Source organism: Blastomonas sp. CCH9-A1, from assembly GCF_001557175.1.
GTDB lineage: Bacteria > Pseudomonadota > Alphaproteobacteria > Sphingomonadales > Sphingomonadaceae > Blastomonas > Blastomonas delafieldii_A.
On the sequence record NZ_LSHM01000044.1, the window covers coordinates 1 to 44,514 of the forward strand.

At 64.7% G+C, this 44,514-nt stretch carries 49 protein-coding genes and 1 tRNA gene; 39 read left to right on the top strand and 11 right to left on the bottom strand.

The window, feature by feature from the left end; genetic code table 11:
• Nucleotides 1-880 (top strand): TonB-dependent receptor domain-containing protein (locus tag AX725_RS13620; protein ID WP_156458499.1); only part of this gene is annotated, 880 nt, incomplete at its 5' end.
• A gap of 171 nt (nucleotides 881-1,051) precedes the next feature.
• Here AX725_RS13620 and AX725_RS13625 read toward each other — a convergent pair.
• On the bottom strand, nucleotides 1,052-2,017 hold the full coding sequence (locus AX725_RS13625; protein WP_208598042.1) for a LysR family transcriptional regulator: 966 nt from the start codon (nucleotides 2,015-2,017) through the stop codon (nucleotides 1,052-1,054).
• Nucleotides 2,018-2,133: 116 nt separating this feature from the next.
• Between AX725_RS13625 and AX725_RS13630 the strand changes: the two genes are divergently transcribed.
• From AX725_RS13630 to AX725_RS13695, 14 genes are all read left to right on the top strand, one after another.
• A complete protein-coding gene (locus AX725_RS13630) occupies nucleotides 2,134-3,279 on the top strand; it encodes a CaiB/BaiF CoA transferase family protein (protein ID WP_026108913.1) in 1,146 nt (381 codons plus the stop codon).
• Nucleotides 3,280-3,766: 487 nt separating this feature from the next.
• On the top strand, nucleotides 3,767-4,093 hold the full coding sequence (locus AX725_RS20605) for a helix-turn-helix domain-containing protein (protein WP_017499963.1): 327 nt from the start codon (nucleotides 3,767-3,769) through the stop codon (nucleotides 4,091-4,093).
• An 86-nt stretch (nucleotides 4,094-4,179) separates the two neighbouring features.
• Nucleotides 4,180-4,926, top strand: a complete 747-nt coding sequence (locus tag AX725_RS13640; RefSeq protein WP_017499962.1) for a LuxR family transcriptional regulator — start codon at nucleotides 4,180-4,182, stop codon at nucleotides 4,924-4,926.
• Nucleotides 4,927-5,018: 92 nt separating this feature from the next.
• On the top strand, nucleotides 5,019-5,633 hold the full coding sequence (locus tag AX725_RS13645; RefSeq protein ID WP_017499961.1) for an acyl-homoserine-lactone synthase: 615 nt from the start codon (nucleotides 5,019-5,021) through the stop codon (nucleotides 5,631-5,633).
• A gap of 5 nt (nucleotides 5,634-5,638) precedes the next feature.
• Nucleotides 5,639-6,520 (top strand): phytanoyl-CoA dioxygenase family protein, encoded by an 882-nt coding sequence (locus AX725_RS13650; RefSeq protein ID WP_017499960.1) that lies wholly within the window; start codon nucleotides 5,639-5,641, stop codon nucleotides 6,518-6,520.
• A gap of 30 nt (nucleotides 6,521-6,550) precedes the next feature.
• Nucleotides 6,551-6,862: a helix-turn-helix domain-containing protein gene (locus tag AX725_RS13655; RefSeq protein WP_081095412.1), complete on the top strand. Its 312-nt coding sequence runs from the start codon at nucleotides 6,551-6,553 to the stop codon at nucleotides 6,860-6,862.
• On the top strand, nucleotides 6,855-7,376 hold the full coding sequence (locus AX725_RS13660) for a S26 family signal peptidase (RefSeq protein ID WP_017499958.1): 522 nt from the start codon (nucleotides 6,855-6,857) through the stop codon (nucleotides 7,374-7,376). Before AX725_RS13655 ends, AX725_RS13660 begins: the two co-directional genes overlap by 8 nt.
• Nucleotides 7,364-8,005: a lytic transglycosylase domain-containing protein gene (locus AX725_RS13665; protein ID WP_017499957.1), complete on the top strand. Its 642-nt coding sequence runs from the start codon at nucleotides 7,364-7,366 to the stop codon at nucleotides 8,003-8,005. Before AX725_RS13660 ends, AX725_RS13665 begins: the two co-directional genes overlap by 13 nt.
• Before the next feature lie 69 nt (nucleotides 8,006-8,074).
• Nucleotides 8,075-8,515, top strand: a complete 441-nt coding sequence (locus tag AX725_RS13670) for a hypothetical protein (protein WP_155644762.1) — start codon at nucleotides 8,075-8,077, stop codon at nucleotides 8,513-8,515.
• Between the two features lie 515 nt (nucleotides 8,516-9,030).
• On the top strand, nucleotides 9,031-10,002 hold the full coding sequence (locus AX725_RS13675) for an ArdC family protein (RefSeq protein WP_017499955.1): 972 nt from the start codon (nucleotides 9,031-9,033) through the stop codon (nucleotides 10,000-10,002).
• Nucleotides 9,999-10,433 carry a DUF2958 domain-containing protein gene (locus AX725_RS13680; RefSeq protein WP_017499954.1) on the top strand — a complete coding sequence of 145 codons (435 nt, stop codon included), beginning with the start codon at nucleotides 9,999-10,001 and terminating at the stop codon, nucleotides 10,431-10,433. Before AX725_RS13675 ends, AX725_RS13680 begins: the two co-directional genes overlap by 4 nt.
• A gap of 85 nt (nucleotides 10,434-10,518) precedes the next feature.
• Nucleotides 10,519-12,330, top strand: coding sequence for a ParB/RepB/Spo0J family partition protein (locus AX725_RS13685; RefSeq protein WP_017499953.1), 1,812 nt, complete (start codon nucleotides 10,519-10,521; stop codon nucleotides 12,328-12,330).
• A 110-nt stretch (nucleotides 12,331-12,440) separates the two neighbouring features.
• On the top strand, nucleotides 12,441-12,908 hold the full coding sequence (locus AX725_RS13690) for a hypothetical protein (protein WP_017499952.1): 468 nt from the start codon (nucleotides 12,441-12,443) through the stop codon (nucleotides 12,906-12,908).
• A complete protein-coding gene (locus AX725_RS13695; RefSeq protein ID WP_017499951.1) occupies nucleotides 12,901-13,404 on the top strand; it encodes a hypothetical protein in 504 nt (167 codons plus the stop codon). The genes AX725_RS13690 and AX725_RS13695 overlap by 8 nt, the downstream gene beginning before the upstream one ends.
• 53 nt (nucleotides 13,405-13,457) lie before the next feature.
• Here AX725_RS13695 and AX725_RS13700 read toward each other — a convergent pair whose 3' ends face one another.
• Nucleotides 13,458-13,685, bottom strand: coding sequence for a hypothetical protein (locus AX725_RS13700; RefSeq protein WP_017499950.1), 228 nt, complete (start codon nucleotides 13,683-13,685; stop codon nucleotides 13,458-13,460).
• A 360-nt stretch (nucleotides 13,686-14,045) separates the two neighbouring features.
• Between AX725_RS13700 and AX725_RS13705 the strand changes: the two genes are divergently transcribed.
• From AX725_RS13705 to AX725_RS13730, 5 genes are all read left to right on the top strand, one after another.
• Complete coding sequence (locus AX725_RS13705) at nucleotides 14,046-14,366, top strand: DUF736 domain-containing protein (protein ID WP_017499949.1); 321 nt, start codon at nucleotides 14,046-14,048, stop codon at nucleotides 14,364-14,366.
• An 840-nt stretch (nucleotides 14,367-15,206) separates the two neighbouring features.
• The gene (gene rlxS / locus AX725_RS13715) at nucleotides 15,207-17,171 is read left to right on the top strand and encodes a relaxase/mobilization nuclease RlxS (RefSeq protein ID WP_017499947.1); all 1,965 of its coding nucleotides are present in this window, start codon (nucleotides 15,207-15,209) and stop codon (nucleotides 17,169-17,171) included.
• Nucleotides 17,172-17,222: 51 nt separating this feature from the next.
• On the top strand, nucleotides 17,223-17,423 hold the full coding sequence (locus tag AX725_RS13720; protein ID WP_017499946.1) for a hypothetical protein: 201 nt from the start codon (nucleotides 17,223-17,225) through the stop codon (nucleotides 17,421-17,423).
• Entirely contained in the window at nucleotides 17,420-18,598 is a 1,179-nt protein-coding gene (locus tag AX725_RS13725) for a nucleoside triphosphate pyrophosphohydrolase family protein (protein ID WP_017499945.1), read from the top strand. The genes AX725_RS13720 and AX725_RS13725 overlap by 4 nt, the downstream gene beginning before the upstream one ends.
• On the top strand, nucleotides 18,595-19,299 hold the full coding sequence (locus AX725_RS13730; protein WP_017499944.1) for a uracil-DNA glycosylase: 705 nt from the start codon (nucleotides 18,595-18,597) through the stop codon (nucleotides 19,297-19,299). The genes AX725_RS13725 and AX725_RS13730 overlap by 4 nt, the downstream gene beginning before the upstream one ends.
• On the opposite strand, the gene AX725_RS13735 is transcribed toward AX725_RS13730, so the two are convergent.
• From AX725_RS13735 to AX725_RS13755, 5 genes are read right to left on the bottom strand one after another with little or no spacing between them, the layout of a single operon-like run.
• Complete coding sequence (locus tag AX725_RS13735; protein ID WP_017499943.1) at nucleotides 19,266-20,045, bottom strand: thymidylate synthase family protein; 780 nt, start codon at nucleotides 20,043-20,045, stop codon at nucleotides 19,266-19,268. The genes AX725_RS13730 and AX725_RS13735 overlap by 34 nt on opposite strands.
• A complete protein-coding gene (locus AX725_RS13740) occupies nucleotides 20,017-20,697 on the bottom strand; it encodes a C1 family peptidase (RefSeq protein ID WP_017499942.1) in 681 nt (226 codons plus the stop codon). Before AX725_RS13740 ends, AX725_RS13735 begins: the two co-directional genes overlap by 29 nt.
• A gap of 6 nt (nucleotides 20,698-20,703) precedes the next feature.
• Nucleotides 20,704-21,714, bottom strand: a complete 1,011-nt coding sequence (locus AX725_RS13745; RefSeq protein WP_017499941.1) for an ImmA/IrrE family metallo-endopeptidase — start codon at nucleotides 21,712-21,714, stop codon at nucleotides 20,704-20,706.
• A 3-nt stretch (nucleotides 21,715-21,717) separates the two neighbouring features.
• Nucleotides 21,718-22,092 carry a helix-turn-helix domain-containing protein gene (locus AX725_RS13750; RefSeq protein ID WP_017499940.1) on the bottom strand — a complete coding sequence of 125 codons (375 nt, stop codon included), beginning with the start codon at nucleotides 22,090-22,092 and terminating at the stop codon, nucleotides 21,718-21,720.
• Nucleotides 22,089-22,427: a hypothetical protein gene (locus tag AX725_RS13755; protein ID WP_017499939.1), complete on the bottom strand. Its 339-nt coding sequence runs from the start codon at nucleotides 22,425-22,427 to the stop codon at nucleotides 22,089-22,091. The genes AX725_RS13750 and AX725_RS13755 overlap by 4 nt, the downstream gene beginning before the upstream one ends.
• 342 nt (nucleotides 22,428-22,769) lie before the next feature.
• On the opposite strand from AX725_RS13755, the gene AX725_RS13760 reads away from it, so the two are divergent.
• The 16 genes from AX725_RS13760 to AX725_RS13835 all read left to right on the top strand — a co-directional run bounded on the left by AX725_RS13760 (nucleotide 22,770) and on the right by AX725_RS13835 (nucleotide 38,284).
• On the top strand, nucleotides 22,770-24,797 hold the full coding sequence (locus tag AX725_RS13760) for a conjugal transfer protein TraG (RefSeq protein WP_038292469.1): 2,028 nt from the start codon (nucleotides 22,770-22,772) through the stop codon (nucleotides 24,795-24,797).
• A 2-nt stretch (nucleotides 24,798-24,799) separates the two neighbouring features.
• Entirely contained in the window at nucleotides 24,800-25,225 is a 426-nt protein-coding gene (locus tag AX725_RS13765; RefSeq protein ID WP_017499937.1) for a YlcI/YnfO family protein, read from the top strand.
• Nucleotides 25,222-26,244 carry a P-type conjugative transfer ATPase TrbB gene (gene trbB, locus AX725_RS13770; protein WP_017499936.1) on the top strand — a complete coding sequence of 341 codons (1,023 nt, stop codon included), beginning with the start codon at nucleotides 25,222-25,224 and terminating at the stop codon, nucleotides 26,242-26,244. The genes AX725_RS13765 and trbB overlap by 4 nt, the downstream gene beginning before the upstream one ends.
• On the top strand, nucleotides 26,241-26,594 hold the full coding sequence (locus AX725_RS13775; RefSeq protein ID WP_017499935.1) for a TrbC/VirB2 family type IV secretion system protein: 354 nt from the start codon (nucleotides 26,241-26,243) through the stop codon (nucleotides 26,592-26,594). Before trbB ends, AX725_RS13775 begins: the two co-directional genes overlap by 4 nt.
• A gap of 50 nt (nucleotides 26,595-26,644) precedes the next feature.
• Nucleotides 26,645-26,875, top strand: a complete 231-nt coding sequence (locus AX725_RS13780) for a VirB3 family type IV secretion system protein (protein WP_051035683.1) — start codon at nucleotides 26,645-26,647, stop codon at nucleotides 26,873-26,875.
• Nucleotides 26,869-29,337, top strand: coding sequence for a conjugal transfer protein TrbE (gene trbE, locus AX725_RS13785; protein ID WP_017499933.1), 2,469 nt, complete (start codon nucleotides 26,869-26,871; stop codon nucleotides 29,335-29,337). Before AX725_RS13780 ends, trbE begins: the two co-directional genes overlap by 7 nt.
• Before the next feature lie 6 nt (nucleotides 29,338-29,343).
• Entirely contained in the window at nucleotides 29,344-30,096 is a 753-nt protein-coding gene (gene trbJ / locus AX725_RS13790) for a P-type conjugative transfer protein TrbJ (protein WP_017499932.1), read from the top strand.
• A 136-nt stretch (nucleotides 30,097-30,232) separates the two neighbouring features.
• Nucleotides 30,233-31,540 carry a P-type conjugative transfer protein TrbL gene (gene trbL / locus AX725_RS13795; protein ID WP_017499931.1) on the top strand — a complete coding sequence of 436 codons (1,308 nt, stop codon included), beginning with the start codon at nucleotides 30,233-30,235 and terminating at the stop codon, nucleotides 31,538-31,540.
• Between the two features lie 3 nt (nucleotides 31,541-31,543).
• A complete protein-coding gene (trbF, locus tag AX725_RS13800; protein ID WP_026108910.1) occupies nucleotides 31,544-32,386 on the top strand; it encodes a conjugal transfer protein TrbF in 843 nt (280 codons plus the stop codon).
• Nucleotides 32,383-33,234, top strand: coding sequence for a P-type conjugative transfer protein TrbG (gene trbG, locus AX725_RS13805; RefSeq protein WP_006635655.1), 852 nt, complete (start codon nucleotides 32,383-32,385; stop codon nucleotides 33,232-33,234). The genes trbF and trbG overlap by 4 nt, the downstream gene beginning before the upstream one ends.
• Nucleotides 33,231-34,469 (top strand): TraB/TrbI/VirB10 family type IV secretion system protein, encoded by a 1,239-nt coding sequence (locus tag AX725_RS13810; RefSeq protein ID WP_017499929.1) that lies wholly within the window; start codon nucleotides 33,231-33,233, stop codon nucleotides 34,467-34,469. The genes trbG and AX725_RS13810 overlap by 4 nt, the downstream gene beginning before the upstream one ends.
• Nucleotides 34,462-34,674: a DUF2274 domain-containing protein gene (locus tag AX725_RS13815; protein WP_017499928.1), complete on the top strand. Its 213-nt coding sequence runs from the start codon at nucleotides 34,462-34,464 to the stop codon at nucleotides 34,672-34,674. Before AX725_RS13810 ends, AX725_RS13815 begins: the two co-directional genes overlap by 8 nt.
• Nucleotides 34,675-34,678: 4 nt before the next feature.
• On the top strand, nucleotides 34,679-34,912 hold the full coding sequence (locus tag AX725_RS21650) for a helix-turn-helix domain-containing protein (RefSeq protein ID WP_051035681.1): 234 nt from the start codon (nucleotides 34,679-34,681) through the stop codon (nucleotides 34,910-34,912).
• 522 nt (nucleotides 34,913-35,434) lie between these two features.
• Entirely contained in the window at nucleotides 35,435-36,859 is a 1,425-nt protein-coding gene (locus AX725_RS13825; protein WP_060979550.1) for a tetratricopeptide repeat protein, read from the top strand.
• A 206-nt stretch (nucleotides 36,860-37,065) separates the two neighbouring features.
• Nucleotides 37,066-37,464, top strand: a complete 399-nt coding sequence (locus AX725_RS13830; RefSeq protein ID WP_060980030.1) for a hypothetical protein — start codon at nucleotides 37,066-37,068, stop codon at nucleotides 37,462-37,464.
• A gap of 88 nt (nucleotides 37,465-37,552) precedes the next feature.
• Nucleotides 37,553-38,284, top strand: coding sequence for a PAN domain-containing protein (locus AX725_RS13835; RefSeq protein ID WP_167348232.1), 732 nt, complete (start codon nucleotides 37,553-37,555; stop codon nucleotides 38,282-38,284).
• A 21-nt stretch (nucleotides 38,285-38,305) separates the two neighbouring features.
• Here AX725_RS13835 and AX725_RS13840 read toward each other — a convergent pair whose 3' ends face one another.
• The 3 genes from AX725_RS13840 to AX725_RS13850 all read right to left on the bottom strand — a co-directional run bounded on the left by AX725_RS13840 (nucleotide 38,306) and on the right by AX725_RS13850 (nucleotide 41,472).
• The gene (locus AX725_RS13840; RefSeq protein ID WP_060980032.1) at nucleotides 38,306-39,277 is read right to left on the bottom strand and encodes an oxidoreductase; all 972 of its coding nucleotides are present in this window, start codon (nucleotides 39,275-39,277) and stop codon (nucleotides 38,306-38,308) included.
• Between the two features lie 30 nt (nucleotides 39,278-39,307).
• A complete protein-coding gene (ald, locus tag AX725_RS13845) occupies nucleotides 39,308-40,423 on the bottom strand; it encodes an alanine dehydrogenase (RefSeq protein WP_060980033.1) in 1,116 nt (371 codons plus the stop codon).
• Nucleotides 40,424-40,506: 83 nt separating this feature from the next.
• Nucleotides 40,507-41,472 carry a peptidylprolyl isomerase gene (locus AX725_RS13850; protein WP_060980034.1) on the bottom strand — a complete coding sequence of 322 codons (966 nt, stop codon included), beginning with the start codon at nucleotides 41,470-41,472 and terminating at the stop codon, nucleotides 40,507-40,509.
• 83 nt (nucleotides 41,473-41,555) lie between these two features.
• Here AX725_RS13850 and AX725_RS13855 point away from each other — a divergent pair, with 83 nt between their 5' ends.
• Together AX725_RS13855 and AX725_RS13860 are read left to right on the top strand one after the other, a co-directional pair.
• Nucleotides 41,556-42,194, top strand: a complete 639-nt coding sequence (locus AX725_RS13855; protein WP_060980035.1) for an adenylate/guanylate cyclase domain-containing protein — start codon at nucleotides 41,556-41,558, stop codon at nucleotides 42,192-42,194.
• Between the two features lie 74 nt (nucleotides 42,195-42,268).
• Nucleotides 42,269-42,359 (top strand) — tRNA-Ser (locus tag AX725_RS13860).
• Nucleotides 42,360-42,394: 35 nt separating this feature from the next.
• On the opposite strand, the gene AX725_RS13865 is transcribed toward AX725_RS13860, so the two are convergent.
• Nucleotides 42,395-43,321: a lipid kinase gene (locus tag AX725_RS13865; protein WP_060980074.1), complete on the bottom strand. Its 927-nt coding sequence runs from the start codon at nucleotides 43,319-43,321 to the stop codon at nucleotides 42,395-42,397.
• Nucleotides 43,322-43,540: 219 nt separating this feature from the next.
• Between AX725_RS13865 and AX725_RS13870 the strand changes: the two genes are divergently transcribed.
• Nucleotides 43,541-44,227 (top strand): nitroreductase, encoded by a 687-nt coding sequence (locus AX725_RS13870; protein ID WP_060980036.1) that lies wholly within the window; start codon nucleotides 43,541-43,543, stop codon nucleotides 44,225-44,227.
• The last annotated feature ends 287 nt before the right edge of the window (nucleotides 44,228-44,514 follow it).

Below are 44,514 nucleotides of genomic sequence, written 5' to 3' on the forward strand. Positions count from 1 at the left end.
GAAAATGCAGCCCGCTGGCCACAACCGAATTTACACCACGTTGACGGACACGACCACCAATTTCGCCGACGCGGCAAAATGGCGAGGGTTTACGCCGAAAATCGGCCTTCAGTGGAAGCCGGATGACGACACGCAGATTTATGGCCTTTACACGCGCGGGTTCCGCAGCGGCGGATATAATTTGCGCAACACCGATCCCGCTGTGCCGCCGGGGCCATTCAATCAAGAGACCCAGGACAGTTTCGAACTCGGCGCCAAGAAGCAATTCGGGCGCCACCGGATCAACCTGGCGGCCTTCTACAATCGCATGAAGGACCTGCAGCGCGAGATCAACCTGCCCGGACCGCTTGGCGTCAGCCAGGTCATACGGAACACCGCCGACGCCACAATCAAAGGCGTCGAGGCCGAGGGGCAGTTTTTTCTTTTGTCCAACCTCGTGATTTCGGGTCAGCTCGGCTACGTGAATGGCCAGTATCGCAACGTCCAGTTCGACCTCAGCGGTGATGGCGTCATCAACGATGTGGATCGTGCGCTCAAATTGCCAAGGCTGTCGCCATGGACCTATGGCGTGGGGCTGACTTATGATCAGCAGCTTGGCGAATTGGGGACAGCAACGGCGCGTGTCAGCTTCACGCATCGCGACAAGGCGGCATTCACCGACAACAACGTCGGCTTCCTTCAGGGCGCCGATATGCTCGATGCGAGCCTCACATTGGCGACCGACAACAAGCACTGGCGCTTCTCCATCTATGGCCGAAACCTCCTGAATGAGGTGACGATTGGCGGCGATACACCTTTGCCGGCGGCCTTCGGGGGCACGGGTGCAAGCCTTTCACCGCTAAACAGGGGGGCGCGTCATCGGCGGAGAAGTGGCGATTAGCTTCTAGGCCATTTTCGAGGCGAGTGGAATCACCCGCCAACTCGGAAAATGCCCAAGATCAATTTGCTAGAGCATTTCCTGCCGGAAAGCCGGTTCCCACTTCTGCGCGAAATGCTCTAGCTGATCGCGACGGATGCAGCGGATTTCCGATCGCACCCCGCCCCCTTGCCGTTAATCCGATGATGCGGTGCGCCATGCCTGACGAACAAGGCTGACGAGCGCACGGCCAGCCGGTTTTACCTGCCAGCGGCTACGCACAGCATAACAAAGCGTCAATGGATCGAATAAACCGATTCCCTCCAAGGCCACGAAATTGGCGCGAAACCATGAGTTCTCGGTGAACTGTTTTGCAACCATCCCGATAGCATCGGATGTGGCAACGATCCGTCGAACCAATTGAAAATAGTCTGTCATGTGGATCCAGTCAGCGGGACGCTTACCGCTTTTTTCGTACATCTGCTGAATGATCGATGTGTAGGGTTCGGAAGATGAGGGCACTACGAATTCGAACTGGACCAGCGGCTCCTTGCTGGTCGGGTTTATCCCCAGAATGGGATGATTGTTCCGCACAAAAGGCAGTATTTCGATCGAGGCGACCCGCTCGCACTTGAATTCCGGCCAGCGTGCAAAGGCCGCTTCAAGTCCAAAGGCGACATCGATATCGCCGCGCGACAGGAGTCGCACGCCCCTTTCGCTGTTGCCCGAAACGACTTCGACGCGCACTGCCGGATGGCGCCGCAGCAAAGAAACCAGAGGTTGGGTGAGCAACCAGTCGATTGACCCTGGGAACAGTCCGATTCGAAGCGGGCCCGCATAGGCGTCGGCGCGGCGGGCTGTATCTCCGAGTAGTTCAGCTGCGTCGGCAAGCAAGCGCGCTGCGCGATCAATAAATTCGCGTCCCTCCTCTGTCGGCATCGCGCCCCGTGAGGTCCGATGGAAAAGGGAATAGCCAAGATGCCGTTCGAGTTCAGCGACACTCTTGGTCACCGCCGACTGCGTGACACCAACCGCATCCGCTGCCCTGGAGAAGGAACGAAGCTGACCAACCGCGACGGCATGCTTGAGGCGAGAATCGAGCATGGACATGCCCCACAGGAATAATTGCTCCAGAGAATGAATTAGGCGAATCAAGGTCATTTTGCCAATCTTACTTTCGACACTGCCGCCCAGCACGACTGCAACCCGTCTCGAAATCTGGAGCGGCGAAACGGCCTGGATCAAAGCGCCAAGGTCTCAGACGCAGGTATGCCTGAATGACGAAAACTGGTCCGCTTGCAGGCCTCAAAATACTCGAAATTGCGGGCATCGGCCCGGCGCCGTTTTGCGGAATGCTGTTGGCCGACCTTGGCGCCGATGTCGTCGTCATTGAACGCGTAAGCCCTAACTCCGAAAATATCGATCTTGGCAGCGGCGCCATTGTGAACCGCGGGAAACGTGTAATTGCCTTGGATCTGAAGTCCCCCGAAGGCGTCGCGCATGTCCTGGATCTCGTCCAAAGGGGCGATGTACTGATCGAAGGCATGCGGCCTGGGGTGATGGAGAGGCTCGGCCTTGGTCCCGAGGTTTGCCTAGCGCGTAACCCCCGCCTTGTATTCGGTCGCATGACGGGTTGGGGGCAGCAGGGACCTCTCGCCCAAGCGGCCGGCCATGACATCAACTATATCGCGCTGTCAGGAGCCCTTTGGTATGCTGGGCATCCCGGTGAACCGCCAATGGCGCCGCCAAGCCTGGTAGGCGATATTGGGGGTGGAGCGCTCTATTTGGCCATCGGCGTCCTCGCAGCGGCAATGCACGCGCGGGATACCGGGAATGGGCAAGTGGTTGACGCCGCGATCGTCGATGGGAGCGCTCACATGATGAACTTGCTCCTGAGCCTGAAGGCCGCCGGCCAGGTTGCCAGCATACGCGGCTGCAGCATCCTTGACGGCCCTCACTGGTACTCGACCTATCGGTGCGCCGACGGGAATTTCATCTCAGTCGGATCACTCGAGCCCAAGTTCTATGCGCTGCTTTGCAAAAAGCTGGGGTTGGCCGGCGATAGCAGTTTTGACGACGGCTATGATCGTGATGCCTGGCCCGAGCTCAAGCAGCGTTTTAGCGAGATATTCGCCATGCGGACACGGGAAGAATGGCGCACACTGCTGGAAGGCAGCGATGCCTGCTTTGCCCCCGTGCTTGATCCGGACGAAGCGGCGCGCCATCCTCATATGGCAGCGCGAGGCGTCTATCGGGAGATCGACAATATCCTCCAGGCAATGCCGGCGCCACGTTTTTCGGGCTCGTCACTACCGATCCCCGGACCGATCCCGCTGCATCATGAAGATCCGAGTACAATTCGGCGGGGCTGGAGCAAACCGGACCGCTGCGGGATTACCGCCAGAACCGACTGTTGCGAGTAGTCGGTTGGCATGGTGGGCGGCCAGCGGCCCGACACGAACGGTGATTTCATAACTATGAACCAATGCGACGCTCCGCTTCGCTGCGCTGCATTCAAATCAAAGGAGACAACGACACACAGGCACGTCAAACTATCCGATGATTCCTGTACGCCACGCCGGAACGGCGATTGCGGACGTGTCCACGGGACGTTGTTCGCATCGTGATTCGCTCGGCGCTTGAAATCAATGCTCGCCCCGGATGTGACGACGCCGATGGGATTTCCACTGCGGCGTCCACGGCCAATGTCCTGGCGTGAGGGCTTCGGTCATCGACCGATTCGACCGTCCGAATGCGGTCTTTTGGCGCGCCTGAGAATCCGCATCAGAGTTGAGTGCGCGTTGTTCGGGAATCTCATTTAAATATTTGTAAAAACGTAATAATATAGATAATAACTCCAACCTGTATCCAGTGTGGAGTAATGGTCGCAGGGCGTGAACTTACGCCCTTATGGATGCGTCGAAGTCCTTCAGTTTGAATCTCAGGAAATTGCGGCTTGCGATGCGCATCACGCAAGAAGCGCTCGCCCATGATGCGGGCACGAGCAGCTCTTATCTGAGTGCGATCGAAAATGGCCGGTCGAGCCCGACGCTGAAAGCAATGGAGCGGCTCGCGAAGGCACTCGGCGTTAATGCCGTCTATCTCTTGTCCGGCCGGATATCGATCTCGATCGTTTCGGACGACGAACTGGAAATCGGCGCGATACTGGCGCGCCCGGCGGTGACGCTCCGGCGCCATCCGCACAAGCCGACGGGGCGGCCGAGCAAGACCAAGTAAATCATCGGGGGCTGCACGCGCGTGGGCTGGAACCACGCGCCCGATAGACGCGCCCGCAACGCGCGCGTCGAAAGGAGTGCCCCTCGGTGCCGTTTCGCGACCTCGATGCCTATATTAAGCAGGCCAGGCGCGCGAACAGTGATCGCGAGCTGTTCAGTTGCAGCGAGGCCGCCGCACGCCAGCTCGGCCTCCCATGGCTCGCGATCGTCCAGAGCATGGCCTTCTTTCAGCCCGGTGGGCGATATTTCCGCATGGACAATTTCCAGAGCTGGGGCGACGTTTTCGTCGCCGAAGGCTATTACCGCGACGATCCCGCCTTGCTCGCGGCGCGCTCGACAAGCCGGGCGTTCTGCTGGCACGAAATGGAGCGACTGCTGGGCGGCTTCACGCGGCGACAGGCGCGCATCGTGCGCGAAGCCGCGCGTCATGGCCTGCGCAACGGCCTCACCGTTCCGATTGGCGTCGCCGGCGAGCCGCCCGGATGCTGTACGTTCGCAACGCGCGACGGGCAATTGCCGCCATCGCATATCTGCCGGATCGCGACGCTGATGGCGAGCGAGGCGTTTACCGAGGCGCGGCGCTTGCACGGCTTTCCGGCGCGCCCGCTGAAATTACCCCATCTCAGCCCAAAGCGGCTCGAATGCTTTCGCTTGGCGGCGATGGGCAAGAGCGACGTCGAGATCGGGATCATGATGAACATCGCCCCGACGACAGTGCGCACCTACATGCGTGACCTGCGCGAACATTTCGGAATCTATTCCCGCGCGCAGCTCCCGGCGATCGCGCTCGCCTGCGGAATCGTCTGCATCGAGGAGATCGTCCCGCGGTTCTGAGCGGGATCGCCGCATCCTCAATATTGACGACTGTTTGAGCCCTTCATCTCTGCTCCCTTCGCGACTGTTCAATTTGAACGGGAGCTACTGCCATGATCCATATTGTCAAAGGGTGCTCGCTTACCGATGCGCGCGCCGCCTCGATGTTCGAGGACCGCAAGACCCTGTTCGTCGATCTGCTGGGCTGGGATGTTCCGGTCGTCGGCGGCCGCTATGAAATCGACAGCTATGACGGCGACAAGGCGGTCTATCTGATCGCCACCGACGATGGCTGCATTCACCAGGGGTCGATGCGGCTGCTATCGACAGAGGGCGCACATCTTCTCGCCGATCGTTTCGCGTCGCTCTGCGAGTGCGATGCGCCCCGGGGGGAGCAGGTTCGCGAGATTACGCGACTTTGCCTGCCGCAACGATTGGGCGCCCCCGGACGCCTGCGTGTCCGCAACCGGCTCATCTCGGCGATGGTCGATCATGCGCTCGGCAGCGGAATCACCATGCTAACCGGCGTCGTGACCGCTGCTTTTCGCGAGGAGGTTTTGGCGATGGGCTGGCGCGCAGCGCCGCTCGGCCCCGCGCGCCGCATCGATGGCGCGTTCCTTGGAGCGTTCCGCATCGAGATCTGCGCCGGTACGCCTGCGCTGCTGGCGTCGAACGGCATCTATGTACCGGGTGCGATCACTCCCGATGCGGCGGCAAGAGCCGCGTGAAGGGAATGGCGATGCACGACCCCGCCCGCCTCGCCGCGATGCTGCTCGCCGACGGTTATGTCATTGTCGATAACGCCGTGCCGACCGAGCTAATCACCGCGCTCGAAGCCGAACTCGCACCGCGCTTCGTCGCCACGCCCTTTTGCGAAGGCGGATTCTACGGAGCCCGCACCAAGCGCTTTGGCGCGTTGTTGCGGCGTTCACGGCATATCGCCGGCCTTGTGCTGCACCCGATCATCCGCGGTATCGCCGAAACGGTGCTCGGGGAATGGTGCGATCGTATCGTTCTCAACCTCACCCAGGCGATCGAAATCCATCCCGGCGCGCTCGCGCAGGTGCCGCACCGCGACCAGGATCTCTGGGGCGGCGTCAAGACCGGGATGCACTATCAGATCAACGTCATCTGGCCGATCGATCCGTTCACGCTGGAGAGTGGCGCGACGCTGGTCTGGCCGGGCAGCCATCACGATGCGGCATCGCAACCGGGCGATGCACGTCCGGTCGCCGCCGAAATGCCACCCGGCTCCGCGCTGCTGTTCCTCGGATCGATCCTGCATGGTGCCGGCGCTAACCAGTCCGATCATGTGCGCCGCGCGGTCATCACCTCCTATTGCCTCGGATGGCTGCGGACGTTCGAGAATCAGTATCTCGTCTATCCGCCCGCCATCGCTCGAGCGTTCGATCCCGATCTGGCCGCGCTCATCGGCTATGCCCAGCATCGCCCCAATCTCGGCAATGTCGAAGGCCAGTGCCCGTCCGTGCTGCTTCACCGGGACGATATCGACGGCCTCCCTGCGATCGACGCGCTGCTCCCCGGCCAGGCCGACATGCTGGATGCCTATGTCGCCGAACAGGAAGCCGCGCGTGCGGGCCTGATCGGCGGGTAACGCGGGTTCGTCGGACCGGGCGCTGCACTCATGACACACGATCCAAACCCCGAAGCAGGCGGCGGCGCGCGAACACGGATCGAGGCGGATTCATCCGCTGTGGACGGTGGAGCCACGGCGTCGTCGGCCGCGGAGCGCGCTCGGCGGGCACGCGAGCATTGCCCGTTTCTGACAACCAAGCAGGCCGCGTTCCATCTCGGTCTCGCGGGGGACACGCTCAAGAAGATGCGCCGGGAGCGGCGCGGCCCGCCGTGCCGAAAGCATGGCACCGTCTGGCGCTACCATATCGACGATATCGAGGCCTGGTCGCGCGCGAACATGCGGGAGGGAGGCAATGGCTAGGCTGCTACCCTCCCGTCTGCCGGCTAAACCCACCGCGCTGATCGGTCTCGGCGCGGCCGCGCTGGCGACCACGATCGCGCTGCCGCCAACGCCGTGGCTGGTCTGGAACGCATCGGCCAGCGCGCCGATCGGTCTCTATGCCGTCAGCGGACGGCAGGACATCGCATCGGGCGACATGGTGCTGGTCCGGGTGCCCGACCGCTGGCGCCGGCTCGCCGCCGAGCGGCGCTACATTCCGATCAATATCCCGCTGGTCAAGCGCGTCGCGGCCGCGCCCGGCGATCGCGTCTGTGCGCGCGGGCGGGAGATCTATGTCAACGGCCACCCGGTGGCCGAACGCCGCGAAGCCGATGGCCGCGACCGTCCGATGCCGTGGTGGAATGGCTGCGTGATGTTGCGTTCGGGCGCATTGTTCCTGCTGATGGACAGCCCGGATTCGTTCGATGGGCGTTATTTCGGACCGACATCGCGCGGCGACGTCATCGGCGAGGTGCGACTGCTGTGGCTGGGCTGAGGGTCGCCATCACCGCCCTGGCGCTGCTGGCGGCGGCACCGGCTGACGCGCAGTCGGTCGTTCACTGGCGGCCCTATATCGAGGCAGCCTCGGCGCGTTTCGGCGTGCCGGTAGAATGGATCGAGCGCGTCATGCGCGCCGAGAGCGGCGGGCGCACGGTGCTGGACGGGCGCCCGATTACCAGCCACGCCGGCGCGATGGGACTGATGCAGCTCATGCCCGGCACCTGGTCCGAAATGCGCGCGCGGCTCGGGCTCGGACGTGATCCCCATAGCCCGCGCGACAACATATTGGCGGGGACGCTCTATCTTCGTCTGATGTATGACCGCTTCGGTTATCCCGGACTGTTCGCAGCCTATAACGCGGGACCGGCACGCTATGCCGAGCACGTGCGGACCGGCCGCGCGCTGCCCGGTGAGACCCGCGCCTATCTCGCGAGCGTCGCCGGAGTGCCCGTCAATTCCCGGTCGGCTGTCACGGCCGCCAGTGCAACGCCGCGTACCGTCAATGCCATCTTCTTCGCGATCGGCGACCGGCCCCCTGCCGGCCGGAGCGAAGCCGGTGCGGCCACGCTGTTCGTCGCGCTGCGATCGACGTCGCCCGAGAAGAACGCGCCAGACCGCCCATAGTGCGAGCCGATCGGGGCTTCATGCCGAATCGTGTTTCTGCTATGTTCCGAGCCTATGGAGTTGGTCGTGATGTTGCTCGGTCTGATCCTGTCCGCCACCGGCATCGTCCTCTTCGCCTGGGCGATGTTCCGGCTCGCCGTCTTCGCACTCCCGGTCGGGCTCGGTGCGGCCGCATTTCTGTGGGCGGGGGGTGGCGAACTGGGGCCGTTGCTCGGTCTGCTTCTCGGCCTCGTCGTCGGCGTCGCGGTCTTGCTGATCGGACGCATGCTCATCGCGTCGCGGTTGCCCGTTCCGCTTCGCGGAGCGATCGCGCTTCTCTTCGCCGTGCCCGCCGGGATCGCCGGCGGCAGTGTCGTCTCCAGCCTGATGCAGCTCGGCGGTGCGGGGCCGACCGCGACCGGCATCGCCGCGGCGGTCGGCGCGATCATCATCGCCGGTGCCGCCATGATGAGCCTGTTGCCCGCGATGACCGCTTGCACCGGTTCGAACGGATCCCCGCTGCACGGTTGATCTGTTGGGGCCAGTGGGCCGAGTGCTCGCTCCTCGTGTCACCGCGCGCATGGCGACCACGACGAGAGTGCTTCAAGACGGCAGGGTCTGACCTGACGCATCCGGGTTTTCAGGCGCCTCGCGCCTGCGGCGCGACCGCCGCTCTATTCCGCTAGGCTCACATCCGTTCGCCAAGCTCCACCGGGCCACGCTTCGCGCGTCCCGGCCAAAGGTGACGATCGGACTGGCGGGATGCCGGAGCCTTGCTCCGGCCTGTCGTCGCCGCGCCTGACCGGCGCGGCGGCATTTTTCGTTGGGCCTTCCCCTCGTCGCGCGGGTGGGCGGCGCTCCCTTCTGGGCCCGGCCCGGCGTCCCGCAAGCCGGCCTTCGACTGCGCTCGGGTCCGGCTCCTCCATTGCATTTCGGCCCTGCGGGTGCGGACCGCCTCCTGGCCGCGCCCGGCAGGTCGCAATTCGCCGCCCACCCCCGCTCCGGGGGAGGCCCTGGGGTTTTTGGGGCGGCATTGGAGGATAGCCATGCACCAGACCGGCAGCCAACGCGCGCGCGCAGAGGGCAGCAAACGCCAGCCCCCGGCGGAGCGCGCCAATCTTTACGACGAGGTGACGGGCCGCATTGTTTCCGAACTTGAGGCGGGCCGCTTCCCTTGGGTCCAGCCTTGGGGCCGCCCCAATGGTCAAGGCTTCTCCGCCGCCCCCGGCCTCCCGCGCAACGGGCTCACCAGCCGCAATTACAGCGGCGTCAATGTCCTGATCCTGTGGGGAGCAGTGATCGAGAACGGCTATCCGTCGCAATCGTGGCTGACCTTCCGCCAAGCCTTGGAGGCGGGCGGCAATGTCAGGAAAGGCGAGCGCGGGACAAGGGTTGTCTATGCCGACCGCTTCACCCCCGAAGCCGAGAAGGAACGCGCGCGCCAGACCGGCGGCGAAGCCCGCGCGGTGCCGTTCCTCAAACGCTTCACCGTGTTCAACGTCGCACAGTGCGAAGGCTTGCGCCCCGGCCTTGCCACCGACCCCGCACCGCTTCCCGAACGCCAAGTCGTGCCGATCGCCGAAGCGGTCATTGCGGCATCGGGCGTCGATTTCCGCATCGGTGGGGACAAGGCCTACTATGTCCCGAGCGCCGACTATGTGCAGGTGCCCCCGCAACCGGCCTTCCACGAACAGATCAATTTCTACCGGACGGCGCTGCACGAACTCTGTCATGCCAGCGGCCACCCGTCGCGCCTCAATCGCAATCTGCGCAATGCGTTCGGCAGCAAGGACTATGCGCGCGAAGAATTGATCGCCGAGATGGGATCGGCCTTCCTTTGCGCCGCGCTCGGCATCGTGCCGACCGTTCGTCACGCCGATTATCTGGCATCATGGCTCGACGTGCTGCGCGAGGACAATCGCGCGATCTTTCGCGCGGCCAGTCAGGCGAGCAAGGCCGCCGATTGGCTGCTTGCCCGCTACGCCGAGACGCAGGACGAAGGGAGGGAAGCGGCATGATTACGCTCCCCCATGCGATCCTTTCGGCGCTGCGCGCGAATGCGCGCGCCAGCCGCCTCCACGAGCAGCGCGACGAACGGTTCGACCCGTTCCCGGTGGTCAAATTCTTCAATCCGGTCGGCGCGGCGACGTGGATCGCCACCGAGCTTTACGACGATGGAGACACGCTGTTCGGCCTCGCCGACTTGGGGTTCGGATGCCCGGAAATGGGCGTGTTCTCGCTTACCGAGATTGCGGGCGTCCGCTTGCCCTTCGGCCTGTTCATCGAGCGCGACGAGCATTTCGAGCCGCTGGCCCCGCTTTCGCTATGGTCCGATACCGCGCGGCGCATGGGTGCAATCGTTCTGGCCGAAGCCGAACTTCGCCGCATCACCGATAGCCGGAACGGCAACGAGCTTCCGCCGCCTCTTGATGATCGAGGGGCCGGATGACGCGCGGCGCGTTTCGCCGCATTGAGTGCCGGTCCCGCCCATCCAGCAAGACAAACGGGACCGGCGCTCCAGAAGGAGCAGACCAATGAAACTCGACTTTATCGACCATAGCAAGCTGGTTCCGTCCAAGGTGAACATGCGGCACGGACCCAAGCCCCCGGACGTGGGCGACATTCTGCCCTCGATCCGCAAGCGCGGTGTCATCGTGCCGCTGATCGTGCGCCCGCAGGCGGGCAACGATAATGGCGTCCACGAAATCGTCGCCGGGCGGCGGCGCTGGACGGCGAACGCCATCGCGCTTGTCGAGGGCATCGACCACGGCCCGCTTCCCGTCGCCATCCTCGACGCCGGGGACGACGCCGACGCCATCGAGGCATCGCTTCTCGAGAACACCCGGCTCGATCCCGACGAGGTGACGCGATGGGAAACCTTCGCACGGCTGGTCAAGGAGGGCCGCGACATTGCGGATATCTCCGCGACGTTCGGCATTCCCGAGCTTGGCGTGAAGCGTATCCTAGCGCTCGGCAACCTGCTTCCGCGCATCCGCGATCTTTACCGCAAGGAGAAGATCAACGCGGCGACCGTCCGGCATCTGACGCTGGCGAGCAAGCAGCAGCAGAAGGCATGGCTGGCGCTCTACGACGATGACGACGCCTATTGCCCGACCGGCCAGCAATTGAAGGCATGGCTGTTCGGCGGGCAGTCGATCAAGGTCGAACATGCCCTGTTCGACGTCGATGCGAGCGGCCTTGCGATCGTCGCCGATCTGTTCGGCGAAGACCGCTATTTTGCAGATGCCGACGCGTTCTGGACCGCGCAGAACGCCGTAATCGACGCGCGCAAGGAGGACTATCTGGATGCCGGATGGTTCGACGTGGTGATCGTCCCGCCCGGCGAATATTTCTACCGCTATGAGTTCGCCAAGGCACCCAAGCGCAAGGGCGGGCGCGTGTATATAGATGTGCGCGAAAGCGGCGAGGTCGAGGTCCACGAAGGCTATGTGACGAGCAAGGAGGCCAAGCGGCTCGAACGCGGCGAGGCAATCGAAACCGGCCCCAAAGTGCCGCGCCCCGAAGTGACGAGCACGATGCAGACCTATATCAACCTGCACCGTCATGCCGCTGTCCGCGCCTCGCTGACCCGTCATCCCAAGGTCGCGCTGCGCTTGATGGTCGCCCATGTCATCGTCGGGTCGCCACTGTGGACGGTCAAGCCCGAGCCGCAGACCGCGCGCAACGACGATGTGCGCGAAAGCGTCGAAACTTGCCGCGCGGAAACCGACTTCGACGCGAAGCGCCGCGCCGTATTGGACCTTCTCGGCTTCTCGCCCGAGGAACCGACCGTCACAGGCGGCAACGGCGACGACTTCGGACTGGTCGGCGTGTTCCTGCGCTTGCTCGACGTGCCCGACCGCGCCGTAATGGACGTGATCGTCATCGTCATGGGCGAAACGCTCGCCAGCGGCAGCGCCGCCATCGAGGCGGTCGGCGGCGAGATCGGCGTCGATATGGCCCGCTACTGGCAGGCCGACGACGCCTTTTTCGAGTGTGTCCGCGACAAGGAGGTGCTGACCCGCATCGTCGCCGAGGTGGCGGGCGAACCTGTCGCCGCCGCCAATGCGAAGGAACCGGGCAAGGTCTTGAAGCGCATCGTCCGCGACCATCTGGAGGGTGCGAACGGGCGGCCCAAGGTCGAGGGTTGGGTGCCGAAATGGATGGCGTTCCCGCCCGCTACCTATACGGCGCGCGGCGGCGTCGGCACCGTCGCGGCTCATGCCAAGGTGCTCGCGGCGCGCCCCGACCGCGAGCCGGAACCGACCGGCCCCGGCGCGGTGATTGCGCTTCCGGCCCCTGCCAAGGCCGAGCCGCAGGAACAGCCCGAGCGCGAAGCCGCATGAAACTGGACGGGCGGCGGCGCACCCGCCGCCCGTTCCGTCCCCCATAAAATCGCCGCGCCGCTCGGCCGCAAGCGGCCCTCGCGGCGCGGATTTCAGACAGGAGACTTGTCATGGCCGACCGTGTTTCGGCATCCATCACCATCGGCGGGACGCTCCCCGCCAGCCAGCTTCCCGCCTTCGCCGAGGCCATCGCGAACGAAGGGCTGTCCACCGAATGGGACGGCGAACCCTTCGCGCTCGGCGATCTGCCCGAGGGCGAGCCCTTGGCGCTCATGGCGCACGAGGTCGCCTGGGGGCGGTTCGAGGGACTCGAAGCCTTCTGCATCGCGCATGGGCTTTTCTTCGCGCGCTGGTCGGGCGCCTATGCCTGCCAGTGGGGTGCGGAACGCACCGTGTTCACCGGCAGCGGCGAACCGCAAAGCTACGCTGCCGACGAGGACGACTATATCCTCATGGGGCGCTGCACCGCCGAGCGATTGGGCAGCTATGCGGCGATCATCGCGCATTTCGATGCGGCCGACTTCGCGGTGCCCCCGCTTGTCATCACGCCCGAACGGGAGGAGGCGAGCAATGGCTGACATCTGGATTCAGGGCAGCTTCGCCTTTCGCTGCACCGCCGCCGAGTGCGCGCTGATCGAGGAAGTCGCAAACGCTGGCTACGCGCTAGCGAATGACGACGCGCCCGATCCGCCGAGCGCGGCGCTGCTCGCAGCCTTTCCGCCGGACGATGCGAACGCGCGGTGGAGCGGGTTTCGCGAGGCGTTCAACGATCCCGAATTTCCCACCATCGGAGCCGATTTCATCGCTGAAACCTGCCCCGACGATCCATCCGCGCGGATCGTGTGTTTCGCCAGCATGGACGATTTCGATGCCGCTGCCATCGCGGTGGTGATCCAGCGATGTTGCCCCGAAACGCTCGCCAAGGGGCCGATCGGCTTTGAATGGGCCATGACCTGTTCCAAGCCCCGCATCGGGGAGTTCGGTGGCGGCTGGTGCGCGATTTTCGCAGACCGCATCGAGATCGACGCGACCAACGAGGCGCTGTCGCGCGCGCTCGCGGGCGACGGCAACTAGCCCAAATCGCGCCGCACTGCGCGCTCGCGTGCCGAAAACCCCTGCCGCCTGACCTACCGGGCGGTGCGGCGGATCACCGTCCGGGCGCTTCCGCATAACGTGCATTCGTCCTTCTGCCGCTCGAATCCGCGCGTGCCGCCGAGCGCGCAGGTGACGACATTGGCCTGTGCGGTAACCGACAGGTTGAGCCGGTCAGTCACGCAGGCATCGCACACCGCCGCGCCGTCCAGCCGCACGATCAGCCGTTCGATCTGCCCCGCAATCGTCGTTCCTTCGTTCATCGCCGTGAGGCTATAGCCGCGGCCTCGTGGCCGCGAAAGCAATCATGGCTTCCCGGAAAGACGCCGGACTGGGCTTCCTGTCCGCGCGCGCATCTCGTCCTTTCGTGTCTCACCAACCCGTCGCCGGCTCCTTGGGCGCATGACCTGGGACGGCCGCGCGCCTCGCGAAACCATCGCGCGGAACTGATTTCCCCGCGCCGCTTTGGCGGCGCTCCTCGCGGCCGCTTCGCTCCAAATCAGCCCCGCGCTTCCGGTCCTCCGCTTCGCTTCGGCCTGCGGTTCGCAGCGCGCTCAAGGGCCGTCCCTTCGGTCCGCCCATCGCCCGGCATCGGGTCGGGCGAATGTGCAAGGAGACGAGAAATGCCCTCAATCGGTCATGTCCAGCGCCAGAACGACGGTTCGTTCCGGGGCGCCTTGAAGACGCTTTCGGTCAATGCCGAGATCGCCATCATCCCCAACCGCAGTAAGACCGGGGACCAGCCCGACTACCGCGTGCTGTCGAACGGCGTCGAACTGGGCGGCGGCTGGATCCGCACCGGCGAGGTGAGCCAGCGCGAATATGTCCGCCTCGCCATGTCGGCCCCCGAACTTGGCGGCCGCACCCTCTACGCCAATCTCGGCCGCGCCGCCGGGCAGGACGACGACGACGCGTTCGCCGTTATCTGGAACCCCGGCGACTGAGCCGGATCGGCCCCGCGCCGGTCACCCGGCGCGGGGCTTTCCTCATGCCTTGAGGGCTTGGCGTGGGCCTTTTCCTGCACCGGAACGCGCTTGCGGGCCTGCAGAGAGGAAGAAATCCGCTCAGCAAGCACCGAGTATCCGGCGGCGAACGGACCGCCTCAACCATCGACGGTTCCCCCAATTTTCACGCCACCTGCGTTCCGCTTCGCTCCACTCCGGCGACGAGAAAATCGGCTCCCCCGTCGCCCGCTTCGCGGCCGCTGCGCGGTGGTTGACCCCGCCCGCTCCCCGCCGGGCGATGGCTCATCTTTCGCTTGTATCAGGAGGATGAGATGTCGGTTGAACAACAGATCGAGGAGCTTCGCGCGGAGCTTTCATGGTGCGATGACGCGGGAGAACGGCGGCAGATCGAAGCCGAATTAAGGGCCGCTGAGAAGAGGCTGAAGCGGTGCAATCGGGCGCTGCGTCAGGCCGAACAGGCAGGCTGGCAATAAGGCGATGCGCTGTTGAAGGGGCAGGTTCGCGGGAGTGGTGCCGCATGGCGCCGCTCCCCTTTTTTGATCGGGAAGGCGGGAAGGCAAAGCGGGCGTCTGGGGCGGCAGGTGGCAGTCGGGCTCGATGGCAAGATAGAGGCAAAATCTCGCGATTTTGTAAGTGTTTGTCTGCACATCGTTTTTTGAAGGCTTTTGCGAGACTCGCCCTTTGAGTGCGAGACAGGGTTACCAGGAGTGGCGGTTTTCTGGGCTTTTCCGATCCCAATCGCGAGACTCCTTGCGCTCTGGCGAGGACGCGCCATTCTTATCGGCGGGGAGCGTCATTCCGGCATGGAAGGACGCCGCTATGCGCGATGATGAGTTCGAACCGCAGCTGGGCCGGATGCGCGGCCGGGGCAAGGAGCAGCGCTACCTGAGCCGCGTCGTGAAAGCGGCAAAGCGGGCCGGCATGAAAACGGGCAGGCGCGGCCGTTTCGACGGCAGCCGGATCGGGCGCGGCGCGAGTGTTGCGCGGGTGCTCAGATCGCGCGACCGATTGGGCGCGTTCCGGTCGCGCCGCGTGATCGTCAAGATACGGCCTGTCGGCCTTGGCGGGAAAGGCATGGGCGGTGCGAAGGCGCACCTTCGCTATATTCAGCGCGACGGCGTGACCCGTGAGGGCGAGGCTGGTGCGCTCTACTCGCCCGACAGCGACGTCGCCGATGGCAAGGCGTTCCTCGAACGGTGTGACGGCGACCGCCGCCAGTTCCGGTTCATCGTGTCGGCCGAGGACGCCGACCAGTATCCCGACTTGAAGCCGTTCGTGCGCCGGCTGATGACGCAGATGGAGCAGGATCTTGGGACAAAGCTCGATTGGGTGGCGGTCGACCATTTCAATACCGGCCATCCGCACACGCATATCGTGGTGCGCGGCGTAAACGATCGGGGTGAGAATCTGCTGATCGCGCGCGAGTATATCTCGCACGGGAGCCGGCAGCGGGCGATCGAGATCGTCAACCTCGACCTGGGGCCGCGCACCGACCTTGAAATCGAAGAGCGGCTTCGCAGCGATACGGGTGCCGAGCGGCTGACCGCGATCGACAGACGGCTGATCCGCGACATGGATACCGCGCGGCTGGTCAGCGCGAGCGATGGCGATCCCTTCCAGCAATCGCTTCGCGTCGGTCGCCTGCAGAAACTCGGGCGCATGGGACTCGCCTCGCATGTCGGCAACGGCACCTGGCGGCTTGAGCCCGACCTTGCGAACACACTGCGCCAGATCGGCGAGCGCGGCGACATCATCCGCACCATGCAGCGCGAGCTGACCGCGCGGAAGCTCGATCGTGCTGCGGTCGATCGCGTCATCTACGACCCGGTCGCGAAGGAGGCGACGCCGATCATCGGCCGCGTCGTGATGCGCGGGCTCGCCGACGAACATGAAGACCGTCATTATCTGCTGGTCGACGGCATCGACGGGCGCACCCATTATGCCGAGATCGGCAAGGGCGAGCTGGTCGACACGATCCCCGAAAATGCCATCGTCCGGATCGCGCCACGCGAGGGCGGCATTCGCGCCGTCGATCGGACGATCGACGAGATCGCGGCGGCGAACGGCGGGCGCTATTCGATCGACGCCCATCTGAAGCACGATCCGACCGCCAGCGAACGCTTCGCCGAAACGCATGTCCGGCGGCTTGAAGCGATGCGAAAAATCTCGGGCGTCGTCGAGCGCGAGCCCGACGGAAGCTGGATCATCGCGCCGGACCATCTCGCCAGGGTCGAGAGGTTCGAAGCCATGCAGTTCCGCGACCACCCCGTTGCCATTGAAACCCTGTCGGCGATCCCGCTCGACAAATTACCGGGAACCGATGCCGCGACCTGGCTCGATCGCGAGCTGGTCGCCGAAGCGCCGGTGCCAGTGCGCGATGCTGGGTTCGGGCACGAGGTTCGTTCAGCGCAGGCGATGCGACGGCAATGGCTGATCACCGAACAGCTTGCAGACGAACAGGATGGGCAGACGGTCTATCGGCGAGGGATGCTCGCCGCGCTCCAGCGGCGAGAATTGCTGCGTGTCGCCCGCCAGCTCTCCGACAAGTTAGGCGTTCCGTTCGCCGAGGCCAGAGAGGGGGAGGCTGTTCAAGGCAGGCTCGTGCGCGCAGTCGAGATGACGAGTGGTCGCCATGCGCTCATCGAACGGTCGCGCGATTTCACGCTGGTGCCGTGGCGCTCTGTTCTCGATCGCCATGTCGGTAAATCGGTCTCGGGCATCATGCGCGACGGCGGGATCAACTGGACACTCGGGCGGCAGCGCAGCGGGCCGAGCGTCTCCTGATCCGGAGGATTCGGGCTTTCTATTTTCATGAAATTATGTTTTCATGGATTCATGAAAAATATCGCAGCGCAAACCGATGTCGGCGACGAGCATCTTCAGGTGCAGATTCCTGCCGTTACGAAACGCGATCTCGGTCAACGGTCGCTCGATTCCCGCGAGCCGATCCGGATGATCGTACTGCGGGCACTTGAAGCCTATGGCGTGAGCGTCCCCGCAGACGCGATATCGGATCGCCGGAAGGGCAGGCGATGAGCGAGGATTTCGAAGCTCTCACTGTTGCGGATTATGCGAAGCAGGCCGCGCGGACTGATCAACGCAGCGGTGGCCGCGCACTGGGCTTCTCGATGCTTGGCCTTTTCGGCGAAGTCGGCAGCTTGCTCAGTGAGGCCAAGAAAAAGCAGCGCGACGATGCCTCCTACCTGGGTTACGCTCACGCCGTCGCGGAAGAGCTTGGTGACGTCCTTTGGTATCTGGCGGCGATCGCACGGCGCAGCCGCATGGCGCTCAGCGACATCGCTGCCGCCGCGGCGACAAACGGCGGACAATGGCAGACGGGCGGCAACGAAACGCTCAGTTTCCATGCGCTGCAGCCGCAGCACATTCCGCTTGCCAAGGCACCGATGCCGCAGTTCGAGCATAGCCTGCTCGCGCTGGCAGGCGACGTTGGGCTGCTCATCAACGATTTCCAGGCGGGCGGTCTTGCGAAGGACCGCGAAGCACTCGCGGGCCGGCTGGTCGCGGTCATGCGCCGGTTGATCCAGGCGGCAAACGAATCCGGTGTTACCATCGAGGCTGCCGCCGTGAAGAATCTTCACAAGATCTTCGATCGCTGGCCGCGCGAGCGCATCTATCCGGCGCCGACCGATGCGGCGCTCGACCCAGAAGAGCAATTGCCGCGGCGGATGGCGATCGACGTCTATGAACGCACCGTTCGCGGGCAGACATTCGTGTATCAACGCTCAAGCGGTGTGTATGTCGGCGACCGGCTCACCGACAACGCGCTCGAACCCGACGACTATCGTTTCCACGATGTCTTTCACTACGCTTATGTCGCGGTGCTTGGCTGGTCGCCAGTGCTGCGTGCGCTGCTCCGTCTCAAGCGCAAGAGCGATCCGAAACTCGACGACGCCGAAGACGGTGCTCGGGCGATTCTCATCGAAGAGGGCATAACTTCCTGGATTTTCGGACAAGCGCAGCAACTCCGGTACTTTGAAAACGTGAAGCGCGGTGGCCTTCCGCTGGACATGCTGAAGCATGTCCGCCAGTTCGTCGCCGGCTACGAATCAGAACGCTGTCCGCTGTGGCTTTGGGAGGAAGCGATCCTCCAGGGCTATACGGCTTTCCGCTTCCTTCAGGAGCATCGGCGCGGCCGCGTCCTGATCGACTTCGCCAATCGCCGCCTGCGTATCAAGGAATTGCCGTCATGACCCCGAAATCCTTTGTGTCCACCCTGGCGGCGACCGAACTTCCCTCAGTGTTCAATCCCTGGCGCGATCGCTGCACGGTCCATGACCGCAGCGACGCCGCCGCCCGGCGCCGCGACAATCTCGAAATGCTGCTCACCGCGGCGCTTGATCATCGCGTCGAAACGATCTGGATCGCGCGTGATCTCGGCTATCGCGGGGGGCGGCGTACGGGCGTACCGCTGACCGACGAAATTCACCTCGGACATGCCGGCACGCTGATGGGCGGCATCGCATTTGAACGTGCGACGCAGGGACCCGCCGTGGCGGAGCGCACCGCGGCGATCGTCTGGCGTGTGCTAGAGCGGATCGGTCAGCCTGTCATGCTCTGGAACGTTTTCCCGTTCCATCCCCATGAAGCGGATGATCCGATGTCGAACCGATGCCACACGCGAAGCGAGCGCGAGGCGACCTGGCCGATATTGCAAGCCCTCGTGTCAATGATCCGGCCCCGCCAGATCGTCGCGATCGGGCGCGACGCTCACCTGGCGCTGGACGGTCTCGACATTCCGACCACCGCGGTCCGCCATCCGAGCTACGGCGGGCAGCGCGAGTTCATCGAGGGCATGTTCAGCCTGTACGGTGTCGCGGATGACAACGATGAGCCGCTAGAACTGCCGTTGGGCGCGCCTCACGCCGCAGCACGGAGATGTGCGCTCGCCTGATCGCAGCGTTCAAAGAGTTGCTTAAGATCGCCGCGGTTCCAGTTGGCGGTGTCGACCGTGGCGTTGGTCGAGACGATCGTGAGCGGACCCAGCGCGACCCCGCCTTCCTTGGCGATGAATTCGAGCAGACGGCCGAGGCCGATCAGATTGCCGAGCAGTTTTTCGATATAGTAGTGATTGCGGTAGAGCGCGGTCATGCCGAGGCGACGATCGTCGCCCTTGCCGATCAGCTTGAGACTGGCAAAGCTCAGGCACTGACCGCCGTAGGGCGAGTCATTCACGTCGCGGGCGGGGTCGAAGATCAGCAGTTCGAATTTGTTGAGCGCTCGGACGTTCGGGTTGCGCAGGCGCTCGACGATGCCCCAGATTTGATTGATTGGCTGGCCGTCGGCGCGGGGCAATTCCATCATCCGTTCGAAATAATAGCCCGACCAAGCGCCCGACCTCCGGACCTTCGGCAGCACGTTGTCGCGAAACCGGTCGAAGAATTGCGGCGCGCCGTAGCGCCTGTACAGCGCTGCCGGAAAAATCGTGTTGGCGACCGTCTCGATGGGCTTCTTGCCATGGCCCGAAAGGAAGGCATCGACTTCCGCCACGACGGGATCGGCGAGTGTTGCGCGCGCAGTCGGCTCGGCCACGGAGATGACGACATTCTGCGCCTGGTGTCCGGTGGCGAGGTCGACGAGCCGGACCGCCTCGCGCCAGCCAGCAACGCAGTCAGGCTGCGGCGGTATGGGAAGATACATCGACTTCCTCCGTCAAATTTGCCGTGGCGAAAAGGCGCGGCGCTAGAAAGCGCTCAGTAAGCCAGGCGTGGCCTTCCAAGCCCCAACCTGGTCCCCAGCTGTTGCGGATGAGAATGGCCGGGGTGCCGTCCACGGTTCCATGCCCGACCGCGACGACCGCGTGCCGTTGCGCTGGCTCGGGGAGTTCGTCGTTCGCCGGATCGACGACGCCATCACCGCGCGGCTGGAAGAAAGACCGTGACAGCATCGTCAGCATGAGCACCGGCGTGTCACGATCCAGCGCGGCAAGGATGGATGACAGGTCGGTTCCATCCCTCTGTCCGTTGCGGCCATAGAGCGGGCCAACGGTCGCCGGCGGCGTCCACAGTCGATGATCGGCTGGAACCGCTGCCAGATACGGCCAGCCTTTCTCGTCGGGTTGGCCATCGAGCCGTAGCGCGTCCAGCATTGTGGATAGCAGTGCGCCGCTCGTCGGCGGTCTGCCCGCCCGTTTCTGCGCGGCATAAAAGGCGAATTCACACGACAGCGGTGCCCAGCCGTCGCGAAGCCCGGCGTGGGTGTCGCTCGCGGCGAATGCGAGGCATGTCGGCCGCGCGCCTTGATCGCGCGCAGGCCCGAACAGCGGCCGAAGGTCACGGACGATATCGATCATGGGGCGTCAGGCGGCCTCGAGCAGGTGCCGCCGTTCGGCGCGCGACAGGCCCGTCTGTTCCGGGCCGGTGAGGTCGAAATCGAGCGTCAGGCTGGTGAGGGCCGGCGCAGGCTGCCACGGCCGCCGCTCGTCGAGCGACATGCGGCCGCGCCGCGGCGCATCGGGCGCCGCGGTGACACGGCGGACAACGGGACCACCGATGCCATCGCCGTCGATTGCCTCACGCTCGTCTCGAACGACGGCGAAGCCGCTGGCGATCAGTTGGTCGAGATCCCAGAGATACCCACCGCCGCTATGTTCTTCGAGCTGCAGCACGAAAAGATCATTGCGACTGCCATCGATCCGCGAGCCGGCATCGCGCTCGGTCAGCAGCCAGACGTCGCCGCGATAGTTGTCGGGCCGATAGTCCTTGAGGAGATCGACCTTCAGGCTGCGCGGCTGCGTCCGGAGCAGGTCGGTCATCACCGATGGCGAAATCAGATTGTAGCGAACCAGGGTGCGGCACGTCGCCTCATAGCTGGCGCCGATCCGCAGCGAGAGCTGATAGACGACATTGGGGCGCCGGAAATGATCGATCTGCCATCCTTGTCGCGCGCTGTGCGCGAGCACCAGCCATTTCGGCATCATGAAGGCGATCGCAAAGGCGTCGGCTTCGGTTTCCTCGAAGTTGTTTCCCGGTTCGGGCGACATCGGCATCCGGCGCAGGATGCTCTCATCGTCGAGGCTCGGCTCGTGTCGCATCGAAAAATGCCCGAGTTCGTGCGCGGCCGTGAAGCGCTGGATGCTCATCGGTCGTTCCGTCGTGACGAGAACGCCAGGAGCAGGTGCGCTGAGATAGGCGCCGAGCAGGCCTTTCAGAGGACGAAGCAGCAAGGGTAGACCCACGGCATGGATCGCGCCGAAGACATCGACGCTGCCGCCTTGGGTCTCGATCAGTGCGCGCGTATCGAGTTCGCGATGCAGGCGGCCCGCTGCCATCGTACCAGCGCGAACCGCGCTCGCATAATCCGACGCCATCGATCAGCTCCGTTCGCCGCCAGACCGCGAGCGGAGATATTCGGCAAACCGGCTCAGCTCGGCCCGGTCCTCAGTCGACAAGGCCGCAACGCGTCGCGCCAGATGGGCGACATCGGCGGGAAGGCTCGCGGAGGCCTCGTCTTCGCCGGTAAAATAGGCCACCGACTGGCGGTAAAGACGGGCAAGCCGCGTCAGTTCGATCGCTTCAACGCGGCGCTGGCCATTCTCGATATCGGTAAGCGCGGTCCGGGGAATCTTGAGATAGGCAGCAACTTCTTCCTGCTTGAGGCCGAGATATTTCCGTGCTTCGCGCAGACGGTCGCCCAAGCGCCGCCGCTCCTGCTCGTCGCCTTCCTGGCGGAGTGCGAGATTGGTCATGGCTTCGACCCTTTCTTCTTAACCCAGACGCGTTCGATCTTAGGGAGGAGGTCGTCAATCGCCTTCTCGATCGAATTGTAGCCGCCGGTGCGGACGATGCTGTCGCGAAGCTCGATGTCGAGGACCTGCTCCACCGCGCAAAGCGTGTCGACCACGGACAAGGAGTCGAGTGGCACGGGCGCCTGGATGATCTTCGGGTTTTCCGGAGGCAGGGCAATTCCGCGCACCTGTGCCTCAGCCCTGGCCACTTGCAGCAGTTCGTCGACCAACGCCCTAATGGCGTCGGCTTTGGGAAACGCGGTTGCCGCGGGCTGCGGAGGAGCGATTGTCGCCATGCATGCCTCGCACGATTTCACTACATTAAATGCGATATAATGTCTGATAATCCGACACGCAAGCCCGAATTTGCAGCTCGGATTTTTGCAGGGTGTAGCGGGTCATCGGCGGTGCGGTGTGGTGGTCAGTGCCACCTCGAGGGACAACGACAGGGCAGAATCATCAACTCGGGTCATAGCTCGATCAAAAGAACAGAGCTGGAATATTGAGTCAGTCGCCGACGAGTGATCTCCTTCGGTCACCCACCAGCCCCCAGCGGCTCCGTTCATTTCGGGCGGCCCATAGCCGAGTCTTGAAGCCGCGCCCCGACCGCATCCGGCGGTATGGGCGGGAGCTTCAACGTGACCCCGACCAAATTGCTCATCGGCCAGATCCTTGTCGTGTTCGCAATCGTGATCGCGGGCCTCTGGGCGGCGACCCAATGGGCGGCGGCGATGCTCGCCTACCAGCCCGAACTTGGTCCGGCCTGGTTCATGGCTGGAAGCACGCCGGTCTATCGTCCCTGGGCGCTCTTCCCCTGGTGGTATCACTACGATGCCTATGCGCCGCATGTTTTCGACAAGGCCGGCGCGCTCGCCGGCGCGAGCGGTTTCATCGGCTGCGGCGCGGCGATCGCAGGCTCGCTCTGGCGCGCGCGGCAGTCGCGTCACGTCACCACCTATGGTTCGGCGCGCTGGGCCAGGCCGAACGAGATCGAGCGGGCCGGCCTTTACGGTGATGCCGGCGTATTCCTGGGCCGCTCGCGCGGCCGCTATCTCCGGCATGACGGCCCCGAACATATCATGGCGTTCGCGCCAACCCGTTCGGGCAAGGGCGTCGGGCTGGTCATACCGACACTGCTTGGCTGGACCGGCAGCGCCGTGGTTCACGACATCAAGGGCGAGAACTGGCAGCTCACCGCCGGCTGGCGCGCGCGCTTCTCCCACGTCCTGCTGTTCAATCCGACCGATCCCGCTTCCGCCAAATACAACCCGCTGCTGGAGGTCCGGCGCGGCGAGCATGAGGTCCGCGACGTCCAGAACATCGCCGACATCCTGGTCGATCCCGAAGGCGCGCTCGAACGGCGCAACCACTGGGAGAAAACCTCCCATTCGCTCCTGGTCGGCGCGATCCTCCACGTCCTTTATGCGGAGGAAGAAAAGACGCTCGCACGGGTAGCCACATTCCTGTCGGACCCGCAGCGGCCGTTCACCGCCACGCTCCGGCGGATGATGACCACCAATCACCTCGGCACGAAGGATGCGCCGCAGATCCATCCCGTCGTCGCCTCGGCGGCGCGCGAGGTGCTCAACAAGAGCGAGAACGAGCGCAGCGGCGTCCTCTCCACCGCAATGTCGTTTCTCGGGCTCTATCGCGACCCGACCGTCGCCGCGGTGACATCGCGCTGCGACTGGCGGATCGCCGATCTCGTCGAGGCCGGCCATCCGGTCTCGCTCTACCTTGTCATCCCGCCATCGGACATCAGCCGCACCAAGCCGCTGGTGCGGTTGGTGCTCAACCAGATCGGCCGCCGCCTCACCGAAAAGCTCGATGCCGATCCCGCCAGGGCGGGCAAGCACAAGCTCCTGATGATGCTCGACGAGTTCCCGGCATTGGGGCGGCTCGACTTCTTCGAGACCAGTCTTGCCTTTCTCGCGGGCTATGGAGTGCGCGCCTTCCTGATCGCGCAGTCCTTGAACCAGATCGAGAAGGCTTATGGCGAGCACAACTCGATCCTCGACAACTGCCATGTCCGCGTCGCGTTTGCGACCAACGACGAGCGCACGGCGCGGCGGATTTCGGACGCGCTCGGCATCGCCACCGAACAGCGCGCGATGCGCAACTATGCCGGCCACCGGCTCGCGCCCTGGCTGGCGCACGTCATGGTCAGCCGGCAGGAGACCGCCCGGCCACTCCTGACCACCGGCGAGGTGATGCAGCTCCCGCCCAAGGATGAGCTTGTCCTTGTCTCCGGCATGGCCCCGATCCGCGCGAGGAAGCTGCGCTATTACGAGGACCGCAATTTCCGCGAGCGGATCGCACCGCCGCCGCAGCCCGCGCCCGGAGACTATCCCGACCGGCCGCAGGCACGCCCCAACGACTGGAGCGGACTGGTCCGCGCGCCCGATACCCGGCTCGGCAAGCCCGATGACGATGCGAAGGCGGATGAGGACGGCGGCTTGCAACAGCAGCGCCACCCCGGCCTCGGCGAAGAACCCGCCAAAAAACCCGAGCCGCCAAAGCAGCTCGACCTGCTCGGCCTGGACAGCGACGACACCGACACGATCGCCGACAAGCACGCGATGGACCGCGCCGGCGCCACCGGCACGCTGATCCGCGCTCACGCGATCAATCAGGGTCGCAGCGCCGACATGCTGCCGGACTTCTGACAATGGCCGCGATCAAACCCAACCGCGTCCGCTACCAGCTCTTCCTGCCCGAAGATCTGAGCCACCGCTTCGAGGCGCTGGCGAGCCAGCCCGGCGCGTCCAAATCGGCGATCCTCACCGACGCGCTCACCGCCTGGCTCAACCGGCAGGCGGCGAGCGAGCTGGAGAACAAGTTCAGCCAGCGGCTCGATCGCATGTCGCTCGCGCTGGGGCGTGTCGAGCGTGACGGGCATGTGCTGCTCGAGAGCCTGGCGCTGTTCATCCGCTATGAACTGATGGTGCAGGCCCCTTTGGCCGAAGCCGACGAAGCGGCGCGTGCGATCGGCCGAGACCGCTTCGAGGCGTTCATTGCCCGCGTCGGCGAAGCGCTCGCCAGCGGCCAGCGCACGCTTGCTGCCTCCGCGAAAGACAATGGAGGTGGGCGATGAGCGACACGCTTTTCGGCTCCGATAATTCCGCAGGGCGTCGGCGCGCGATGCTGCGCACCGCGATGGGGCCGACCATCGCCGCAGCGCTGGCCGATCCGGTGGTCATCGAGATCATGGTGAACCCGGACGGCGTGTTGCGCCTTGATCGACTCGGCGAAGGCCGGATCGATACCGGCACCAAATATGAGCCCGCGCAGGTCGAGCGGATCATCCGCCTGGTTGCCAGCCACGCACGGACAGAGGTTCATGGCAATGCGCCGATCGTGTCAGCCGAGCTGCCACCGCACGGCGAAGGCGCGGGCGAGCGGTTCGAGGGTATCCTGCCGCCGGTCAGCCTCGCGCCGTGCTTCTCGATCCGCAAGCCCGCGGCGCGCATCTACACTTTGCTCGACTATGTGCGGGACGGCATCATGCCCGCCGACACGGCGCGACTGCTGTCGATGGCCGTGGTCGAGCGCAAGAACATCCTGGTCGCGGGTGGCACCAGTTCGGGCAAGACGACGCTTGCCAACGCGCTGCTCGCCGAGATGGCGCACCTCGACGAACGCGTCATCATCATTGAAGACACGCGTGAGTTGCAATGCGCCGCGCCCGACGTGGTGGGGCTGCGCACGCGTACGATTGGCACTGCCGGAGCCGGCGGCGTCACGATGGCTGATCTTGTCCGCTCGACATTGCGGCTCCGCCCCGATCGCATCGTCGTTGGCGAGGTGCGCGGGCGCGAAGCGCTCGACATGCTCAAAGCCTGGAACACCGGGCATCCGGGCGGCATCGCAACCGTCCACGCCAATTCGGCAGTGTCGGCGCTCTACCGGCTCGAGCAGCTCGTGCAGGAAAGCGTCGTCACCGTTCCGCGCCGGCTGATCGCCGACGCCATCGACATGATCGTGTTCATCGCCGGGCGCGGCCTCGCGCGCCGCGTCGACACGATCGCGCGCGTCGCCGGCCTCGATCCCGACGGCGGCTACGCCGTCCTCGACCTTACTCCCGACCACGCCCTCGAACCCCAAGGAGAATGACCATGCGCTTGTCCCGTATTCCTGCCCGTATTCCCGATCGTCGGAGCATCTTCCTCACCGGCGCCGCCATCGGCCTCGGGCTTGCGCTCGCCGCCACCGCGCAGGCCGCCGGCTCGGGCATGCCGTGGGAGGAACCGCTTCAGCAGGTCCTCGAATCGGTCCAGGGTCCTGTCGCCAAGATCGTCGCGGTGATCATCATCATCGTCACCGGTTTGACGCTCGCGTTCGGCGAGACGGCAGGCGGGTTCCGGCGCCTCATCCAGATCATCTTCGGCCTGTCGATCGCGTTTGCGGCGTCGAGCTTCTTCCTCAGCTTCTTCAGCTTCGGCGGCGGGGCGCTCATCTCGTGAACGCGCCAAATTCCTATGGCGCCAGCCATATCGAGGGGTTCGAGGCGCCGATGCACCGCGCGCTTGCCGAGCCGATCCTGCTTGGCGGGGCGCCGCGAGCGATCGCGATCGTCAATGGTACGATCGCGGCCGCGCTCGGACTCGGTCTCCAGCAGTGGATCGCCGGGCTGGCCATGTGGGCGTTCGGGCACACTCTCGCGGTGTTCGCCGCCAAGCGCGATCCCGACTTCGCCCCGGTCCTTGTCCGCCACCTTCGCCAGAAGGGGCATCTGTCATGCTGAATCTGCGCGAATACCGTCAGAAGGCCGACCGGCTCGCCGATCATCTTCCATGGGCGGCGCTTGTCGCGCCCGGCGTGGTGCTCAACAAGGACGGCAGCTTTTTGCGCGTCCTCAGGTTCCGCGGCCCCGATCTAGAATCCGCCACCGAAGCCGAGCTTGTCGCCGCCTGCGCGCGGGCGAACAATGTCCTGAAGCGCTTCGGCTCGGGCTGGGCACTCCATTTCGAGGCCGAGCGGCGCGAAGCGCTGGGTTATCCCGACAGCAGCTTTCCCGATGCGGCGTCGTGGCTGGTCGATGAGGAACGGCGCGCGGCGTTCGAAAGCGCGGGCGCGCATTTCGAGAGCCGCTATTATCTGACGCTCACCCTCCTGCCTCCGCCCGATCAGGCGGACACGGCGGGCCGAGCGCTGATCGAGCGCAGCGACGACGCGAAGGGCCGCGACTGGCGACAAGCGCTTGCCGGCTTCATCGCCGAGACGGATCGTGCGCTTGACCTGTTCAGAGGCTTCATGCCCGAGGTGCGCGCGCTCGGCGACAGCGAAATGCTGACCTTTCTCCACGGTGCGATCTCCGCGCGCCGCCATGTCGTCGCCGTGCCCGAAACGCCCATCTATCTGGACGGGCTGCTCGCCGACACGCCGCTGACCGGCGGGCTCGAACCGATGCTCGGCGACGAGCATCTGCGGACGCTCACCATCCTCGGATTTCCGAACGCGAGCCGTCCCGGCATCCTCGACGGACTCAACCATGAGGATTTTGGCTATCGCTGGGTGACGCGCTTCATTGCGCTCGACAAGACCGACGCAACCAAAGCGCTCACTCGCCTGCGGCGGCAGTGGTTCAACAAGCGCAAGTCGATCACCGCGCTGCTGCGCGAAGTCATCTACAACCAGCCGGTCCAGCTTCTCGACAGCGATGCCGACAACAAGGTGGTCGATGCCGACCTCGCCTTGCAGGCGCTCGGCGGCGATCATGTCGCGTTCGGCTATCTGACGACGACGATCACCGTTGCCGATATCGACCGCGCCCGCGTCGAGGAAAAGGTCCGCGCGGTCGAGCGCATCGTCAACGGGCTCGGCTTCACCTGCATCCGCGAGGGCATGAATGTGGTCGAGGCGTGGCTGTCGAGCCTGCCGGGCCATGTCTATGCGAACGTCCGGCAACCGATCGTCCACACCCTGAATCTCGCGCATCTCATGCCGCTGTCCTCGGTATGGGCAGGACCGGCGCGTAATCCGCACCTCGACGGTCCGCCGCTGCTTTATGCGGAAACCAGCGGCTCGACGCCGTTCCGTCTCAGCACGCATGTCGGCGACGTCGGTCATATGCTGATCGTCGGACCCACCGGGGCCGGAAAGTCGGTGCTGCTCGCAATGCTCGCGCTTCAGTTCCGGCGATATCCAGACTCCCAGGTCTATGTCTTCGACAAGGGATTTTCGGCGCGCGCGGCCGTGCTGGCGATGGGCGGCGCGCATCACGCGCTCGGGCTTGGCGGTGAGAGCGGTCATGCCGATGACGTGGGCGGGCGAACGATCGCCTTCCAGCCGCTGCGCCACATCGATCGCTCCAACGCACGCGCCTGGGCGACCGAATGGATCGGCGCGCTGCTCGCCCATGAGAAAGTACTGGTCACACCCGAGATCAAGGAGGCCGTCTGGTCGGCGCTCACCAATCTCGCGACCGCCCCGATCGAGGAACGCACGCTCACCGGCCTGTCGCTGCTGCTGCAATCGGCACCGCTGCGATCGGCGCTCGCGCCCTATACGCTCGAAGGATCGTTCGGCCGCCTGCTCGACGCCGCCGAAGACGATCTAGCGATCGCCGACGTGCAGTGCTTCGAGACTGAAGCGCTGATGGGGCAGGCGGGCGTCGTTGCGCCCGTGCTGACCTACCTGTTCCATCGTCTCGAGGAGCGCTTCACCGGGCGGCCGACGCTTCTCGTACTGGATGAAGCCTGGGTGTTCCTCGACCACCCGCTGTTCGCCGCGCGCATCCGTGAGTGGCTGAAGGTGCTGCGCAAGAAGAACGTCAGCGTCGTGTTCGCGACACAGAGCCTAGCCGATATCGCCGACAGCACGATCGCGCCGGCCATCATCGAAAGCTGTCCGCAGCGCATCTTGCTGCCCAATGATCGGGCGATCGAGCCGCAGGGCCAGACGGTCTACGTCCGCTTCGGTCTCAACGCGCGCCAGATCGAACTGGTCAGCCGCGCGACGCCCAAGCGGCAATATTATCTGCAATCAGCGCGCGGCAACCGGCTGTTCGAGCTTGGGCTAGGCCCGATCGCGCTGGCGTTGTGCGGCGCGTCCGATCCCGACAGCCAGAAGCGCATAGACGCGGTGCTGGCCGAAAAGGGCCAGGCCGACTTCGCCGCGACCTTTCTCTCCCAAGCCGGCCTCGATTGGGCGGCCGACCTGCTTGGGCGTCACCCTGCCGCCCGCCCCCCAGAAGACAAGGAGTAATTTCCCGTGCCCCGTATCCCTATCCGCAAATATGCGTGCCTCTCCGCTCTCGCGCTCGGCGCCGTCGGCTCGCTCGGTATCGGCATCGCGTTGACCTCGACGCCCGTCGCGGCCCAGCTCAGTGTGTTCGATCCATCGAACTATTCGCAAAACCTGCTCACCGCCGCGCGCACGCTTGCCCAGATCAACAACCAGATCCAGAGTCTCCAGAACGAAGCGCAGATGCTGATCAACCAGGGCAAGAACCTGTCCCGGATCGATTTCCCGCAACTTCAGGAGCTTCGCCAGCGCCTCCAGCAGATCGACCAGCTCATGGGCCAGGCGCAGGGCGTCGACTTCCGCATCGATCAGCTCGACGAGCGCTTCCGCCAGCTCTACCCGCAGGAGTTCGATCAGGTGTTCCGCCGCGATCAGCGTGTGGCTCGCGCACGCGATCAACTCGATACCGCGATGTCCGCGTTTCGCCAGACGATGGGGGTCCAGAACCGCATCGTCGACAACGTACGGAGCGACACGCAGGCGCTCGCCGACATCGTCGCGCGCAGCCAGGGCGCGGAAGGCTCGCTTCAGGCGCAGCAGGCCACGAACCAGCTTCTCGCGCTCACCGCCAAGCAGCAGCTCCAGCTTCAGCAAATGATGGCGGCGCAGTTCCGGGCGGAATCGGTCGAGCAGGCGCAGCGGGGCCAGATCGCGCGCGAGGCACGCGAGTCGACGCGCCGCTTCCTCGGCGACGGCAAGGCTTACACGCCACGCCAATGAGCTGAGGCAGGCGAGGACCGCGCCCCCAGCTCCCCCCGGGTCCGAACCTGTCTCGTCGCGGGGGCCGTAGGGCTTGCCCCTCTCATGGCCGCCGGTCCCCGCGACACCTTTCAACTTCAAGCAGGAACCCGCCCATATGGATGACCTGAATGTCATCGATCAGTTCATGGAGGCCTTCGCCTCCTACATCGACAGCGGGTTCGGCCTGTTGGGCGGTGACGTCGGTTTCCTGACCACGATCCTGATCGGCATCGACATCACGCTCGCCGGGCTGTTCTGGGCGCTCGGCGGCGAAGACGACGTCATCGCCAAGTTCCTCAAAAAGATCCTCTATGTCGGCGTCTTCGCCCTGATCCTCAACAGCTTCTCGACACTGTCCGATATCATCTTTCGCAGCTTCGCCGGCCTCGGCCTCACCGCAGGGGGCAGCGCGATTACGGCTGACGATTTATTGCGACCCGGCAAGCTGGCCGGGACCGGCTTCGAGGCAGCATGGCCGCTCCTCGAGCAGGCGAAGGAGTTGGTTGGCCCGATCGCCTTCTTCGACAATTTCATCGAGATCGCCGTGCTGGTGATCGCCTGGGTCGTCGTCATCGCCGCCTTTTTCATCCTCGCGATCCAGCTTTTCATCACAATCCTCGAATTCAAGCTTACTTCGCTCGCCGGCTTCGTGCTCGTGCCCTTTGCGCTGTGGAACCGCACGTCGTTCCTCGCCGAACGGGTGCTCGGGAACGTCGTCAGTTCGGGCATCAAGGTCATGGTGCTCGCGGTCATCGTCGGCATCGGCTCTAACTATTTCGCCGACTTCACCAGTGCGATCACCGGCGACGAGGTGTCGATCGAACAGGCCGTGTCGCTGATGCTCGCGAGCCTCGCGATCTTTGGCCTCTCCATCTTCGGCCCGGGAATCGCATCCGGCCTCGTCGCCGGCGCGCCGCAGCTCGGCGCCGGATCGGTGATCGCCACTACCGTGCTTGCCGGCGGAGGTCTTGCGATGGCAGGCGCTGGCGCCGTCGGCGCGGCACGCGGTCTCGCGGGGGCCGGTCTCGGCGCGATCCGCGCCGGTACATCGATGGGGTCTGCCGCATCCACTGCCTACAAGCTCGGGCAGGAAACCTCGGGCTCGACCAGCGTCGGCGCGGGCCTCGGCGGCGTTGCGACCGCCATGCGCGGCGCGGCTGCCAACCGGATGAGCGGCGGTCTCGGCGTTAGCGCTGCCGCCGATCGTGGGCAGCGCGCCGCATGGGAAGCAGGAAGCACCCGTGCCGGCGGCGCCGCCCCCGCAGCCGCGCCGATAGGCGCAGCTGAAGGAACACCCGCCTGGGCGCAGAAGCTTCATGCCAGCCAGAATGCTCGCCACCGCCGCCAGATGGCGATCCACGCAATCCAGGGCGGCGACCGCGGCGGCGCTGGCGCCACTCCAGACATCAAGGAAAGGGACTGAGCGATGAAATTTCGACGCGCATTGCAGCGCTATGGGCGAACGCCCGAACCCGAGACACCCTACCAACGAGCGGGCCAGCTTTGGGATGAGCGTATCGGCTCGGCTCGCGCACAGGCGAAGAACTGGCGGCTGATGGCCTTCGGCGGCCTGTTCCTGACCACTGGTCTGTCGGGCGCGCTGGTCTGGCAATCGATGCAAAGCCGCGTCGTGCCCTATGTGGTCGAGGTCGATGCACTCGGGCAAGCACAGGCCGTCGCGCCTGCCGCCAAGGACTATCGGCCGACCGATCCGCAGATCGCATGGTTCCTCGGCCGGTTCATCACCGGCGTTCGAGCGCGCTCGCTCGATCCGGTATTGATGCGTGAAAACTGGCTATCAGCCTATGATTTCGCGACCGAACGTGCGTCACTGTTCCTCGGCGAATATGCCCGCACCTCCAATCCGTTCGCCGATGTCGGGCGCAAGACGGTTTCGGTGCAGGTGACGAGCGTCGTCCGCGCGTCGGATACGAGCTTCCAGGTCAAATGGACCGAGCAGCAATATGAGCGGGGAAGCCTCGCCAGCACGTCACGCTGGACGGCGATGCTCACGGTGAAGATCAAGCCGCCGCGCTTGGCCGATGTGCTCCGAAAAAACCCGCTCGGTCTCTATGTTGACGCGATCGACTGGAGCCGCGAACTGGAAACGCCTCAGGACCGGCCGCCTTCGCCGCAACCATCGGCCGTGCCCGATCCCGCACAATCACTCCCGGTCGCGCCGCCCACCGACATTCCGCTGGGCTCGCCGCTCGATCCGACCCTTGCTCAACCCGCAGCCGCACCATCCCCCGAAAGGACCGACCAATGATCCGTGCCCTCATCCTGGCGGCGAGCGCGATGGCGCTTGCCATGGGCGTCGCTGCGCAGAGCCGCGAACCCGCGTCACCCACCGCGCGCGTCACTGCCGCCAACCGGGCGGCACTGCGCGAGCCGTCGAGCGCGGGATATATATATGCCGTCCAGGTCTATCCCTGGGCGGAAGGCGTGCTCTACCGGCTCTATGCCGCGCCCGAGCGCATCACCGACATTGCCTTGCAGCCGGGCGAAACGATTGTGTCCGTCGCCGCCGGCGACACCGTGCGCTGGACTGTCGGCGATACCACCAGCGGCATCGGCGAAAGCAAGCGCGTGCACATCCTCGTCAAGCCGTTTTCGGCGGGCCTACGCACAAACCTTGTCATTGCTACCGATCGCCGGACCTACCATCTCCAGCTCGAAAGCACGCCCGCGACCGCGATGGCGGCGATCTCCTGGACCTATCCACATGACGAGCTGATCGCGCTCCGGCGTCAGCGCGATGCAGCCGTGGCGGCGACGCCGATCGCGTCGGGCCTCTCGGTCGAAAGCCTCAACTTCAACTATGCGATCTCGGGCGACAAGCCGGCCTGGCGGCCGCTGCGCGCGTTCGACGATGGGCGGCAGACCTACATCGAGTTCTCGCCTGCGATCGCCGTGGGTGAGGCGCCCCCGCTGTTCGTGATTGGCGAGGATGGCGAGGCCCAGCTCGTCAACTATCGCGTCGCCGGCCGCTATTATGTGGTCGACCGCCTGTTCGGTGTCGCCGAGCTGCGCCTTGGCGGCAAGAAACAGCAGATTGTCCGTATCACCGCCGCCCAGCCGAAGAGCCGGCAGCGCAAGGCCGGGAGGGGCGCGTGACCGATCCAACCGCTTCTTCCGCGCCGATCGCGGCGCCCAAAGCCGACCCCGAAACGCTCGTTCTGCGCGCGGCGCCGGGCCGCGTCACCCGTTTTCGCCGCGGTGCGATCGTCGCCATCGCTGCCGCCGGCTCGACCGCGATCATCGGCGTCGCCTGGCTGGCGCTCAAGCCCGCGACCCTGAGCCTGATCGCACGAAGCGATGAAAAGCTGGTTGGCGCGAAGGCGCCGCCTGATGCGCTCGCGGGCGCGCCGACGAGCTATGGCGACGTGCCGAAGCTCGGGCTACCGCTTCCCGGTGATCTCGGGCGGCCGATCCTCGAGCGCCAGCGGCAGCTTGGCGGGATGGTTCCCCCTGACCCCGCTGCCGATGCGGTGAGCCGGGCCGCGCAGGAAGCCGAAGCCGAGCGCCAGCGCATCGCCGCTGAGCAGAAGGCCGCACGCGAGTCTGGCGTCATGCTGCAATTGGCGGGCGGCGGTCGCGCCGCCGCCCCTGCACCGGTGACTACCGATGCAAGTGTTCCGCCAGCATCGGCCGAGACTGCCAAGCCGCTCCTCGACCCTGACCGAGATCCTAACGCCCAGGGGCGCAAGAACGAATTGGTCGGCCACGCCAATCGCGACGACGACATCAATCCGCACGCGCTGGCGCAGTCCGTATCGCCTTGGACCTTGCAGGCCGGCAGCATCATTGCCGCGAGCCTCATAACCGGGCTCAACTCGGATCTTCCCGGGCTCGTCACCGCGCAGATCACGGAGAACGTCTATGACAGTGTGACCGGGCGCGGTCTGCTCATTCCGCAAGGATCGCGGCTGATCGGCAGCTACGACAGCGTTGTAGCGTTTGGGCAGAGCCGTGCGCTGGTCGTCTGGCAGCGGATTATCCTGCCCGACGGCTCGTCGATTCGTATCGACAATGTGCCGGCGACCGATACGCAGGGCTATGCGGGTCTGTCCGACCGGATCGACCGGCATACTTGGCAACTTCTGAAGGGCGTCGCCCTGTCGACACTGCTGGGCGTCGGCACTGAATTGAGCTTCGGCAGCACCGAAAGCGACCTTGTCCGGGCGATCCGCGAGTCAGCGCAGCAGAGCGGCGCGCGCGCCGGCGATCAGCTCGTCACGCGCAATCTCAATATCCAGCCGACCTTGCGCGTGCGTCCCGGCTGGCCGCTACGGGTGGTCGTGCACAAAGACATCATATTGCCCGGACCCTGGGGAGGCCGTCATGGCTGATTTGAAGCTGCCAAGGCTGCCCGATCGGACGCCGGCTAAGATCACGATCAACGTCATGCCGGATCTCATCGAAGCGCTGAACGACTACGCCGAGGCCTATGAGGCGGCCTACGGCCGACGCGAGTCCGTACCGGACCTCATTCCATTCATGCTTAGCGGCTTCCTGGCGAGCGACCGCTCGTTCAGCCGGGCACGTAAGAAATAGTCCGATGTCGGCCCGGCAGCCTGCAACGAATGGCGACGACGCGCCCCCGATTGGGCCGATAAGCGTTCGCATTCCCGACGCAGTACGGATGACGGGGCTCAGCAAATCCAAGATCTACCAGCTCATCGCTTCCGGCGACATCGAGGCAGCCAAGGTCGGCCGTGCAACCGTGGTGTTTGTCGATAGTCTGCGGTCCTTTCTGCGATCACACTGTAAACAGCCGCGTTCTCGGGCGTAGCAGGGATCGCGCATGTCGGCCTGTCGATATTTCGGCACGGCCTGTCGCGAAGGGGTAAAATTGGGGGTGGATTGAGCGGAATTATCGGCACGACGATCAAGAACGTTGTTATAAATCAGTATCTTATGTTTTTCGTGTGAATCCCTCCTCCGCTACCATTCCTTCAAGACATTCGGTGCACCTACCCAAGCGTCGCAGCCCGCGAGCTGTAGAGGGCCGTAATCGATTCTGCCACGTGACGGCTGGCCAGCTGCCGCCGCCCTCCGCTCCCCGGAAGCTTGGGCAGACTGCCCCCTTTGTGCGCGGCGGTCGTTGACGACCCTCGCGATCAGCCAGCATTCCTGCCATCCATATCGCGGGAGCGCGCGCCCAAGATACAAAATAGCGCAGCGATATGTCTGATTTATAACATAATGTCTGGACAGGCGTCGCGACGAACCGATAGGGTTTGCCTCGGCGCGGGGGTAATTGGGTTGCACCGCACCGACTGACGGGTGTCGTGGCAATTGACAGGCAATATTCTTGAGCCATCCAGATCAATCTGAGCGCAGGCTGGATGGCTGGAAGGCGATTGCGGGCTATTTCCGCCGTGACCGCACGACCGTGATGCGCTGGGCGCGCGAGCGCGATCTTCCCGTGCACCGGCTTCCTGGCGGCAAACAGGGGTCCGTCTTTGCCTATGAGCATGAGCTGGCCGCATGGGCCGGGCAGGCAGAGCAGCGCGATCTGGAAAGCCCAGGCGCTCTGCCACCACCGCTTCCAGTCTCGGCCGAAGCCGATCCGCGGCTCCAGGAAGGCACGCCGTCGAGTGCCGCCCCGTCCCCGTTACCGCGGAAAGGAAAACGCCTTTTCGTCGGCGCGAGCGTGGTCATCGCCATCGGCGCGCTGGTCGTCGCAACAGTCATGCTGACCGACATGCTCGCGCCGGGTCCGTCCCCGATCGAGCGGGCCGCAGCCCTGCCGCATAACAAGACCGTAACCGACGATTATGTCGCCGCGCGCGATTTATGGGCACGGCGCACGCCGGAGGATTTGCGCCGTGCGATCGCGCTGTACGAGAAGGTGATCGCCGCAGACAAGGATTTCGCGCCCGCCTATGCCGGGCTGGCCGAAGCCTGGCTGATCTATCGCGAATATGGCGCGGCGACCGAAAGCCGAGCGTACAGCGCCGCCAAGTCTGCGGTCGAACAGGCGCTCGCGCTCGACAACCAGCTCGCGGCGGCGCATCGCGCCAACGGTTTCATTCAGTATTGGTGGAGCTACGATGCGCAACGATCGGTCGATTCCTTCCGTCGTGCGCTCGCACTCGACCCGCGCGATGGCCTCACCCATTTCTGGTACGCCAATGTCCTTTCCGATCTCGGTCAGGATGCCGCCGCGCAGCGCGAATATGATACCGCGCAGCTGCTGCTGCCCGGAACCCCCGCCATCGCGGTCGAGCGCGCCTGTGCGCACTGGCAAGCGGGACGTGACCGGCGCGCGGTGATGGAGCTGGAACAGCTGAAGTCGCAATATCCGGCGGACGCCACCATCCGCAACTGCCTGGCCTGGGCGCATATCTCGCGCGGCGACATCAAGGCCTATGCGCGTGAGTATCGGGCGCTGGCGGCGCTGCGCGGGGTACCGGAGATGAAGCGCCTGTCCACCCAGCTCGATACGGCCATCGAGCGCAATCCGGCCACGGCGCATCTGGTGCTGGTTGCCGAAGCGCGGCGCGAATTTGCCGAGGGCGAGCGCAAGACCCGCATGACGCCCGCCTTCCACGCCTCGTGCATGGGCGACCGCGCAACCCTGGTCATCCTGCTCAAGCAGGCCGCGACGCTGGGCGAGCGCTGGTATTCGGCAACGCTGAACAAGCGCATCGCGGAAAAGTGGCGCGGCGATGCCGAAGTGCAGCGGCTGCTGCGCAAGGTGGTCATCGCGACACCCCGGGTCGATCTGTCCTGATGTAACGCCGCGCCAGACGATACATCCGCGATTTCCCGTCATTTGCGACAATATGCCACAGACTCAATCTGCATCATCGCGCCTAGACTGGTTGCGGTCTGATCGACGGTGTGCGGGGTAATTCGTCGACCCAAAACGGCTGCTGGCCAACCTTCGTGCCCGAGCATCGGCGATCAGGCCACCGATGATCCCTTGTGGAGCAATCCATGGCGCGAACCTGGCTGGTCCTGCTGCTGATTCTGGCGGTGGCGGCGCTCGCACTCATGGTGCCGCGCGAGACCGCGCGCGCGCAGCGGCTGGAATTCGCCTCGCCCAGAGATAAATCCTTGAACGGTAGTGTCCAGCGCGTGCAGGCCGATCTCGCCCGCAATGTCGATAGCTGGCAGGGCGCACGCGATTGCCGTTCGCCGGCCCGAGCCCGCGCCGCGCTCAAGCCCGTTCTCGCGCAATGGCTCGGCCGCCGGATGACCGATCGCCCCATGCAGCGTCTGGCGCGCTGGGGCTATCATTCGGGCGATATGTGGCACGAGGCGCAGGTTATCGACGGCCAGCCGCATTGCCGCGCTGGCTTCCGCCGCGTGATCGCCTTTGCAGAATTTCGCTAGAGCTGTGTCGGTGTGACGACCGGCATTGCAACCGCATGCAGTTCTGTCAGAGTTGGCAGGTCGCGCACCCTGCAGCCAGGAGACGATGATGCTACCACCCTTTGCACGCCGCGCGCTTGCGCCTATTGCCCTCGCCGTCTGTCTGCTCGGCTCAAGCCTCGCAGCCCAGGGAACTCCGAGCCTGACCCTGTTCAACGGCGAAGGTCTTGATGGAGCCGCCGTCACGGTGCGCAGCGATGTCGCCAACCTGCAGGACATGCCGGCCCGCGAAGGCTTTGATGGAACCGCGAACGATTATGCCTTCTCGCTCAAGGCAGAGGGGCTTTGGCTGGTATGTATGGATGCGGGCTTCCGCACGCGCTGCCGCGAGGTGTCGGGCGAGGTGCAGACGCTCGGAGAGGATGGCGGCTCGATCAGCTCGGTGCGCTATCTGGGCCCTTCTGCTCAGACGCCGGGCAGCGGCAGGCCCGCCGGCACCCCCGGCCAGAGCGTCATGCGCCCACCCGCTGACGCCCCGCCGATGTTCAACACGGATTTGTTCGGCAGCGACCTGCGCGAAATCATCTACGACCGGCCGGGCATGGACTGGAAAAGCTGCAAGGCGGCGTGCGACGATGAGCGCCAATGCCGGGCATGGACCTATGTCATCCCCGGCCGGACCGAACATGGCGAATGCTTCCTGAAAGAGGCCGTGCCCGAACCTTCGGAAAGCGACTGCTGCGTTTCCGGTATCAAGCGCCAGCGAGATGGCATTGGAAGCCTCTGGCTGCCACAGGCTGCGCCCGTTCCCGATAGACCGCGCCCGCGACGGCGTGGCTGAGAGCGGCTGGCGCCCCCGCGCTCAGGCCTGTGCTAGCAGCGTCTCGCTCATTTCCCACAGCCGTTCGGCGCTGTCCTGATCGACCGCGTGCGGCTCGACATCGCGATAGCGCACCGGCTGCTCGCCCGAGAGTGCAGCGATGTTGCAATCCTCGCAATAGACGCCGCCCATGCCTTCGAGCAGCGGGCTGGTCGCCGCCCAGAGCGTGGTGGTGCAGCCCTGGGTCGGTGTCTTGAACATGGCGCGGGCGCCGTCGGAAATCTCACCCTGTTCGTTGAGCCAGCCAAGCACGATCATCTCTTCGGTCGGCAGATGGCGCTGGAGAGGCGTGAAAATGCCGCCGGGATGCACCGCAAAGGCCTGCCCGCCGCTGTCCTTCAACCGGGCGTTGATGCCCAGTGCGAACAGGCTGTTGGCGGTCTTGGACTGGCCATAGGCCTTCCACTTGTCATAGCTGCCATCGGTCCAGTTGGGGTCGTCCCAGCGGATGGCGGACAGTTTGTGCCCGGTGGAAGACAAGGCCACTACGCGCGGCCTTTCGGTGCGCTGAAGCAGCGGCAGCAGCGTCGTCGCCAGCGCGAAATGGCCCATATGGTTGGTGCCGAACTGCAGCTCCCAGCCCGGCCCAACGCGCATTTCCGGACAGGCCATGACGCCGGCATTGTTGATCAGCAGATCGAGCGCGGTGTTGTCGGAGGCAAAGCCCAGCGCGAACCGCTTGACCGAAGCGATATCGGCAAGGTCCATCAGCGCTATGCGGATATCGCCCGGCATCCCTGCCAGCGCGGCATTGGCCTTTTCGGTATCGCGCGCCGGCACGGTAACCGATGCCCCCGCCGCCGCCAGCGCGCGCACCGTTTCCAGCCCTATGCCCGAATAACCGCCGGTGACGATGACCGTCTTGCCCTTGAGGTCGATGCCCGCCAGCACCTCATGCGGTTCGCTGTGGCGGCCGAACGGGGAATCGACAGGCTTCTGGTGGTCGGCGATCATCGGCAGCTCTCCTTGGCGCTTTCGGGCGCTTCAGGCGAGCGCCTCTTCGAGCGGACAATAGGCATAACCCAGGTCATCCGCCACTGCCTTGTAGGTCACCCGCCCGTTCCAGACATTGAGACCGGCAGCAAGGTGCGGATCGCTGCGCAGCGCGTCCTTCCAGCCCTTGTCCGCCATGCGCAGCATGTGCGGCAGCGTGACGTTGTTCAGCGCATAGGTGCTGGTGCGCGCCACCGCGCCGGGCATGTTGGCGACGCAATAATGCACGATGCCGTCGACGACATAGGTCGGGTCGGCATGGGTGGTGGCATGGCTGGTCTCGAAACAGCCGCCCTGGTCGATCGCGACATCGACCAGCACCGCGCCGGGCTTCATCGTGCCCAGCATCTCGCGCGTAACGAGCTTGGGCGCCGCCGCACCGGGGATCAGCACCGCGCCGATGACCAGATCGGCATTGGCAACGCTGTCGGCGACGTTGGACACATTGGCAAAGCGCGTCTTGGCGCGCGCCTCGAAATAATAGCCCAGCCGCTCGAGCACTTCGGGATTGCGGTCGAGGATCGTCACGTCCGCGCCCAGCCCTGCCGCCATCTGTGCGGCGTTGAAGCCGACCACGCCGCCGCCGATCACGCAGACATTGCCGGGCAGCACGCCCGGCACCCCGCCGAGCAGGATGCCGCGTCCGCCATGCGCCTTTTCGAGCGCGGTCGCGCCCGCCTGGATCGCCATGCGCCCTGCGACCTGGCTCATCGGCTTGAGCAGCGGCAGGCCGCCGCTCGCATCGGTGACCGTCTCATAGGCGATGCAGGTCGCCTTGGACTCGACCAGATCCTTGGTCTGCTCCGGATCGGGCGCGAGGTGCAGATAGGTGAACAGGATCTGTCCTTCGCGCAGCATCGCGCGCTCGATCGACTGCGGCTCCTTGACCTTCACCACCATCTCGCATTCGGCAAAGATTTCGGCGGCGGTCTCGATCAGCTTTGCGCCCGCGCGCTGATAATCGCTGTCCTTGGCACCGATGCCCAGGCCCGCGCCCGATTGCACCCATACCTCGTGCCCGTGCTGCACCAGCTCGCGGGCGCTTTCGGGCGTCATGCCGACGCGATATTCGTGGTTCTTGATTTCCTTGACGGTGCCAACGCGCATGACTTCTTCTCCTGCTGCTATTGTTTGTCCCGCCCTTACTCCGACCTCCCGCGCTGCGCGATCAGTTTTGTTACTTTATTACATTATTGCGCAATTTTCCGAATCGGAACCGGAATGTTGCAAATATCCGCCCCGCCAGCGGGGATATTGAAGAACGCATCCTTCCGGTTCGCCCGTGCCCGCGCATAAGCGACAAACGACTCGCTGGTGCTTTCCAGATATTCGAGCTTCGGGCGCTCCGCCTCGGGCAGTTCGGTCGCCAGCCGCACCGAGCCGATGACGGTGCGTTCTTCGGGGCTTTCATAGAAGCCCAGGGCACCGGTGCCGCGCGGCAGGCTGGAGAGATGCTCGATCCCCTCGACCACGCGCCCGACCAAAGCGATATTGCGATCCAGATGCCGCGGCGCATGGCCGATCACGGTGTAAAGCTCTGCGCCCGACCCGGTATCGGGCGAGAGGTTGCGGCCGACGCCGACCATGCCATAGCAATGCACCGGCCAGACGCTCTCGTCATTGCTGGCAACCGGCCAGCCATCCAAGAAACCCAGCGCCTTGGCATAGGCGTCAGGAGCCGTCCAAGGCTCAGCGCCGCTGTTGCCGGAAGCGATATTCAGGCCCTTCCGATCGACCACATAGCCGCTCTCCGGCACTTTCGCGATACCCGCAGGCAGCGGCTTGGCCTTGGCCTCGTCCTCGGCATCGGGATCGCCCCATTGCACGACATAATTGTCCTGCACGCGCACGATCGCGGTGTCGTCCCACCAGTGCGCGGCTGCCAGCTTGCGGATATTGCCCACCCAGCCGGTGCTGAATGGCGCAGGCATAAGCTGGATCACCACGCGGCGCGATTTGCCCTTCGCATCGGGCGCAAGCTCCATCACCAGCAGGTCTTCGGGCGCGATCTTCGCCCAAGCCGAGGGCGGCGCGGCAGCAATGATATCGCCCGGCCCAGGACTGGCGGGCGGCGGATCGCTCGCGGCGATCAGGCTCAGGGGCAACAGTGCAGCGGCAGTGCGCAGCGCAGCGGAGCGGAATCGGTTGGCTGTCATGGGACGACGCTAACACGGCGCAAAGGCTTGCGAAACCTTGGCCTCACGTGCAGTCTCGCGTGCGGGTCGGGAGGGAGACTCGCATGACATTGCCGCCGGACGAGGACGACGACACGCCGCTGGCACTGCGCAACAGCCGCACCACGCTCGACCGGTTGCTCGACGAGATGATCGAACAGCCCGAAAACCTGCCATCGATCGCCGAACGCATCCACCAGGTGTTCGGCGAGACCCGCGCGGTGATGGTGCTCGACATGAGCGGCTTTTCGCGCACCACCCAGCGGCACGGCGTCGCGGCCTTTCTGCTGATGGTTCATCAGATGAAGCGGCTCGCGCTGCCCGAGATCGAGGATCATGGCGGGCTGCTGATCAAGGCCGAGGCCGACAATCTCTATTGCCTGTTCGATGATACCGACGATGCCGTCCGCGCCGCCCGCGGCATCATGCGCCAGCTGAACGCCGCCAACATGGTGCTGCCCGAGGAACGCAAGCTCTATGCGTCGATCGGCATCGGCTATGGGCAGGTGCTCAACATCGACGACGAGGATGTCTTCGGCGACGAGATGAACCTGACGTGCAAGCTGGGCGAGGATGTGGCGCAACGCAGCGAGATCCTCCTGACCGAGGGCGCCCGCGCGACGCTGACGCTGAAGCATGTCGAGACCCGGCCCGAACAGGTCAGCATTTCTGGCCTCGTGCTGACCTATCACGTCGTCTCCTGAGCGCGCCTCTCCCGTGCAAACACCGCTTGCGCGGTGCACCGCTTGGATATAGGGGGTCGCCTTCCAGGACATGCGGAGCGGTGGCCGAGTGGTCGAAGGCGCTCGCCTGGAAAGTGAGTATACGTCAAAAGCGTATCGAGGGTTCGAATCCCTCCCGCTCCGCCACTCATTTCCTCGATCAGACATCCCCTGACTGGGGTTCAGCGATGAAACAGGCGTAAAGCCACGCCTTGCCTGGCGACCGCTGCAGGAGCGAGGACGGTAATCGCGCCGGGCAGGACCTTGAAATGCGCTGGCGTCGCGGTGACGATTTCCCCGTCGGTGTTGATCGGCATGGGGCGGCGCGTCTCGATATCGAACTCGACGCAGCGGGCGGTCCTGACCTCTTTCCAGGCGCCATGCGTACCCGTGCGGAAGGCGCGCACCATCAAGGCGAGCTTCCAAAGGTTGCGCATCTCCAGGCTGTAGAGGTCCAGCGACCCGTCATCGATCGCGGCGGTCTGTTCGACGACATTGCCACCCCCGTAAAGACGCCCGTTGCCGATCGCGATCTGATAGGTCTTGACCCTGATCCCGCTGCCCTTCTCGATGATCGTCGCGCGAAACCGCCGTGCCCCGGCCAGAATCCGCAGCGCGGCGACCGCATAGCCCAGCCGCCCGAAGCGCTTCTTGATCGCAGGATCGAGCTTCTGCGCCAGATCGCTGCTGAGGCCGATGCTGGCGACGTTGAAAAAGGCATGGCCGTTGACCATGCCGACATCGATCTGCCGTGTGTGCCCGGCAACGATCACGTCCGCAGCGGCAGCAAAATCGAGTGGGATGGACAGCGTCCGCGCAAGGTCGTTGGCGGTTCCAGCCGGAATGATGCCCAGCGGCAGCCCGCTCTGTATCACCGCCGGGGCCGCCGATGAGATCGATCCGTCGCCGCCGCACACCACGATGATATCGGCCGATTGATGCAGCCGCGAGATGTCCCGCGCGATTTCGGGCAGGTTGGCGAAGGGCTCGGCAGTGACCGAGAGGCCCGCCGCATCCAGCCGCGCGCGCACCGGCCCGAGTGCAGCCTCGCCCTGCCGCGATTTGGCATTGTGGAGCAGCAGGACACGCTTGCCGGTAACGGATCGCACGAACAGACCTATCGCTTCAGGAGGACGACCGTACCAGCCATAGCCGGTTCTCGCATAAAGCCCTGCATAATCTTTGCAGACGGGTCCGAAGCCAGGTTCGAGGGCTTCCGGGAGAATGGGCGTATCGGTAGTAAAATCCTCGGCCAGGGGCCCTGAAACCGGGCTTTCCACACCGCCCCGGTTGGTTCATGAACAGGCTTTGCATTCATAGGAGCCTGCATGCATTTTGACGAGGTCGTTCTGGGTCGCCGCAGCATCCGTGGATACAGACCCGATCCGGTGCCGCGCGCCCTGATCGAAGAGATCCTGCAGATCGCGATGCGCGCGCCCTCTTCGATGAACACACAGCCGTGGAATTTCTACGTGATTACCGGCGAACCGCTCGACCGGATCCGGCAGGGCAATACCGAGAGGATGATCGCCGGCGTGCCGCAGTCGCGCGAATTCCGCACCGGCAAGCCCTTTGCCGGACCACATCGTGACCGGCAGATCGGGGTCGCCAAACAGCTATTTTCTGCAATGGGCATTGCGCGCGACGACGCAGATGCCCGCCAGGACTGGGTTTTGCGCGGCTTCCGTCAGTTCGATGCACCGGTGTGCATCATCATCACCTATGACCGCGAACTGGACGGCAGCGACGATACTCCGTTCGATTGCGGCGCTGTCGCGACGGCCCTGGTCAACGCGGCATGGTCGCGCGGGCTCGGCACGGTCATCAACAGCCAGGGCATCATGCAGTCACCCGTCGTGCGCGAACATGCGGGGATCGCGGACGATCAGGTGATCATGAAGAGCATCGCTCTGGGGTGGCCGGACGAGAGCTTCCCGGCGAACGCGGTGGTTTCCACGCGCAAGTCGGTCGATGAGGCCGCCGTCTTCGTGGGGTTTGAAGAACCGGTGCGATAGCTCTGCTCGGAAAAGACTGCGGCGATGCCCTGCCCGACACCTAAGGCCGGAGCAGGGCACGCCGCTTCTGCGTGATATTCGCAATCGATTTTCATCCGATAAATGCGAATGATTATCATTGACGAAATCCGTCCGTTGCGATAGCTCCCCAGCCCGATGGAATCGGGATTGGCGATGCTTGTGCACTGTGACGAACATGATGCGGACGTCGTGACGGGCTTCGCGGACAGATCATGACCCGCTCCTCGATCAGGACCTGGGCCGTCGTGCACAAATGGACGAGCCTG

Coding starts and splice junctions, on each gene's coding strand:
- AX725_RS13625 (WP_208598042.1), bottom strand. CDS start 2,017: ATGACCTTGATTCGCCTAATTCATTCTCTGGAGCAATTATTCCTGTGG.
- AX725_RS13630 (WP_026108913.1), top strand. CDS start 2,134: ATGACGAAAACTGGTCCGCTTGCAGGCCTCAAAATACTCGAAATTGCG.
- AX725_RS20605 (WP_017499963.1), top strand. CDS start 3,767: ATGGATGCGTCGAAGTCCTTCAGTTTGAATCTCAGGAAATTGCGGCTT.
- AX725_RS13645 (WP_017499961.1), top strand. CDS start 5,019: ATGATCCATATTGTCAAAGGGTGCTCGCTTACCGATGCGCGCGCCGCC.
- AX725_RS13650 (WP_017499960.1), top strand. CDS start 5,639: ATGGCGATGCACGACCCCGCCCGCCTCGCCGCGATGCTGCTCGCCGAC.
- AX725_RS13655 (WP_081095412.1), top strand. CDS start 6,551: ATGACACACGATCCAAACCCCGAAGCAGGCGGCGGCGCGCGAACACGG.
- AX725_RS13660 (WP_017499958.1), top strand. CDS start 6,855: ATGGCTAGGCTGCTACCCTCCCGTCTGCCGGCTAAACCCACCGCGCTG.
- AX725_RS13670 (WP_155644762.1), top strand. CDS start 8,075: ATGTTGCTCGGTCTGATCCTGTCCGCCACCGGCATCGTCCTCTTCGCC.
- AX725_RS13675 (WP_017499955.1), top strand. CDS start 9,031: ATGCACCAGACCGGCAGCCAACGCGCGCGCGCAGAGGGCAGCAAACGC.
- AX725_RS13680 (WP_017499954.1), top strand. CDS start 9,999: ATGATTACGCTCCCCCATGCGATCCTTTCGGCGCTGCGCGCGAATGCG.
- AX725_RS13685 (WP_017499953.1), top strand. CDS start 10,519: ATGAAACTCGACTTTATCGACCATAGCAAGCTGGTTCCGTCCAAGGTG.
- AX725_RS13690 (WP_017499952.1), top strand. CDS start 12,441: ATGGCCGACCGTGTTTCGGCATCCATCACCATCGGCGGGACGCTCCCC.
- AX725_RS13695 (WP_017499951.1), top strand. CDS start 12,901: ATGGCTGACATCTGGATTCAGGGCAGCTTCGCCTTTCGCTGCACCGCC.
- AX725_RS13700 (WP_017499950.1), bottom strand. CDS start 13,685: ATGAACGAAGGAACGACGATTGCGGGGCAGATCGAACGGCTGATCGTG.
- AX725_RS13705 (WP_017499949.1), top strand. CDS start 14,046: ATGCCCTCAATCGGTCATGTCCAGCGCCAGAACGACGGTTCGTTCCGG.
- rlxS (WP_017499947.1), top strand. CDS start 15,207: ATGCGCGATGATGAGTTCGAACCGCAGCTGGGCCGGATGCGCGGCCGG.
- AX725_RS13720 (WP_017499946.1), top strand. CDS start 17,223: ATGAAAAATATCGCAGCGCAAACCGATGTCGGCGACGAGCATCTTCAG.
- AX725_RS13725 (WP_017499945.1), top strand. CDS start 17,420: ATGAGCGAGGATTTCGAAGCTCTCACTGTTGCGGATTATGCGAAGCAG.
- AX725_RS13730 (WP_017499944.1), top strand. CDS start 18,595: ATGACCCCGAAATCCTTTGTGTCCACCCTGGCGGCGACCGAACTTCCC.
- AX725_RS13735 (WP_017499943.1), bottom strand. CDS start 20,045: ATGTATCTTCCCATACCGCCGCAGCCTGACTGCGTTGCTGGCTGGCGC.
- AX725_RS13740 (WP_017499942.1), bottom strand. CDS start 20,697: ATGATCGATATCGTCCGTGACCTTCGGCCGCTGTTCGGGCCTGCGCGC.
- AX725_RS13745 (WP_017499941.1), bottom strand. CDS start 21,714: ATGGCGTCGGATTATGCGAGCGCGGTTCGCGCTGGTACGATGGCAGCG.
- AX725_RS13750 (WP_017499940.1), bottom strand. CDS start 22,092: ATGACCAATCTCGCACTCCGCCAGGAAGGCGACGAGCAGGAGCGGCGG.
- AX725_RS13755 (WP_017499939.1), bottom strand. CDS start 22,427: ATGGCGACAATCGCTCCTCCGCAGCCCGCGGCAACCGCGTTTCCCAAA.
- AX725_RS13765 (WP_017499937.1), top strand. CDS start 24,800: ATGGCCGCGATCAAACCCAACCGCGTCCGCTACCAGCTCTTCCTGCCC.
- trbB (WP_017499936.1), top strand. CDS start 25,222: ATGAGCGACACGCTTTTCGGCTCCGATAATTCCGCAGGGCGTCGGCGC.
- AX725_RS13775 (WP_017499935.1), top strand. CDS start 26,241: ATGACCATGCGCTTGTCCCGTATTCCTGCCCGTATTCCCGATCGTCGG.
- AX725_RS13780 (WP_051035683.1), top strand. CDS start 26,645: ATGCACCGCGCGCTTGCCGAGCCGATCCTGCTTGGCGGGGCGCCGCGA.
- trbE (WP_017499933.1), top strand. CDS start 26,869: ATGCTGAATCTGCGCGAATACCGTCAGAAGGCCGACCGGCTCGCCGAT.
- trbL (WP_017499931.1), top strand. CDS start 30,233: ATGGATGACCTGAATGTCATCGATCAGTTCATGGAGGCCTTCGCCTCC.
- trbF (WP_026108910.1), top strand. CDS start 31,544: ATGAAATTTCGACGCGCATTGCAGCGCTATGGGCGAACGCCCGAACCC.
- trbG (WP_006635655.1), top strand. CDS start 32,383: ATGATCCGTGCCCTCATCCTGGCGGCGAGCGCGATGGCGCTTGCCATG.
- AX725_RS13815 (WP_017499928.1), top strand. CDS start 34,462: ATGGCTGATTTGAAGCTGCCAAGGCTGCCCGATCGGACGCCGGCTAAG.
- AX725_RS21650 (WP_051035681.1), top strand. CDS start 34,679: ATGTCGGCCCGGCAGCCTGCAACGAATGGCGACGACGCGCCCCCGATT.
- AX725_RS13830 (WP_060980030.1), top strand. CDS start 37,066: ATGGCGCGAACCTGGCTGGTCCTGCTGCTGATTCTGGCGGTGGCGGCG.
- AX725_RS13835 (WP_167348232.1), top strand. CDS start 37,553: ATGCTACCACCCTTTGCACGCCGCGCGCTTGCGCCTATTGCCCTCGCC.
- AX725_RS13840 (WP_060980032.1), bottom strand. CDS start 39,277: ATGATCGCCGACCACCAGAAGCCTGTCGATTCCCCGTTCGGCCGCCAC.
- ald (WP_060980033.1), bottom strand. CDS start 40,423: ATGCGCGTTGGCACCGTCAAGGAAATCAAGAACCACGAATATCGCGTC.
- AX725_RS13850 (WP_060980034.1), bottom strand. CDS start 41,472: ATGACAGCCAACCGATTCCGCTCCGCTGCGCTGCGCACTGCCGCTGCA.
- AX725_RS13855 (WP_060980035.1), top strand. CDS start 41,556: ATGACATTGCCGCCGGACGAGGACGACGACACGCCGCTGGCACTGCGC.
- AX725_RS13870 (WP_060980036.1), top strand. CDS start 43,541: ATGCATTTTGACGAGGTCGTTCTGGGTCGCCGCAGCATCCGTGGATAC.